This window comes from Paraburkholderia sp. JPY465 (genome assembly GCF_050436725.1).
Classification (GTDB): Bacteria; Pseudomonadota; Gammaproteobacteria; order Burkholderiales; family Burkholderiaceae; genus Paraburkholderia; species Paraburkholderia youngii.
Genome location: NZ_JBNDMT010000006.1, coordinates 230267 through 287937 on the forward strand (window position 1 = coordinate 230267; position 57671 = coordinate 287937).

Below are 57671 nucleotides of genomic sequence, written 5' to 3' on the forward strand. Positions count from 1 at the left end.
CCATGCCGCACGCACTCGGGCCATGCTCGGCGGCAAAGTAAGCGGCCTGACTATTGCGCTCACGATTGACGATAAAGTTGATTTCGCCCTGGCGGTAAAGCAGCACGTCCTTCGAACGGTGGCGAGCCACCAGTGTGAAGCCCATCTGCTCGAACAGCGGTTCGAGGACGTTGGGCACGGGCGAAGCAAATTCAACGAATTCGAAGCCCATCAGTTGCATTGGATTGTCAAACAGGTCGGCCATGATCTCTCGGGTTCAGCGAATGGTGAATGATTGATAGCGAGCGACTAGCACTGAGTGTGATGCGGAGGCATGTTATAGAAATGAAAGTAAATTTTCTCTGTTCGTCTAGCAGGCAGCGTCTTCTCGCCACCTGCGCATCTGAGCATTTCTCAACGTACATGCTCGTGTCGCAGCGACATCTGGAATCAGTTTAATTTTTTATCGATGCAATAGGATTTCGTAGCGGACGCAGACAAACCCTGATTTGTGCATTAACATTTCATTTCACTGCGGAACAAGGAAATAACAGTGCATACAATCGACATAGACCGAATCGACGTGCGTTTGCTGGAGATTCTTCAGTCGCGAGGGCGCATCTCCAATCTCGAGCTGGCGGAGGCGATCAAGCTGTCGCCCGCGCAAACGCTGAGGCGTCATCGCCGGCTCGAGGAAATGGGCGTGATCAAGTGCTACGAGACGCGGCTCGATGCGCAACTGCTGGGCTTCGGCGTAGTGGCTTTCATCCAGGTGACGATGGAGCGAGGCCATGTGCGCGACCTGTCGAAGTTCAAGCGAATGATCTCGGAACTCACCCAGGTTCAGGAATGCTTCGTCGTGACGGGTGATATCGATTACATGCTCAAGGTCGTCGCGCACGACCTCAAGGCGCTGTCGGAGTTTCTGCTCGATACGCTGATGCGCATTCCGGGTGTGAGCGGAGTCAAGTCGAGCGTTTGCCTCGATGAAATCAAATGTACGGGCGCGGTCCCGTTGGCGGCCTAGTGAATCGACTCGGAGACCGTACTGACGATCAGCGAAAACAAGCGGTCCATTTCCCCTTCGATCTCGCTGCCGCTGAACGGATCGCGATTGGCGCCGAACACCTCGTCCAGTTCCATCCAGTCGTCCGCAGTCAGATATCGCAACGCAGCCGGCAAAATCACTTCCTCTTCCAGCCGCCTGTGCTGGCTGTAAAACGCCGCGTATTGAACCTCCGCGGCAATGCAGAGCGCAGAACTAGTGCACTCTGCCGACCGACCTCAACATCGAGCGTCCTTGAGCAGTCAGATGCCCTCGCGCGTACCCAGACGCGAGCTTTTCCAGAAATACGAGTTGATGTTCACACAGCGCGTCGAGATCGCCGGGATCGAAATTTTCCGGACGCGGGTTTGTTTCGAGAAGCATGAGCGTTGCGATCTCATGTGGGCTGAGCATCATCGTCTCCTTGGCTCTGACGTTCCATGCAACATGGTCCTGTCTTGAAGGATAGATGCTCACCAAAACGTGTCGACGTGCATTTTGTCGCACACCTCGGCGCCAGAATGCGGCGTCTCCGCGCAGGTCGAAGCCTCAGCATGCCGCCAGGGTTCGTGCAGGATGTGCCGCCGCGATAGAACCCAACCGCCCCGCAACCCGTTCTATAGCCGCGATATGACTGAGTGCCGCACGGTACGTCTCGTCGATACTGCGCTCTCCATCCAGAGCGACCACGCCGTTGGCCTCGAACACGGCGCGATAAGCCGCCACCTGGCGCGTCAGAAAGCTCATCGGCGGCGGCTGGTCTTTCTCGTCGTTCCTTGACCGCACGCGGCGGTGTGAAGTCGCGCCGCAAACGTTCAGACCAAAGGCGACGTCGGGACGCAGCACATGGCCAGCGATGCTGCGGAGCACCGGCGCGGTCTCAGCGGGATCGGCGCGCGTGCCGATCTCGGCCTGAGAGGTGAACACATAGCGGTCGCAAAAGACCACGTCGCCTCGTTCCAGTGCCGGTATGACCGTGTCGGTCAGATGTTGGAGGAGGTCTCCCATGATGGACAGCAGAATGCCCAGCATGTCGACGCGGCGTACGCTTGCGTCGGGCCCCAGGCTGGTTTTGGAGGTATGCCAGTGGCTGTCGACCATATCCCGGAACACCGCGTCTTTGCGGATGCGACTGGTCGGCGTAAACGTCGTCACGCAATTGAGCCCGGCACGCGTGCACGCGCTTTCGAGCTTTTCCATCAGTGAAGACTTCCCAGCTCCATCCACACCGCACAACGTGACTAGCACGCCCGGATAAGCATGGGTTTTGAGCTCGAGCGTTTCGAACACAGCATTCGACATGAAATCACCTCAGACCATAACTTCGCGACACTCCGCGAGCATCTCGTCACGGGCATCGATCGGTGCGAGGACCGCGGTGAAGTGCTTGAGCATCGGCGGCGCCGAGACGATGCGCATTCCGCGGATCGCATCGCGTCGTTGATAGACGCGGACCAACGCGGCCGCAACCGCCGCGAGATGGCTATCAGTGTAGACACGGCGGGGAATGGCGAGCCGCAGCAATTCCAGCCTCGGAGCGCTGAGCGCGCCCGTCGATGGATCTTCTTTCAGGAACGCCAACGAGCCCAGACCGACGGCGCGCACGCCGCCCTCCAGATAAAGCTCGGCAGCCAGCGCCTCGGCTGGAAACTCCGAGCGCGGCACGTGCGGCAGGAAGGCGGCCGCATCGACATACACCGCGTGTCCGCCGGTGGGCCTCAGGATCGGAACCCCGCCGGCAAGCAGTGTGTCGCCTAGCCGTTCGACCTGACCCACGCGGTGTTGCAGGTATCTGTCGTCGACCATCTCGCGCAGACCGATCGCGAGCGCTTCGAGATCGCGGCCTGCCATCCCTCCGTAGGTGACGAAGCCTTCGTGCAGCACGAGCAGCGGCACGACCTGGTCGTAGAGCGCGCGCGACCGTGTCGCGAGCAAGCCGCCGATATTGACCAGCGCATCCTTTTTGCAACTGAACGTGCAGCCCTCGGCATAGGAAAACTGCTCCTTCAGAATTTCCGCCACCGACCGGTTCGCATAGCCGCTCTCACGCTGCTGGATGAAGTAAGCATTCTCCGCGCAGCGCGCCGCGTCGAAGTACACGGAAATCGCAAACTCATCGGCCAACGCTTTCACCGCGCGCAGGTTCGCCATCGATACCGGCTGGCCGCCGCCCGCGTTGTTTGTCAGCGAGACCATGATCAACGGCACGTTGCCGCGCCCTTCGCTCTCGATCACGTTGCGCAGCTTCTGCACATCCACGTCGCCCTTGAATGGATGCTCGACAGCGGGTTGGTAGCCGATTTCGGCGACGCACGATATCGCGGTCCCGCCGGCAATCGATACGTGCGCCTCGGTCGAATCGAACGGAGCGTTGAACGGCACCACCTGGCCCGGGCGCACGAGGGTCCGGAACAGGAAGTGCTCGGCCGGGCGCCCCTGGTGGGTCGGCAACACGTATTCGAAGCCGAGCATGTCCCGCACGGACTGCGTCAGCTTCGTAAAGCTGCGGGAGCCGGCATACGACTCGTCGCCGGTCATGATGCCTGCCCACTGGTTCGCGCTCATCGCGGTAGTGCCGCTGTCCGTCATCAGATCGATATAGACGTCGTCGGCTTCGAGGCGAAACACGTTGTACCCGGCAGCGGCAAGCCGCGCCTGCCGTTGCTCGCGGTCGATCAGCCTGATCGGCTCGACCATCTTGATCCTGTACGGCTCAGGCTGGCTGTTTTCTGGAAGCATGCACTCCTCCTGCGTTGAAAAAATGCGCGGGCCAGCGGATGACTGGCCGCTTCGGGCATCACATACCGCGTCAGGCGCTTTGCTCGATCGGCAAAATCTCGATCGGCGTCCAGTCCGGATCGCCGCCGTCCGCGGACGTGCGGTGACAAGCGCGCGCGTTATGGGCCGCCTCGAAGCGTTTCTCGATCCGGTTCAGGATCGACCAATACGCGCCGCGCTCGCCTTGCGCGATCGCTTCGACCAGCGCGTCGTTCGCGTTGTAGTTGAACAGGCTCGCATTGGTCCCGAAGAACCGCCGGTCATTGCCGATCAGATCGGCAATGAATTGCTGCGGGTCCGGGCCCAATGCGGTCGGCAGATAAAACACCGGATGCAGAAGATCGTCGTTGCCTTCGATATGGCCGTGCAGATTCGGATTGCCGGCATGGAGGCCTTCGCGGCGGATCATCTGTTCGAGCTCGGTGCCCGGGAAGATTCTCAGTCCGACGGTGACCGAAACGCGCTCCGGATCGACCCGCTTGATGAACTCGATCGTCTCGCGCGCGGTCTCCTGCGTCTCGCCGGGCGCGCCGAACAGCAGTTCGATGATGTGCTCGAGGCCGTGGCGCTTCGCGGTATTGACAGCATGTTCGATGTCGGATGCGCTAAAGGTGCGGCGCAGTATCTTCAGCATCGTTGCGCTAGCGGTGTCGACGCCGAAGTTCATGCCCACGCAACCGGCTGCTTTCATCGCGGCCGCGAGTTCATCGGGAAACGGCCGCGGCATACCGTACGCATACCACTGGATTTTGCCGGCGAGCCCGTGCCGGATGATGGCCGCGCACAGAGCCATCGGATGCGCGACGCTCAGATTGAATTCCGAGTCGTTGATATGAAAGACGTTGACCCCGCGCTCCTCGAGCGATGCCATCTCGGCGACGACATCATCGGGCTCGCGCATGCGCACCGAACGGCCTTTGATCTGCGGCTCGACACAATAGATGCAGGAGCGATTGCAGCCGCGTTTCGTTTCGATGCCGATTTGGCCGCCTTTGGCGAAATAGTGCGGGTTGTTCACCAGTTCGCGTTTGTGAGGCCCTATGCTGGCCAGTGGTCCGCATGTGTTGGGCGCGAGCGGCGTAGCGTGCACACCGGCCGTATCGCGGTAGACCACGCCGGGTATGTGCGTAAAACTCCTACCTTCTTCGAGGCAGGTCAGCAACTCGGGAAAGCTGAATTCGCCTTCCCGGACGATGCCGAAGTCCGCGTCGAGGTAAGCAAGCAATTTCTCCGGCATCACCGAGTAGCCCGCGCCGCCCATCACGATCGGGACCGCGCGCGCACGCCGAAGCATCGCGACGATGTCCCTGATGCGGTCGAGAAAGCTGTAGCCGCTGGAGAAATAGACGTCGTCGGTATTTCGCAGCGTCACCCCCCAGTAATCCGGCGCGGTGGTGCGGCAGTGCTCGGCAATAGCCGCCTCGCAATCGTCGGAGAAGCACAGGTCGAGCAAGTTGAGCTCGAACCCTGCTCGCTCCATCGGCGCCGACAGATAGTCGAAGGCAATCGGCGCAATCGCCGGCTTGATCTGGTTCGTGTTGACGAAGGTGACGCGCTTGGCCATGTTCGATCAGTCTCAGTGGAAAGTTTCGCGAGGGTTCACAGGCATGCGGCTAGACGGCGACGTCGATCGACATCTTCTGGCCCGCGCGGGCCACCGTCATCTCGCTCATGAATTCACTGAACCGATGCAGCATCACCGTCGCGAGGTGCTTCGCCTTTTCCTCGCAGTCGGAGAACGCATAGAAGCCCGGACCCGCGCTGCTCATCCCCGCGTACACCGCGCCCTCGCGTTGCATCGTCTCGTCGAACTCACGCATCACGTCGGTCCGGAAGATGCCTTCGAGCACCTTCATGTTGCTCATGCTGTTGAGTTCCCAGCCGTGCTTCAGAAACGCGAACAGGTCATTGCGATGCAGTGCCGGCCTCAGTTTCTGTTCGATGAAGTTGCGCCACGCGACGCCATAGCGCTTCTGCCACTCGACGAAATGCGTCGGCACGAAGCCCGCCTCGGTGGTGCCGGACATGTCCGCGCCTTCGCCATGCGCACGCAGCGCTTCGGTCGACAGCGTGTCGTAGTTGCCAACGGCCGTGGTCACCCACAGGTTTTCCGAACTCAGGTTGCCGAGGAAACGACCGTTGCCGTGCTTCTCGTCGACCCAGACCAGCCCGCCGAAGAACAGGCACGCTTCGCCGACGCCGGTCTCGAGGCCGAAATACACATGCTCGTCATCCTTCGCGGTCTCGACGTAGTTGCGGGTAATCATTTCCCACATGTCGTGCGGCGAAAACGGTGAGCCGAACAACGCGTTCAAGCCGGCGAGCGTCGCGGTGTTGAACGACACGTTCGAGCCGAATCCGCTGTGCTGATGCTGAATGCTGCGCAGCCGATCCACACGGATGTCGTCGCGTGCGTAGCCGACCGTTCGCTTGAACAACTCGAGCATGTGCCGCCCGCTCGGCACGTCGCAGCCGCCTTCGCCGTTGTTCGTCTTCGTGACGGTGATCCGGTGTCCGACCGTGCTCGTCGATACGCCGAGTCCGCCGCCCCCGAAGCCGGGCATCATTTGCATGAAGTCGAATACGGCGAAGTGAAGGCGCCCTGGCACCGAGACTTCGGCACGATCGTAGCTCGGCACCGCGTCGCGCTCCCAGTGCGGCAGCACAGTCAGATTCGCCCCCGGCAGGAACTGCCCCGCTTTCGCCTTCCAGGCCTGATTCATTGCTCTACCTCCGTCCTCGTGAGTTCTACGAATTTCACAGCGCACCGTCCGTGTTCGCGCTGCTAGTGCACTGTTCGTGCCAGGCGTTCTTTTGCTGCGCGAACTGAGTCCCCGTCAGATGCAATGACGCAAGCAGGCAGCCAGATTTCAAAAGGCGGGGCGATACATCCGCACGTATAGATGTTTGGACGTTGACACGTGAACCGGGCCGGTATCAGACGTCCCGCAGTCGAGCGGCAACCAACAGACGCCCTTCACATGTTGGCCCGGCACCGACATTCGGCAGGCTGCGGGGGGCTCCGCCTGAAAGTGCGTCGGCAAATCGCAGACACCGCTTCAATCCGCGCGATAGCCGCGCCGCCTTTTCAGATCTGGGCACTTCGTTCCGTTCTTGCATGGGATGAGGACGACTTGCGTGGTGCCAACGGATGACTGGCATGAACCCTGCAAAAAGCGTCCGCAAGAAGTGGCGCCAGTCGATTGCCACTCGTGACCCGCCTCTTGATCTTTGCCGGGAGCCGCAGATGACAGCAAGCTTGAAGGACGACGCGCTGGCGCGACGCCATATCGATTGGCCGCGCGCGTTGCGAGCGATCAAGGCGTTGAGGGAGAACGTAGACGACATTCAGCACGCGTACGAAGTGATGATCGCGCTCGACGGCGGTCAGATGGAGACGATGTACCAGCGATTCCTGAGCGAGCCGGGCGCCGGCGCGCTGATTTCCGAGCAGCCGTCACTGCTCGGCACGCTCGCAGATACCGACACGCTGCTGCGCTTGCCGCCTGGCTCGTTCGGCCGCGCCTACATGGCGATGATGGAGCGCAGCGGCTACAGCGCCGATGGTCTGCTGCAAGCGAGCCGGCTGGCCGCCGGCCTCGAAGAAATCCTCCCGGGCCCGGACCGTCAGTGGTTCATCGAGCGCAGCGGCTGCATTCACGATCTGCTGCATGTGTTGACGGGCTACGGCCAGGACTGGGCCGGCGAGACCTCGCTTCTCGCGTTCGACTGCGGCCTCGAACCGATGCGTGCGCGCATCGTCGGTCTGCTCGGCACCGCGCTGACCGCGCCGTGGTGGCCGAACTTCTGGGTCCATCGTTTTCTGCGCCGCGCGTGGCTGCGTGGCAAGCGCGCGCGCATTCCCCTCTCATACCGCTGGGAAGAAGCGTTGGAGCGGCCGCTCGCACTCGTCCGCCTGCAACTGGCGATCGAGCCGGTCGCGCTCGCGCATCCCCAAGGCATCCTGGCCGGTGGCCAGACTCTGCCGTGGCGCTACGCCGCGCCGAGCAACGCGTGAACGGAAAGGAACCCAGCATGGCCAGCACACCGAAAAATGCGTCGATGCGCAACACCGTATTCGGCATCGTACGCACGCAGTTACTGCGCGTCTGCCGCGAGCATCAGCGCGACTTCGACGCCGAGATTCACCTCGAGAGTTCGCTGATCGCCGATCTCGGTCTCGACTCGCTATCGCTCGTCGAAGCGGTGGTCGCAGTCGAGCAGGCGTTCGGCATCGAGCGCCTGCCGCTAGAAGCGTTGAACGAAGAACACGCGGAAACGTACTTCACGGTCGGCTCGCTCGTGGACCTGTGCATCCGGCACGCCCCCGTCCGCCTGGACGCCAACGAGGGGATGCGTACATGAGCTCGCGCCTTTCGCTGGCCACCTCGCATGCAAGACGTGGCCGGCTTGCGGCCGCGGCAGTTGCTGTCGGCAACACGCTCGGCCGCTTGCCGCTGGCCGCCGAGGCGCTGCCGATCGCCGGCGCTTTCGTCTGCTCGCTGCTGCTCTACGGACGGATCGCCGGCGTCGCCGTTGAACCGGGCTGGCGTGTGCTCACCGGCCTCGCGTCCTTTTTCCTGCTGTTCGTCCAGCTTCGCTTCATCGACGATCTCGACGATCTCGAACGCGACTATCCCGCCGGGCACGTGCTGTTGGCGGGCCGCGAGGCACGACGCACACGTCTCGTCGCCAGCCTCGCGACAAGCGCGCTGCTGCTCGTTGCGCTGAACACCGGCATGGCGCACGCGAGAACGGCCGCAACTGCCGCCACCGCTCTCGCCTTCGCCGCGCCGTTCGTATTCAAGCGGCTGCTCCCGAGCCGCCCGCTGCTCTGCTTTCCCGCTTTCGAGGGGGCGCCCTTCGTGATCTTCATGTACGGCTATTTCTTGTGGCGCGACATGGCTGGGCGCGAATTGAGCTTCTACGTCGTGACGTGCGTAACGGGCTTGATGTGGAGCGGCTACGAATTCTGGAAGTTCTCGCGCAAGGTCGGCACCACTGCGCTGCAGCCCTATCACCTGTCGGTGCACGGAATCCGCGTCGCGCTGAATCTCCTGCTGATTCTCGCGCTCGGCATCAACGTGGCGCTGTCGCGCCTCGCAGGCCTGTCGCAAACCTATTCGATCTATGCCGCAACGCTGCCACTCGCATGGCTCGTCTGGCTCAACGCGAGTTGGCCGGGCCCTGCGAGCAGGCCGGCTCGGCCACGCTGGGCGGGCACGCGCTTCATCGTCGCCGTCGAGCTCGGACTGCTGGCCGAGATTCTCCTCAAATGACACCCAACCCTGGATGGTCACCCACGATGGATAAGCACGTTCTCGTCACCGGTGCGCGAGGTCTGTTGGGCGCCGAAGTGATCGCCCGGCTCACGGCGATGGGCTACCCGGTCGTCGCATTCCTGCGCTCCGAAGGACCGGTCGTCCGCAACGACGGCACGCCGCTCGCGGCCACCACGTACGACGGCCACCCGCCTGCAGCCGGGAGCTTCGCATGTGTGCGGGGCGACGTCGCCGAACCCCAGCTTGGGCTCGATCCACGCACCTACGAGGCACTGCGCGCGACGACGGGCGCGATCGTCCACTGTGCCGCGCTAACCAGCTTCGGTCGCAAGCCCGAAGTCTACGAGGCGATCAACTTTCGCGGCACCGAACGCATCGTCGAGTTCGCGCAGCCTCGCGACGACGCGCCGATTCCGCTGCTCTACGTGAGCACCGCCTATGTCTGCGGCGAGCGCCCCGGCGTGTTCAGCGAGGACGATCTCGACCTCGGTCAGCGTCTGGGCAATCCGTATGAGCAGAGCAAGTACCGCGCGGAGCAGTCGGTGCGGGCGGCGATGCGCAACGGTCTGCCGGCCGCCGTGCTGCGCCCGTCGATCATCGTCGGCGACTCGGCGACCGGCGTGATCCGCAAGTTCGACACGCTCTACACGGTCGTGCGCCTGACGGCCGCCGGGCTCGTGCGCACGATGCCCGGCGACTACGGCGCGACGCTGAACATCGTGCCGATCGACTGGGTCGCCGACTGCGTCGTCGAGGCGCTGGTGAATTTCCCGCTGGTGCGCGGACGCACGCTGCATCTGACTTCGGGCGCGCCGACCACGCTGCGCGAAATCAACGACGTCTGCGCGGAGTTTCCGTCGTTTCACGTGCCTCGCTATGTGCCGCGGCATGTGTTCGACGCCGCCGCGATGAAACCGCTCGAGCGGCGCTACTACGACGAGGTCGTGAAGCTGTACGAGTCGTACCTGACGCGTCAGGTGCGTTTCGCCCGCGACGCGACCGCCGCGATCCTGCCGGCCCTGCCTCGCGCGACCGGCAAAACGCTGCTGCGCAGGATCTTCCGTTATGGGATCGCGGCGGGCTACTTCGTGCCGCGCACGACTTGACGCTCAGGGAGCCTAACCATGTTGATGACCGATCCGATGCTCGCCGAGCTCTGGCAAAAAGCGCGCAACGCGTTGAGCGCCCAGTTCGAACAGCGGGCACCGTGCGCCGTCTTTCTCGAAGGCTCGATCGCCGAAGGCTTTGGCAACGAGCGCTCCGATGTCGACTTCGTCGCGATCGTCGATAGCGGGCTGGAGCCGGCCACGATGCCGTACATCCTGTTCATCGACGGCCGCCGCATCGAAGTCAGGTTGCTGAGTCCGGCGCGCCTGCGCCGCGAACTCGCGCAGGTTCGCGCAGCACTCGGCAAAGGCCGTCGCGCGGTCGCGCGGCTGTCGTGGAATCTGCTCGAACGGTGCCAGCGCTTCATCGGCGCGCTGCCGATCGACAACCCCGAGTTGATCGAAACGCTGCAAGCGGAGCTTGGCCGCGACGCGCTCTGCGAGGCGGTGGCGCTGTGGTTCGAGGATTTCGCGCGCCATACCGGCCGTTATGCGGTCGCGATGTTCGCGCTCGGCGAGCCCGACTACGCCCGCGCGTGGATCAGGACCGCCGCGTTTCATGCGGCGAAGAGTCATGTGGCGCGCGTCGGCGAGTGCTACATGAGCCCGAAATGGCTGTCGCTGCAGCTCGAACGCGCGGCTGTCGACGCCGGCCTCGCCGGCCGTCTGTGGAACCTGCTCCACGCGCCGCGCGAGCATGGCGCCGACAGCGCGTTCCTCGCGGCCGGGGTTGCGCTCCTCCGAGAGTTCGGCGTCAACGGTGTGAGCCTCGCGGCGGAGAACGTGCTGATCGGCCCGGGCAAGGACGCGACGACCTGGCAGATCGGCGAACGGGTCCATGTGCTGCGAGGCAGCGACGTCTTCGCCCTCGACGACGAAGCCGCCCAGGCGTGGCGTGCGATCACATTCGACACCCCATGCACGGCGATCGCGAGCCGTGGCGACGCGCAGGCGGCGAGCCGGCAGCGCGCGCTGATCGCCGAGTTCAGCCGGCTGGGTCTCGTCAGCCTGCGCTGGAAGGGCAGCGGAGAAATCCACGCGCGAGAGCAGGCGACCTCGACGCCGGTGTCCCGTGCGCCGCTGATCTCGATCGACGGCGCGCGCCTCGCGGCCGGCCGCGCGAGCGGTGCCCAGTTGCTGCCAATGCCCGCCGGGCGCTTCGCCGAAGCGGCACTCGAGATGGTCTGGGCCAACATCGGCCTCGAGAATGCGCGCGAGGACGCCCAGGGCGCACTGCAGCGCGGCCAATGGAAGGTGCTCGAGTACGCGCTGCAACGGATGATGCAGACCGCCTGCATGGTCACGCTCGGCGCGCACGGCGTGACGCCGCAGTCGACGATGGAAGAAGCGACGCTCGACGCGATCCGGCTGCTGCCTCTCGATACCGCGCTGATCGACGGCATCCGCGAACTCGAACAGTGCTCGATCGGATCGGCAACCGATGCCGAGCGTTACGTCGCGCTGGCCGATGTGCTCGCGCAGCGTCTGCGCAACCTCGGCGGCGACCCGCAATTTCCGGCGAGCTTCGATACGGCGTCGGGCTGGCGCGGCACGATCCACGCCGCCTACGACTGGATCAACCTCGGCGCGCATCTGCACGCGCGTTTTCCGCAGACCGCTCACGGCGGGCGCGGTACCGCCGAGGAAGCAAGAGATCTGCTCGCTTCGTCGAGCACCTGAGCAACGGGGACCTCAATGAATTTCGACACCATTGCACGCGCACGCGGCGAATTCGAAGCGGGCGGAAGCTACGCACCGCACGAGACCTTCGACGCAAGCAGCAGCGCCGACTCAACAGCATCGCCACGCGTGATCCTCACCGCGGCAAGTCCCGCCGAAACCATCGAGCGGCTCGCCGGCAACAAGGGACGATCGCTCCATCGGCTGGCGAATCTCGGTGTAGCGGTGCCGCGCTGGGCGATCCTCGGCACCGACTGCTTTGCGGAGTTCCGCCGCGACGGCGGCCTCGATCAAACCATCGCAGCGCTGCTCAGCGACTTCACGCCCGCGAACGCCGCCGCGATCGCGAGCAAGATCCGCGAGGCCGTGCTGACGTGCGACATCAGCCCCGCGTTGCGCGCCGACATCGCACGCGCGCACGGCACGATCGGAGACGGACCGCTCGCGGTGCGTTCGTCCGGTGTCGAAGAAGACAGCGCGAGCTTCTCGTTCGCAGGCCAGTTCGACACCTTCCTCGATGTACGCGGGCTCGACTCGACGCTCGAACACGTGCGCCGGTGCTGGGCCTCCGCGTATTCCGAGCGCTCTCTGCGCTACCGGCATCAACACGGACTCGACATGGCCGGCGCCGGCATGGCCGTGATCCTGCAGCGCCTCGTTCAGGCGGACACGAGCGGCGTCGTGTTCACGATCAACCCGGCCAACGGCAACCGAGATGAGCTGGTGCTGAGCGCCGTCTACGGGCTCGGCGAAGGACTCGTGTCGGGCGCCGTCGACGCCGACACGATCACCGTGGACCGCCAGACCGGACAGCACAAGCAGGTGGTGATCGGTGAAAAACGCGAGCGTCATGACGGCCGCCACATCCGCGAGGTGCCGGCCGCGCTGCGCGATGCAGCAGCTCTCTCGAACGACGAGATCGAGCGCGTCGTGGCGGCGGCCCGCACGCTCGAAAACAGGTTCGGCGAGCCGCTCGATATCGAATGGTGTATCGCGGAACATCAGTTGTGGATTCTGCAGGCGCGCCCGGTGACCACGCCGGTCGCACCGGCCCCATCGCGGACCGGCGAATTCCAGCTGTGGGACAACTCCAACATCGTCGAGAACTATCCCGGCGTGACCACGCAGCTAACCTTCACCTTCGCGCAGCACGTCTATGCGCAGGTGTTCCGCGAGTTCTGCCGGCTGCTCGCGATTCCGCACAAGCAGCGGCGCGAGATGGACGGCTTCCTCGGCTCGACGCTCGCGTTCCTGAACGGGCGCGTGTACTACAACCTGCTGCACTGGTACAAGCTTTCCGGGCTCGCGCCGTTCCAGGACCTCGGCCGCAAGATGATGGAAGTCCAGATGGGCGTCGACGAGCCGCTCGATCTGGCGAGCTTCGCCGAGCTGATCAAACCGTACAAGGCTGGCTCGCGCGCTGGGCTCGCCTGCATCCGCGCCGTGAGCGGCGCGAAGTTCGCATGGCACTTCGCGCGTCTCGAGCGCAACGTCAAGCGCTTCCGCGCGTTCTTCTATCCGGTCTACGACGAGTTCAACGCGCCCGACTATCGTTCGCTTCCCGCCGACGCCGTCTATGCGCACTACTGCCGCTTCGAGCAGGCGCTACTGGCACGCTGGGGCATGATGATCGTGCTCGAATCGGCGATCGGTCTCAGTTACGGTGTGCTCCGGCGCCTGATCAAGCGGTGGATTCCCGATGCGCCCGACTGGCTCGAAGTGGCGGTGATCGGCGGCATGGACGACATCGAGTCGATCGAGCCGGTTCGCAGGCTGGCCGCGCTGGCCGAAGCCGTGCGGTCAAAGCCTCGGGTCGAAGCGCTGATCCGCAATACCCCGTCAAGCGAAGCGTATGCGGCGCTGCGCGAATGCGGCGCGCCTGAGGTCGTCGCCGACATCGAGCGCTACCTCGCCGACTTCGCGTACCGCAGCAACAACGAGCTGAAGCTCGAAGAACCCGATCTGCGCGAAGACCCTGGCGTGCTGTTCGATATGTTGAAGGCGTCGCTCGCGCATGGCGCCGCGACGATAGATCGCAGCGCCACCGAAGCGCGCATCGACGCGTTGGTGCGTGAGCGGCTTAATCCGCTGCAGCGCTGGATTTTTGCCCGCGCACGCGGCCGCGTGCGCGCCGCGATTCGGGCGCGTGAGACCGTGCGCTTTTGCCGTTCGCGCGCGTTCGGCGTCGCACGCCGGATGTTCCGCGCGATCGGCGAGGGTCTCGCCGCCGACGGCGTGCTGGCCACAGGCCGCGACATCTTCCATCTGCGCCTCGACGAAATCCGCGGCTGCTTCGAAGGCACCGTGTCCCACCGCGAACTGCGCCCGCTCATCGAGCAGCGCAAGCGCGACGACGCGAGCTATCGCGCGATGGACGACCTGCCGCCACGCTTCGTCACGCATGGGCCGGTTGCTGCGTGGCTCAGCAAGCCGGCGAACCTCGCGGCGCTGCACGCGGCGCCTGCCCATGCGGCCGGCGCCACCCTGCGCGGCACACCCTGCTCGCCGGGCTTCGCCGAAGGATGCGCGAAGGTCGTGCGCGAAGCGAACGAATTCGACGGCGGCATCCTCGTCACCTATCGGACCGACCCCGGCTGGGTCCCGGTATTCGCGTCGGCGACCGGCCTGCTGATCGAGCGCGGCAGTCCGCTGACCCATGCCGCGATCGTCGCACGCGAAATCGGCATCCCGACCGTCGTGCAGATTCCCGGCCTCACCACGCGCGTGCAGTCAGGCATGCAGCTCAAGGTCGATGGCCATAGCGGCGTGATCGAACTGCCCGAGCCGACCTGAAACGAATCCCCACCCCCTGACTGACCATGCAACCGCCTCTGAAGGAAACTGCCATGTACCGCCTGCTCAACGATCGTCGCGACCTGCCGCATCTGTGGCTCTACATCGAGTGCGCGCTGATATTCATCCCCGCCGCGGCCGTGCTGTATTGGCTCGGCCACTTCCCCTGGTGGGCGGGCGTGGCCTATGTGATCGTCTGGAACATGTTCGGCGACCGCTTCACGATGAGCTACCACTGCACGCTGCATCGGCGGCTCTTCAGGAAGAAGTACCGTGCGCTCGAAATCCTGCTCGACTGGGTGCTGTGCCCGTTCTTCGGCCAGACGCCGGGCACGTTCTATGTCCATCACATGGGCATGCATCACATCGACGACAACCTGCCACGCGACCTGAGCTCGACGATGCGCTTTCAGCGCGATAGCGTCATCGGCTTTCTGCACTACTACCTGCGCTTCGCCGCGCTGGTGCCGGTCGAGCTCAGCGTCTATCTGTGGCGCTCGCGCAATACGAGGCTGATCCGGCAACTGCTCGTCGGTGAGATCGCGTTCTACGCAGCGATTGGCGCGGCCGCGTACTGGAACCTGCGGGCGACGCTCGTCGTGTTCGTGTTTCCGTTCGTGTTCGTGCGGCTGATGATGATGATCGGCAACTGGGTCCAGCACGCGTTCATCGACCCCGATCATCCGGACAACCCGTACAGGAACAGCACCAATACGATCGACTCGCGTTTCAATGCGCGCGTCTTCAACGCCGGTTATCACATCTACCACCACGTCCGCAAAGGCACGCACTTCAGCGAGCTCACGAAGGAGTTCGCCGCGAACCTGGAGAAGTACGGTCAGGAGGACGCGGTCGTGTTCGATCGCATCGACATCGCGCAGATCTGGCTGCTGCTCGTCACGCGCCAGCACCGCAAGCTCGCCAGGCATTTCGTGCGCTTGCCGGGCGCGCCGGCGCGCAGCGACGACGAGGTGATCGCGCTCTTGCGTCGCCGTCTGCAGCCCATCCGCGACTGGTCGCCCGCTGCTTCGCTCGATCACGGAATCTCGACCAAGTAAGCGGGGAGCCGTCACCATGAACCTGACGCTAGTCGATGCCGTTTCAGCGCTGCCGCGCGGCGACGCACGAGGCCTTCGCTTTGTCTCCTCGCACGGCGACGAGCACTACTATCCGTACGACGCGCTCGAGCGCGAGGCACGCAAGCGTGCGCAAAAGCTCGTCGCACTGGGCCTGAACAAGGGCGACCGTATCGCACTCGTGATCCTCGACCCGGAAGCGTTCATCCTGAGCTTTCTCGGCGCATCGTTCGCCGGTCTGGTGCCGGTCCCGATCTTTCCGCGCGGAAGCCTGAACTTCAGAACCCGCGAACGTTACGCCGAAACCGTCAGTCACATCGTGCGCTCGGCAGGCGCGCGGATGCTACTCACGTCGAACTCGACACGCGAGACCATCGAGGACGTGCTGGCCGCCGACACCGGCCTCGAACGCATCGTGACCGTCGAAGCGCTGCTCGAGAGCGAGCCGCCCGCGTGCGATTTGCCCACGCTGCATCCCGATGATCTGTGCTTTCTGCAATACACGTCGGGCAGCACGTCGCTGCCGAAAGGCGTGATGGTCACGCATCGCAATCTGATCGCGAATGCGACAGCGTTCCTCGGACCGCGCGGCATCGATCTGCACGAGCAGGACGTCTATGTCAGCTGGCTGCCGCTGCACCACGACATGGGACTCATCAGCGTACTCGGCGCGCTGATCTGCGACTTGCCGAGCGTGCTGCTCTCAACCGAAGCATTCGTGCGCCGGCCCGGCCTGTGGATGGAGGCGATCACGAAGTACCGCGGCACGATCAGCTTCGCGCCGAACTTCGCGTATGCGCTCGCCGCGCGCCGCACCCGCGACCAGGACCTCGAAGGCCTGGACCTGAGTCGGCTGCGCGTGGCCGGCTGCGGCGCCGAGCCGATCAATGCGCAAGCGCTACGCCAGTTCTCCGCGCGCTTCGAGCCGGCCGGTTTTCGCGCTGAAGCGCTGCTGCCGTGCTACGGGATGGCCGAAGCAACGCTCGCGATCACGTTTCACGACCACGGCCAGCCGATCGTCACCGACGTCGTCTATGCGGCCCCGCTGGGGCTCGGTCGGGCGATACCGGCCGCGCGTGATACCGGCTTGCGCACGATCGAACTGGTCGGCTGCGGCCATTGCTTTCCCGGACATGAGCTTCGGATCGTCGATGAATCCGGGCGTGCGTTGCCCGAACGCTGCGTCGGCGAGATCGTCACGCGCGGGCCCAGCATCACCGTGGGCTATTACGGGCTGGCCGACGCGAGCGCCGGCGCGTACCGCGACGGCTGGCTGCAGACCGGCGATCTCGGCTACGTCGCCGGCGATCAGCTCTATATCTGCGGCCGCAGCAAGGACCTGATCGTGATTCACGGCTCGAACCTCTATCCGCAGGACATCGAATGGGCGGTGGCCGAGTTGCCGAGCGTGCAAAGCCGCGGCGTCATCGCGTTCAGCGTGATGCGCGACGGCGACGAGACGCTGGTCGTCTGCGCCGAGGGCAAGCCCGCCGAGGCCACGGCGCTGCGCCGGGCGATCGCGCAGAAGGTCGCCGAATGCGCGGGCCTGCAGGTCGGCCACGTCGCGATCGTGCAGGCGGGCAGCTTGCCGCGGACTTCGAGCGGCAAGGTGCAGCGCCGCCGGACCAAGGCCCAGTTCGAAGCCGGCGAGTTGGAGGAACACTCGTGAGCATGCGCTGGCGCGAGATCATGCTGACGGTGTCGGGCGCACTCGCGCTCGCCGCCTGTCACGCGAAAGAAGCCGAGGTGACGCTGCCGCGCCCGGTCATCGCGGTGGTCGTGCATCGGGACAGCAAGCCCGTGCTCGCGACGCTGCCGGGCGAAGTCAACGCACGCTATGCGACGCCGCTGTCGTTTCGCATCGCCGGCAAGCTGATCGAGCGGAAGGTGCGGCTCGGCGATACGGTCACGGCCGGTCAGGTGCTCGCGCGGCTCGATGCCGACGACGCGCAGCGCAGCCTCGCGAGCGCGCAGGCCCAATTGATGGCGGCGCAGCATCGGCTCACCTTCGCCGAGCAGCAACTCGACCGCGACCGGGCGCAGGCGCAGGAACAGCTGATCTCGACGGCGCAGCTCGAACAGACCCAGGATGCGTATGTGGCCGCCGCCGCGCAGCGCGATCAGGCGGTACAGCAGTTCGCGCTGCTGAAGAATCAGACGCAATACACGGTCCTCACCGCGGACCATGCCGGCGTCGTCACCGCCGAAGACGCCGATACCGGGCAGAACGTCGCGGCGGGACAGCCGGTCTACCACCTCGCGTGGTCCGGCGAGGTCGATATCCTCTGCGACGTGCCCGAGAGCCTGCTGAACGCGCTCGCGGTCGGCAGCGCGGCCAGCGTGTCGCTGCCGGCCGTCACGGACCGACGCTTCACCGCGCACGTCCGGGAGCTGTCGCCGGCAGCAGACCCCGGCAGCCGCACCTATCGCGCGAAGCTGACGCTCGATGCGCCAGGCCCCGAGGTCCGCCTCGGCATGACGGCCACCATCACCTTCGCCGACGCGTCCGGCGAGGCGCAAGCGGACGACCCGATCACGCTGCCCGCCAGCGCGCTCTTTCACGACGGCAACGCGCCGGCCGTCTGGGTCGTGCGCCCCGGCGACGAGGCGCTGGAACTGCGCCGGGTCCAGGTGGGCCGCTATGACGACCGCACGATCTCGGTCGCGCGAGGCCTCACCGACGGCGAGCGCGTCGTGCTGCAAGGCGTGCATACCGTCAGCGCCGGCGAAACCGTGCGCGCGGTCGCGCCGTTGCATCCCGAGGACTTCGCATCATGAGAGCGCTGTTCGGCCAGGGCCCCGACGGAGCGGGCGGACCGGGTGAACCGGGCGGACCGCGACGCCCAGCACCGGACGATTCCGGCCGCTTCAATCTGTCCGCGTGGGCGATCCGCAACCAGGCGCTCGTCTTCTTCGCCGTCGTGCTCGCGACGCTGTTCGGCGTGCTCGCCTATTCCCGGCTCGGCCAATCCGAGGACCCGCCGTTCACGTTCCGCGCGATGGTGATCCGCACCTTCTGGCCCGGCGCGACCGCGCGCCAGGTCGAGGAGCAGGTGACCGACCGGATCGGCCGCAAGCTGCAGGAGACGCCGCATCTCGACTATCTGCGCAGCTACTCGCGTCCCGGCGAATCGCTGATCGTCTTCACGATGAAAGACTCCGCGCCGGTGCGCGAGGTGCGCGACACGTGGTACGAGGTGCGCAAGAAAATCGGCGACATCGCGGATACGCTGCCGCCCGGCGTGCGAGGACCGTACTTCGACGACGAATTCGGCGACGTCTACACGAACATCTATACGCTCGCCGGCGACGGCTTCTCGCCGGCCCAATTGCACGACTATGCGGACGAACTGCGCGGCGTGCTGCTGCGTGTGCCGGGTGTCGCGAAAGTCGATTATTTCGGCGACCCCGACGAGCACATCACGATCGAGATTGCCAACGCGCAATTGACGCGCCTCAGCATCACGCCGCAACAGCTCGCGCGAGCGATCAACGCGCAAAACGCGGTTACGCCGAGCGGCACGCTCACAACCGCGTTCGACCGCGTGTTCGTGCGTCCGAGCGGCCAGTTCACCGACCTGAAGGCGATGAGCGACACGCTGATCGACATCAATCACCGCCTCGTTCGTCTCGGCGACATTGCGACGATCAAGCGCGGTTACGACGATCCGCCGGTCTCGCAGGTTCGCACCAACGGCCGCCCGGTGCTCGCCATCGGCATCACGATGCAGACTGGCGGCGATGTGATTCAGCTCGGCAAGCTGCTCGACGCGAAGACGGCCGAATTGCGCGCGCGTCTGCCCGCGGGGCTCGAACTCGTCCAGGTGTCGAGCATGCCGCACGCGGTCTCGCATTCGGTCAACGGCTTTCTGCGCGCCGCCGCCGAAGCGATCGTGATCGTGCTGGCCGTGAGCCTCATCTCACTGGGCTGGCGCGCCGGCGTGGTGGTGGCGATCTCGATCCCGGTCGTGCTCGCGGTCACTGCGCTATGCATGAACGGGTTCGACATCGGCCTGCACAAGATCTCGCTCGGCACGCTGGTCCTCGCACTGGGGCTGCTCGTCGACGATGCGATCATCGCGGTCGAGATGATGGCCGTGAAGCTCGAACAGGGTTGGGGCCGCGCGAGGGCCGCGGCGTTCGCCTACAGCAGCACCGCGTTTCCGATGCTGACGGGAACCCTGGTCACGGTGGCGGGATTCCTGCCGATCGCGCTGGCGAAATCGGCCACCGGCGAATACACGCGCTCGATCTTTCAGGTGTCCGCGATTGCGCTGGTTGCTTCGTGGTTCGCGGCGGTCGTGCTGATTCCGTTGCTCGGCTATCACCTGCTGCCCGAACGCAAGGACAGCGCGCGCGAGACGCCGCCCCGGCGCGCGCTTCGCAAGCTGCGCCGGCGCGACGACGCGCAGACGCGCCGCGCCCCGCTGGCGGCGCCGCGCGCCACCCGCTTTCATGACCGCTTGCGCGACTGCATCGCGTGGTGCGTGAAGCGCCGCCTCGTCGTGATTGGCGTCACGGCTGCGCTGTTCGTCGTCGCGCTGGCCGGCTTCGCGCTCGTGCCGCAACAGTTCTTCCCGAGCTCCGAGCGGCCCGAACTGCTCGTCGACCTGCGGCTGCCCGAAGGCGCGTCGTTCGAAGCGACGCTGCGCGAAGCCGCGCACCTCGAAAAGACGCTAGCGGGCCGGCCCGAGATCGATCATCTGGTCGATTTCGTCGGCGCGGGCGCGCCGCGCTTCTATCTGCCGCTCGACGTCCAGATGCAGCAGCCGAACTTCGCGCAGCTCGTGATCACCGCCAGGTCCGTCGACGAGCGCGCGAAGCTCGAACGCTGGCTCGCGAGCACGCTGCAAAACAGCTTTCCCGCCGTGCGTGCGCGCGTTTCGCCGCTGCAGACGGGCCCCTCGGTCGGCTATCCGGTGCAGTTTCGCGTCAGCGGAAACGACCTCGCCACCGTGCGGGAAATCGCGGAAAAAGTCGCGGCAACCATGAAGGCCGATGCCCGCACGACGGGTGTGCATTTCGACTGGGACGAACCCGGCGAACGCTCGGTGCGCTTCGAGATCGACCAGCAGAAGGCGCGCGAGCTCGGTGTCACGTCGGAAGACGTGGCGAGCTTCCTCGCGATGACGCTGTCGGGCTATACGTTCACGCAGTACCGGGTGCGCGACCGGTTGATCAGCGTCGAGCTGCGCGCGCCGCAGCGTGAGCGGGTCGATCCCGCCGAGATCGTGAACCTCGCGATGCCGACGCCGAACGGCCCGGTTCCGCTCGGCACGCTCGCGCATCTGCACAACGAGCTCGAATACGGGGTGATCTGGGACCGCGACCGTCAACCGACGATCACGGTCCAGGCCGACGTGCGCGGCAACGCGCTGGACCTCGACGTGACCCAGGCGATCGATCGGACGCTTGCGCCGCTACGCGCGTCGTTGCCGATCGGCTACCGGATCGAGACCGGCGGCGCGGGCGAGATCAGCGGCAAGGCGCAGGCGTCGGTGATCGCGCAGTTGCCGCTGATGCTCGTCGTGGTGCTCACGCTGCTGATGATTCAACTGCGCAGCTTCGCGCGCGTGCTGATGGTCGTGCTCACCGCGCCGCTCGGGCTGATTGGCGTGGTCGCCGCACTGCTGCTGTTCGGCAAGCCGTTCGGCTTCGTCGCGATGCTCGGCGTCATTGCGATGTCCGGAATCATCATGCGCAATTCGGTGATTCTCGTCGATCAGATCGAACGCAATATCGCCGCGGGCCAGGGGCGCTTCGACGCGATCGTGGGCGCCGCGGTCCGGCGCTTCCGCCCGATCATGCTGACCGCCGCAGCCGCCGTGCTCGCGCTGATCCCGCTGCTGCAATCGGCCTTCTTCGGGCCGATGGCGACCGCACTGATGGGCGGGGCATCACGGGCGCGACCGTGCTGACGCTGTTCTTCGTTCCCGCGCTCTACGCGACCGCGTTCAAGGTGCGGCACTTCGAACGCGGTGTGCGAACCGCGTCTCCGACGATCGAATACACGTGGAGCTGATCGTGCGCACAGACTGCAACTCCGTCGACGGGCCGGCGAGCGCGCCGCATTTCACTGGCGCGCCGCGCCGAGCGCGGGCCGTAGCGAGCCATGGCTGGCGCGCGGCGTTCGGCGCGGCCGCTGCGATCGCGCTTGGCGCATGCTCGTTCGGTCCGAGCGGCGAGCCGCCGGCGATGCCCTCGCCCGCCCATTACGGCGTCGAGCCGCAGCCCGCGCAAACGGTCGAGGCGCTCGGTGTCGCGCAGCGCTTCACCCCCGCCGCGCAGCCGGTACCGCAATGGTGGCGCCTGTTCGGATCGACGGCGTTGAATGATCTCGTCGAAGAAGGCCTGCGCAACAGCCCGACGCTCGCCGCCGCCGACAAGCACCTGGCCGCCGCGCACGAACAACTGCGCGCGCAGATCGGCGCCACGCTGCTGCCGTCGGTCGACCTGGTCGCGCAGGCCTCGCGCGGACGCGATCTCGGCATTCCGGTTCCTGGCGCGCCGAATACGCTGCTTTACAACGAGTTCATCGGCGTAGTCCAGGCGCAATACACGTTCGACCTGTTCGGCGCGGTGCGCAAGGCCAACGCGGCGCGCTCCGCGCGGGTCGACATCGACGCGTATCAACGCGAAGCCGCGCGCCGCGCGCTGGCCACCAACATCGTCACGGCGACGATCGAGGCGGCGATGCTGCGGGCCGAAATCGATGCGACCGAGCGCCTGATCGTGCTGGCGGGCGATCAGGCTCACGATACCGAACGGCATTACCAACTCGGATCGCTGACGCGCGGCGACGTGTCCACTGCGCGGCAAAGCATCGCCGCGCTCCAGGTCAGCGTGGCCGATCTGCGGCAACGGTTGACCGTGACCCGGCACGCGCTTGCGGTGCTGCTCGGCCGCACGCCCGACGCGGCGCCGCCCGAGCCCGATCTGGCGAGCCTGCATTTGCCGCGGGACGTGCCCGTCGTGCTGCCATCGGACCTGTTGCGCTCACGGCCCGATATCGCGGCCGCCGAGGCGGCGCTGAAAGCCGCCGCGGCCGATGTCGGCGTCGCCACGGCACAGCTCTTTCCGAGCCTGACGCTGAACGCCTCGATGGGACAAGGCGGGTTCAGTTGGCCGCTCGCGCTGTCGGGCGCCGGCGCGATCTGGAGCATCGCCACGACGATGTCGCAAGCGCTGTTTCATGGCGGCGCGCTCGTCGCGCAGCGGCGCGCGGCCATCGACACCTACGAAGCCGCCGTGTTCGAGTACAAGCAGACCGTGCTGGCCGCGTTCGAGAACGTCGCCGACACGCTCGCGTCGCTCGAACACGACGCGCAGGCGCTCGAAGCCGCGAGCGGCGCCGCCCGCGACGCACGCGAGACGTTCGACGATGCCACGTCGCGTCACCGGCTCGGCGCGCTGCCCGCTGCATCCGCTCGCGGCGGCGAGCAGCAGTACGAAGCAGCGAGGCTGGAAGAAATCCGCCTGGTCGGCCGGCGCCTGGCCGATACGGCGACGCTGTTTCAGGCGATGGGCGAGTTGCCGCCGGGCAACACCCAGACACCCGAGCATCTGGCCGGCAAGTGATCCGCGCGCCGCTCCCGACGGCGCGCGCTTGCGTTCAAGCCTGCGGGTTGCCGCGGAACGCCGACAAGATAAGTCAGACCGAGCGGCGAGCCCTGCACCGGCAGCGTGCCGATGTCCCACTCGAAGCTCTGCTGATCGGGGATACTCGCGACCATCTCACGCATTTCGTCGGGGTTGTAGATGCGCAGCATCGACACGATGCCGTCGAACAGACACAGCAGCGGGATCGCCGGCAGCACATAGGTGAGCGCTAGCCGCGACCAGCGAAACGGTCGGATCAGCGGAGTCAGCGCGAGCATCATCAGCGGCATCACCAGGATGAACACGATACCGAGCAGCCGGTGATCCGCACCCTCGACGACGACGATCGCGCGGCGTTTCGTCACAGCGTCGGCGAGGATCGCGCGCGCATCGTCCGGCCGAAAATGGTGGAACGAGTTGAACATCGTGCGCACGCCGTCGAATCTCGATGGCACGTTCATCGCGTCCACCGGTTCGCTCACATAGGTGACACAGTTGGTCGCCCCGGCCGAGATCCGCTCGTATGCCGCGCGATTGGGATAGAAGTCCGTCAACTGCACCATCACGCGGCCGGACAGCGCGAGCAACGGTGCAAGCGTCTGCCACGGCCCGCCGCCGCCCGAGCACAGATCGACGATCCGGTCGCTGCCGACCCGGCGCATCGCCGCGCGCAGCTTGCCCGCGATCACGTTGAAGCCCTTGTGGGAATTGGCCAGAAAATGCAGCCAATCCGTCCCGCCGTCACGGAGGGCGCGTGGGCACCACGGCTGGTCTTCGATTTCGAGCAGATGCAGGCGTCGCATGATCACGCGGGCAACCGGGGTAACTGAAAACCACGCCGCTCGGTCAGCCTGGCGAGCGGCAACTTACTACCGAAGTTAAACGAGCAAACGCGCGGCCTTCTTCAACGGTATGAGTCGACTATACGCTGAGCCGCCCCGCGCGGGCGACGCTCGCGGTTCACATCCCGCATAATGACAACGGATTAGGACTTACCCGCATCAGCCGCCGGACGGCGGCCGGGAGATGAACGATGCAAAACGACAGACCGCCGCCGCGGCGGGTGACATATGAGAAAGGGATCCGGATCGGTGGCTCGGGCTGGTTCGGCCGGTTGCTGACCGTCGCCTTGAGCGCGATCCTGTTCGTGGTGGCCGCGATGCTATCGATCGTGCTGTTCGCCGTGCTGTTCGCGGTCGGCACGGTCGTGGTCGGCTATCTGTGGTGGAAGATGCGCAAGTTGCGCCGGCAGGCGGCCGCGTATGGCGACGACGGCCGCACCGTCGACATGGAGGTCGTTCACACGGACACGCCCGACGACGATGGCCGCACCATCGACATGGAGGTGGTCCACAAGGACCCGCCTCGCGACGATTCCGCGCCACGCTGACGATCGGCTCCGCGCGTGCGTCAGGCCGCAAGGACCGCTTCGACCGCGCTCACGTAGTTGCGAAAGCCGGCCTGCTGTAGCGCCTCAAGCAGCCGCAGCAGTTCATGCCGTGCGGCGTCGGTGAGCGGCGCCTGAAGCGCGAGCGCAAGCGCACGGCCACGCGCCGCGAATAGCTCGGACCACGGCAACGGTTCGCGCTGCGTGTAGGCCTCGAGTGCGTCCACGTAGTGCAGCGTGCCGGCAGGATCGCCCGCCTCCAGCATCGCTTCGATGGCGTCGCGGTAAAACCACAGGTGATTGTGGCCGACCGCGCCAAGGCGCAACAGCGCCTCGCCTTCAGCCAGTAGCCGCGTCCGCTCGTCCTTGTCGTCAACCGCGCGGCTCAGTGCGCTCAAGGTCTTTGGCCCGGAAAACTGACTGCCCACTTCGCGTGAGATGGCCAGTGCTTCGCGCAGCGCCATTACCGCTTCACTGCGGCATCCCTGGTCCAGTAACAGGCGCCCCTGCATCTCCAGGTTCTGCGCTTCGAAGCGGCGCGCACCCAGTTGCCGGATCACGCGCAGCTCCTGCGCCAGATGCTTGCTGGCCGCCTGCACGTCGCCCAATTCCTGGCACGCGAATACCCCCAGCGTCTCCCCCAGCAGTTGCGCGCGAGGCTGCCCGATCAGCTCGGCGGTGTGGGCGGCGGCAATGGCGTCCTCGCGTGCCGGACCCGCGTCGTTCAGATAGATGCGGCTGAAGCCCTGCATCGACAGATTGGCGACCTCGATGCGGCCGAAGCCGTGTTCACGGCTCATCGCCACGCATTCGCTGAAATGATGGAACGCGGTGCGCATACGTCCCTGCGCATACGCCGCGTCCGCCAGGCCGCCGAGCGCGCGAGCCTCTGCCTCGGGCAGATCGAGGCGGCGCGCATAGGCGAGACCGCGCTCGTGTTCGGCGCAGCAGGCGTCGATCTTGCCGAGCGGAAACAGAATGTTGCCGCGCAAATAATGGAGGCTTGCCAGCTCGGCCAGCCGGTTGTCCCGCTCCGCGATCCGTTGCGCTTGCGCGAGCAGGCCGAGTGCTTCGTCGAGACCCTCGCTGACCCGCAGACCTTCCGCGAGCCCGAGCTGGCAGTCGCATCGGGCGGTGTCGTCGGTGGCGGCGGCGAGTGCGGCGCGGTAGGTCGCGATCGATCCCGCTATGTCGCCGAGGTCGCGCTGAAGTTCGCCCTTGCAGCAGCTCAGTGCATGGCGGTCCGCGTCCGACTGCGCGATCTCGATGCCCCGCTCGGCCAGCCGCAGCGCGGCTTCGAAACGATGAGCGGCGCGCTCGGCCACCGCCGCGCCCAGGTAGGCGTGCGGCGCATGCGGGTCTTCGGCGCGGTCGAGATGCTGGGCGTGCAACGTGGCATCGCTCTGTGCGAACCATTCGGCCGCGCGCAGATGAAGTTCGCGGCGGCGCGCGCGCAATAAGGTCGAATAGGCGCTTTCCTGGATCAACGCGTGCGCGAACAGGAAGTCCTCGCCTTCCGGCAGCACCAGTGCATTGACGAGCAGGCCGGCGCAGACATAGCCGGGATCGTCGACCAGTTCCCGCAGCAGCGCCAGGCCGAAACGCTGGCCGATCACCGCGGCCGCCTGGAACGCCAGGCGGTCGCGGGGCGCGAGCCGGTCCATCCGCGCGAGTACCAGACTGCGGATCGACGCTGGCACGTTGCTGCCGCTGCCTTCTTCAGCGTTGCGCAGCAGTTGTTCGAGAAACAGCGGATTGCCGCCCGCGCGCTCGATGCAGGCGAGCGCGACGCGCTGCGTCGCATCGATGAAATTGCCCGCCAGGCTCAGCGCCTCGTCCTTGCGCAGCGGTCCGAGATCGATCGTGGCGAACGGAGTGTCGCGGCAACGTGCGCGCCAGCCTGCATCGATCGGATCGCCTTCCACGCGCGAAGTCGTCACCAGCAGGCCCGTGCCGTTGGCAATGCCGGACGCGAACGCCGACAGGTAGCCGACGACTTCGGCGTCGGCCCAATGCAGGTCTTCGACGACGATGAGCGTCGCCGCGTGCGCGCAAGCGTCCTCGGTCAGCTTCGTGGCGAGCGCCTGCTTGCCGCGCTTGCGCGCGCCGTGGTCCATGGCCTCGTAGATGGTTTGCCATTCGGCGCTCGGCGGAAGGTCGAGGAAGTCGTGCAGAAACACGGTCTGCTCGGCCTTGACGATGCCTTGCGCCGCGACCTGCGCGGCAGCGGCCTGCCGCGCCTCGCTCGATGCACCGGCCGGCAAACCGAGCAGGCTGCCGACGATGGTTCGCACCGGGTCCTGGCCCTTGCCGACGCCGAAATCGAGCACGAGGCTTCGATGCAGCGTGAAACCCTGGGCCTGCGCATGGCGGCGCATCTCGTCGACGAGCCGCGTCTTGCCGATCCCGGCTTCGCCTCGCACATGCACGACGTGCCCCGCGCGCTTTGCCATGCACGCATGCAGGATGCCGTGGAACTGTTCGAGCTCGGCTTCGCGTCCGACGAAATGGCTGTGGCTCGTCCTGACCGGCTCGCTGCCGAGCGCGACGAGGCGCCATGGCCGCACCGGCGTGTCAATGCCCTTGAAGCGGCGCTCGCCGATCGCTTCGCAACTGGCGACGTCGCCGAGCGTGCGCGCTGCGTCGTCGGATAACCAGGTTTCGCCCGCTGGCGCGGCAGCCACCAGCCGGGCGGCGAGGTTGACCGGATCGCCATGCACGGTGTAGTCCTGCGCGTCGGCTCGGCCCAGCGCGCCTGCGATGACCTCGCCGCTCGCAATGCCGATGTGCGCCTGCAATGCCCGCCCGGTCTGCGTGGCGAGCCGCGCCACGCCGTCGTGAATGTCGAGTGCGGCACGCGCGGCGCGCAGCGTGTCCGTCTCGTGCGAGCGCGGTGCGCCGAACAGCGCCATCACCGCGTCGCCGATGTGCTTGTCGATCGTGCCGCCATAGGCGAGCACGATCCCGTCGACCAGCGCCGTGTAGCGTCCGATCAGCGCGCGCAAGTCTTCGGGATCGAGCGAGCGCGACAGCATCGTGTATCCGCACAGATCGGCGAACAGAATCGTGACCTGCCTGCGCTCGTCCGCGGGCACTTCGTTGTCGGCGGCAGACTGAGGCGATAGCGGCGCCGCTATCGTTGGCGATGCCGTCGCCGCGGCCAGAATCCGCTTGCGGTGGCCGAGCGACTGTACGCCAAGCTCTTTCAGGTCCGCGTCGGTCAGCTGCCCGAGCAGCGACATGTCGATGTCGTTTGCCGCGAACGCGTGGACGTACTGCTCGAGCCCGAGGCCCCGCAGCCATTTCTCGATATCCATGTTCGTCGCCCTGCCTCCGATGCGTGGCCCCGCGGGCAAAAGCTCTGATGAATAGCGCGCGTGCCGGCCGCCGGCGTGAACGGCCCTGAGGTGCATTGCACTCCCGTGGAGTGCGCCAGCTACGAGGCCGATGAATAATCAGTGTAGGTGTCCGATCAGCACGCTGCATCGCGTTTGACAGCCGTTCGAGCCGCGCAGGATACTGGCTGGCGCGCCTCGCGGCGCCCTCGCATTCGATCGGGAATCCACGTGAAGCCGGGCAAGACCGTTTCCGTCTCCGACGTCCCGCTGCGCTCGCGTTTGGCGGGCCTGCCAGGCGACGTGGCGGCGGGCGCCGTTTCGACGCTCGTCATGCTGTGCTATGCGATGAGCCTCGGCACGATGATCTTTAGCGCCGATCTTGCGCGCTACGCGATGCTAGGCGTGCCTACCGCGCTCGTGAGCTGCGTCGTCACGGCGCTGGTGATCGCACTGACGAGTTCGATGCGCATCAACATCGGCGGACCCGACAGCAATGCGGCGGCCTTTCTCGCGGGCGTGGCGGCGGGTGTGGCCAGCAGCGTGCGCGCGGACGGCGGCTCACCGCAGACGCAGATCCTCACGGTGCTGATCGCCATCGCGCTTTGTTCGGTGATGACGGGCATCGTGCTCTATGCGATCGGCTCGTCCAGGCGCAGCCGCTCGCTGCAGTTCCTGCCCTATCCGGTGCTCGGCGGGTTCCTCGCCGGCACGGGCTACCTGCTGCTCGCCGGGGCGTTCCGCGTGCTGACGGGCCAGCCGCTGGAGTGGCACACGCTCGCGTTGCTCGCGCACCTTCACTGGATCACATGGATTCCCGCGCTCGTCGTCGGCGTGCTCGCCACGGTGCTGATGCGCACGTGGCAGCACATTGCCGCGCTGCCGCTCACACTGGCCTTCGGTGTCGTGCTTTTCTACGTTCTGCTACAGGTTGCCGGAATTTCGATCGATGACGCGCGCGGCATGGGTCTGCTGCTGCCGCGCGTCAAGCTGCAACTTGCCGGGCTGCCGGAGTTGCACCTGGCCGCGAGGCTCGGACAGGGCGCCATCGACTGGTCGGCGGTCGGCGCGCATCTTCCCGAAAGCCTGGTGGTGACATCGGTGTCGGCCGTGACGATCCTGATGAATTCGACGGCGATCGGCACCGCTACCGGAGAGGACGTCGACCTCAATCGCGAGATGCGCGCCGCCGGCCTCGCCAATCTCGCGAGCGGACTGCTGGGCGGCATGGTCGGCTACCAGTCTTTCAATCGCTCGATGCTCAATGCGCGGGTGGGCGCGACGAGCCGGGTAGCGGGCGTGTTCGCGTCGCTTGCGTGCGTGGTCGTGCTCGCCACCTCGCCCGACATCGTGGCGCTGTTTCCGGTGCCAGTGCTGGTCGGTCTTCAACTGTTCATGGGGCTGCGTCTGCTCGTGCATTGGCTCGCGGGCGCCTGGACCAGGCTCGACTGGTATGAGTATCTGCTCGTGCCCGTGATTCTCGGCACCATCGCGGCGTATGGCGTGATCGTCGGCGTGGTCGTGGGCGTCGTTGCGGCGTGTGTGATGTTCACGCTGCTCTACGGCCGGGTCGGCTGCATACGCATGGAGTTCGACCTGCGCGCGCGGTCCTCGAATGTGGAGCGCAGCATCGAAGACACCCAGGCGTTGCGTGCAATCGGCGCCCAGGTATGCGGAATGTGCCTGCAAGGGTTCCTCTTTTTCGGCACGGCCAATTCGATTCTGCAGCGCCTGCGGGAACGCTTCGGTGGGAACAACCAGATGCCGATCCGCTTCGTCGTGCTCGACTTTGCGGCGACCCATGGCATGGATGCGTCCGTATCAATCAGCTTCGTCAAGCTGAGGCAATTCTGCGCGGCAAAAAACGCGGACCTCGTATTGACCGCGCTGCCGCCGCGCTCACGCGATCTGCTCGAGAAGACCGGCACGCTCAATCTGAAGATCCATCAATTCGATACGCTCGATGCGGGTCTCGAGTGGATCGAAGACAAGCTGCTAGCGTCGAACTCGCTCGCGCTCGCGCATGGCGGCGATCTGCGGGCGATGTTGGAGCCGCATTTCACGGCCAGCGCGTTGAACGGCTTGATCGCGTGTCTGGAGGTGCGTGATCTGCTTTCGGGCCAGGCACTGTTTCGTCATCGCGAGCCGGGCGATGCGCTGTATTTCATCGCGCAAGGACGTGTCGCGGTCTCGCTGCCCCTCGCCGATGGCCGTTCCGCGCGTCTGCGCTCGTTCGGCCCTGGCACGGTCGTGGGGGAAATGGCGGTGTACACGCAGCAGCAGCGCAGCGCGGACGTGATTGCCGAGGCGCCGACGCGCGTGTACCGACTGTCGATCTCCCGGCTGCTCGAACTCGAACAGCACGATCCGGCAACCGCGCAACAGTTGCACCGGTTTTTCGTGAAGACGATTGCGTTACGCCTTGCCGTTGCCGATGAGGCGCTACGCGCGGCTTTGTAACTGATGGATGCAGAACCGGCGCATCGCGCGCGATCGTCAGTTGTAGCCGAGGATCGCCGCCGTTGCGACATCCGTGCGGTCGATCGGGTTGCCAGCAAGCAGTACGGTTGGCTCTTTCAACAACAAGCGGTATGACGGCACGTAGGTTTCGCTCATCCCATCCGCGTCGCGCGGCTGACCTTCCTGCGGCTTGCTGTTTTCGGGGTAATTCATCGTTGTCTCCTTCTGGATGGCCGGAGTTCACGTCACGGATGCTTTCAAAGCAGCAATGACCCATGCGTCCGTTGCGGCGAAAACTCGCAGCCTGATATACATCATTGAGCAAATTCAATGCCACGGCGGCATCCGTCCGCAACGAAAGCAAGCGGTGGCAGTACCGACGGTCGACGATGTGAATGTCTTCCGGCACGCACGTCCAACATATCACACTGTGAGATATATTTTTCCATAAACACACCGTTATTGCATGGGCAAGTCTTCGACTGCGTGGCTCGCCTTTACCGCATCAACATTCGCATGGTACAAACATCGTGTTTCGCAGTTCGGGCTGGCTAATGTAAGCAGGCACACCATGCGGGCAGCGCTGGATCATCTTCGGCGCCGTGTCTGCAGAGGAAACCGATGCAAGGACGCTGATGAACGATCCTGCTCACTTCCTTCCCTCATTCGTTTGGCGTGCCGATCGCGACGGCGTCATTCGCTATGCCAACCCGTGGACATCACGGTATCTCGGCATTCCCGCTCTTGAACTGGTCGGGATGCACTGGAAGGCCTTCGTTCATCCCGACGACATCGATCATGTGCTCGACGCAGTGCGGCAGATGCGGGACGGCACGCTGCTCGGCAATGTCGAAGTGCGTCTGCTGCGCGCGGACGGCGAGTATCGCTGGCACGTGTTGCATCTTCAAGCCGAGCGCGACGCGAGTGGCCGCATCGGCGAGACGGTGGGCGTCGCGACCGATATCCACGAAGCCCGTCACGCGTGGGCCATGTACGAGGCGAGCGAGCGACGCCTGAAGGCTGCCTTCCACGGCGCTCGCATGGGTGCGTGGGAATGGGACATGAAGAACCGCGTGGTGCGAATGACCTCGCAACTCGCGGATCTGTACGGCTTTCCGCCCGGCACCGATGCGCTTGCGCTATCCGATCTGGAGAATCAGATCGAGCCCGAGTATCGGGCGCTATTCCAGCGCAAGCTCGATGACGCCCTGCAACACGGCGGTCCCTTCGAATTCGATTTCGTGCTGCATGGTGGCTCGGCTTCGCCACGCTGGCTGCGCATGCGCGGCCATGCGGAATTCGACGAGCACGGCACGCTCGCGCACGTGTACGGCGTCACCTTCGATATCAGCAAGCAGCGGGCAGCCGAAGAACAGCTCAGTCTCAGCGAGCGGCGTTATCGGGTGCTGGTCGAATCGACGGGCGCGCTCGTGTGGTCGGCCGAGCCGAACGGCGACATCCGGCCCGCAGACGAGCACTGGAGCCGGTTCACGGGCGACGACGTGGTCCGTCTGGCGGACTGGGGCTGGCTCGACTACGTTCATCCGGACGACCGCGAGGCGGCCCGGCAGGTGTGGGTCGATGTGCTGCAGCGACGCGCACCCGCATCGACCATGTTCCGCATGCGACGTCACGACGGCCAGTACAGGATGATGCACGCCCAGGCGGCGCCCCTGTTCGACAGCCACGGCAAACTACAGGAGTGGTTCGGCACCTCGACCGATGTGACGCCTCAGTATGAAGCGCAACTGGCGATCGAGGCGCGCAACCTGCGTCTGTCGGTGGCGATGCAGGCGGCGCGGCTGAACATCGTCTGCTTCGACCTGGCCTCGCGCACGCTATCGTTCGAAGAGGGCCTCGCACCGCGGATAGACCATGTGCTCAGCTACGACGAGGCGCTGCGCAACGTGCACCCCGACGACCGCGCGATGCTCGAACAATATGTCTGCCGACTGGCCGAAGGCCACGACCCGGTCGCGAACTTCGAATTCCGTTTGCAGAACGCGCACGGCGAACAATGGATGCACGGCAGCGCGATGCTCCAGCGAAGCGCGGACGGCAAGCCGTTGCGCATCATCGCCAGCGTGATCGACATCACCCAGCGCAAGCAGCTCGAACTGATGCTGCGCGAAACCGATCGCCGCAAGGACGAGTTTCTCGCGATGCTCGCGCACGAGTTGCGCAATCCGCTCGCGCCACTGCGCACGGCCATCGCATTGCTCGACAAGCAGCCCGGCACGGTGTCGCGCCCACATGAGCTGATCGACCTGATGCGCCGGCAGGTCGAGCACATGACGCGAATCGTCGACGACCTGCTCGAAGTGTCGCGCATCACGCAAGGACGCATCGTGCTGCAACTCGAGCCCGTTCTGGTCGGCACGGCCGTCTATCACGCTGTCGAGGCGATCGCGGCGATGGCCGAAGCTCGTCATCAGCAGTTGCACGTCAGTGTTTGCGATCCGACTACGTGGGTATCTGGCGACATCACGCGGATTTCGCAGATCTTCGTCAATATCCTGAACAACGCGAGCAAGTACACGCCGGAGAACGGGCATATCTCGGTGAACGTAGCGGCCGACGACGAATGGGTTTCCATCGTCACGCAAGATACCGGCACAGGCATTTCGGCCGAGCTTCTGCCGAAGGTGTTCGAGCTCTTTTCGCAAGGCGAACGCACGCTCGATCGCTCGGATGGCGGCCTCGGCATCGGTCTGTCGCTCGTCAAGAAGCTCGTCGAAATGCACAACGGCACGATCGCCGTGCATAGCGACGGCCCCAATCTCGGCACCACGGTGACGGTCCGACTGCCGCGTCTGCACCACCATGAGCGCCATTCGGCGGTCGCGCTGTCGGAGCCCGCGCCGGGGCACGCGCGAACCGCGTTGCGCGTGCTGGTCGTCGATGACAATCGCGACGCCGCCGATTCACTCTCGATGCTGTGCGAATCCGAAGGGCATGCTGCCCGCGTCGCGTACTCGTCAGCCGAGGCGCTGGAAGCCGCCCCGTTATTCGCACCGGACGTGGCGTTGCTCGATATCGGCTTGCCGGATATCGACGGATACGCACTGGCGAGACAGCTTCGCCGCAAAGGCGATGCGAAGCCGTTGCTGATCGCGATCACGGGTTACGGACAGACGGACGACAGGCTGCGCGCGCAATCGGCGGGCTTCGACTATCACTTCGTCAAACCCGTCAATATCGACAGCCTGCTGAAGCTGCTTTCGTCGCTGATGCAGGGGCGATAGAGCGGCTATCCGTCGCTTGCGATGCCGCACCGCCGCCAACCGCTCACCACGTGCCGCTAAACGCCTGCTGTACCTTGAGCGCGTCGGTCACGCCGTTGGCCACCAGCAACTGCGTCAGCAAGCGCGCCTTCTGCGGATTCAGATCGAGCGATGCGACGAAGCCGCGCTTGTCGTCGTCCACCTCGACGTTCCGGTTCACGAATCCCGACACGAGGCGGGTCGAACGAACCACCACGATGCCTTTTGCGGCAGCGCGGTCGAGCGCCGCGAGGGCTTCCTTCGACATGTCACCATCGCCTTCGCCGGCTACCACGATGCCCTTCGCACCATCGGCAATCGCATGCTCGATCTGGCGGCCATCCATGTTGCTATGCGCATAGACGATATCGACGCGCGGCAATTGCCCGTTCGCGGGCAGGCTCAGCGCGGTGCGCGCCGATTGCACCGCCGGCATCACGAAGCGCACGCTGGCCGGATCGACGTAACCGATCGCGCCCGCGTTCGGCGACGCGAACGCCTGTACCGCCGTCGTATTCGTCTTGGTGATCCAGCGCGGCGCGTGAATCTGATCGTTCATCACGACCATCACGCCCCGGCCGCGCGACTGCGGGCTCGCCGCCACTTCGACGGCTTCGTACAGATTGTTGGGACCGTCGGCGCTCGTGGAACCGCCCGGGCGCATCGAGCCGACCAGTACCACCGGCTTGTCGGAGTGCAGCACGTTGTTCAGGAAGAACGCGGTTTCCTCGATCGTATCGGTCCCGTGCGTGATCACGACGGCGTCGGCCTCGTTGCGCTCGAAGGCCTCGTCGATCCGCCGCGCAAGCTGCAACCAGATCTTGTCGTTCATGTCCTGCGAGCCGACGTTCGAGACCTGCTCCGCGTTGATGCTCGCGAGCTTCTCGATGCCCGGCACGCCGCGCACCAGTTCCTGCCCCTTCACGTTGCCCGAGTTGTAGCCGATCGCCGAGCGCGGATCGGCGGTACCGGAAATCGTGCCGCCGGTGGCCAGCAGCAGAACGCGCGGCATTGCGGTGACGGCGCTTGCCTGTTGCAATGACGCGTCGGCCGCCTGCGCGCCGGTACCCGCGGCAAGTGCGGCGATCAGCAGTGCCGCCGAACCGCACAACCGCATTGCTTTTCGATTGATCTTGATGCTCATGTTTCGTCTCCACATCGTTTGAAAGAGCCGCGTGCGTATGCACGCGACCTGTGTCCAGCAAAACCGTCGTCGCTCATTGCGCTGGGGACATTTTTCTCGGTTGCGTCAGCATCGCTGGTTGAAGGATCTGGTCGAGCTGCGCCTGGCTCAGCAGCCCTTTGTCGATCACGATCTGCGCGACGCTCTTGCCCGAGGCCAGCGCTTCCTTCGCGACATCGGTCGAGTGTGTATAGCCGATGTACGGGTTCAGCGCGGTCACGATGCCGATCGAGTTCTCGACGATCGCGCGCAGACGCTCGCGATTCGCGCTAATGCCGTCGACGCATTTCGACGCGAGCGTCAGGCACCCCGCGCGCAAATGGGCGACGCTCTTGAACAGGCTGTGCGCGATGATCGGCTCGAACGCGTTGAGCTGGAGTTGCCCTGCTTCGGCGGCAAAGCTCACCGTCACATCGTTGCCGATGACTTCGAACGCGATCTGGTTGACGACCTCCGGAATCACCGGATTCACCTTGCCCGGCATGATGCTCGAGCCCGCCTGCACCGGCGGCAGGTTGATTTCGCCGAGGCCCGCGCGCGGGCCGCTCGAAAGCAGGCGAAGATCGTTGCAGGTCTTCGACAGTTTGACGGCGACGCGCTTCAGTACGCCGGAAAGCTGCACGAACGAGCCGACATCCTGCGTCGCTTCGACCAGATTCGGCGACGTGGTCAATGCGATACCGGTTATTTCGCTCAGGTGCCTGCATGCAAGCTGCGCGTATTCCGGATGCGTGTTGATGCCGGTGCCGATCGCCGTCGCGCCGAGATTGATTTCGCAGATCAGTTGGGCGGCCTCCTTCAGCCGCTCTTCATCTTCGCCGAGCATCACCGCGAAGGTGCTGAACTCCTGGCCGAGCGTCATCGGTACGGCGTCCTGAAGCTGCGTGCGGCCCATCTTCAGGTCGTTGCCGAATTCCACCGCCTTGCGTTCGAACGACGCGCGCAACACGCCCATCGCATCGACGAGTTGCATGATTCCGGCGTGCGTGGCGATCTTCAGCGCGGTCGGATAAACGTCGTTGGTGCTCTGGCCGAGATTCACATCCTCGTTCGGATGGAGAATCGCGTATTCGCCGCGCTGTCGCCCGAGATGTTCGAGCGCGAGATTGGCGATCACCTCGTTCGCGTTCATGTTGGTCGAGGTGCCCGCGCCGCCCTGAATCACATCGACGACGAAATGCTCGTGCGCGGTGCCTGAACGCACCTGCCGGCATGCATGCACGATGGCCTGCATCTTCACTGCGCTCAACAGGCCGAGATCGTGATTCGCGAGTGCCGCGGCTTCTTTCACGCTCGCCAGTGCGTTGACGAGGTTCGGATACACGGAGATCGGAAGGCCGGTGATCGGAAAGTTCTGCAACGCGCGCAGCGTATGAACGCCGTAATACGCGGTCGCGGGCACGGCGAGATCGCCGAGAAGGTCGTGTTCGATACGTTCGGTCGGTGCAAGCATGAGGTCCTCTCAGGTTCTGAAAACGACAGGCGAGCGGGGTCATCCGGCACACGTCGTGTGCAGGTCCGTCGCGTTGAATGGGTGATGCGGTTGGCTTATCGAGGCGGCGCGGTCGCGCAGGCGACGCACTGCTTCGCGAGCACATCGGTCGGATCGACGACGCTCACGCGCGCGCCGTTCGCGCCGATCACATAGGGCTCACGCAGCAGCAGCGGCAGTTCCGTGCAGCCGAGAACGATTACTTCTACGCCTTCGGCGATGAGCCCATCGATCGCCGCGGCGAGGTCTTGCTGGCACTGCCCGGCGGTGAATCCGGCCTTCACGCCTTGCTTGCCGTAAATCGCGTCCATCACGCGCGCCTGCAGCGCGGGTGACGGCACGACCTGCCGCAAACCCTGCGATTCGAGCGCCTTCTGGTAGACGCCGCTCGCGAGCGTGCCGGAAGTCGCGAGCACACCGACCGAGCGCAGCGCGGGAAACGACTCGCGCAGATAACGCACCGTCACCGTCAGCATATTGACGATCGGCACGCCGAGATAAGGCTGAATCCGCTCGACGAAGGCATGTGCGGTATTGCAAGGAATCGCGATCAGATCCGCGCCGCCCGTTTCGAGCTTCTTGCAGGTCGCGTACAGCGAGATGGTCGGGTCCGGTCCGTCGCCGATCAGATTCTCCGTGCGATCCGGGATCTGCGGGTTCTGCTCGACGAGCAGCTTGATGTGGTCCTGATCGCGCTGCGCGGGCGTCGCGCGCACGATCTTGTGAATGAAATCGACGGTGGCCGCCGGACCCACGCCGCCCACCACGCCGACCTTGAAGATCGTCTCCGGCGTGTGGTACTGGCCGGACACGACATATTGCGCGTAAGCCAGGTTCGAATCGACGAGCGGCACACGCAACGCACCCAGTTCGTCCGCGACCAACGCGATCTCGGTGAGCCCCGGCACGATCACATTGGCGCCCTGCGCGATCAGATCTTCGCAAGCCGCGCGCAGCAACTCGACCGGACGGCCACGCAGATTGCCGCTCTTCACGCCATCCTCGCCATAGACCGCTTCGGTGACGAAATCCGTTCCGTCGCTGATACGCGGATGGATCAGTTCGAATTCGGGCGCCGCGAAGTACTTCTCGAACAGACGCTTGCGCCGCGTATAGGCCGACGCGAGTACGCCCACGCGGCGTACCGCGGGAAATCTTCTGCGCACGTGGCTGCGCACCGCCTCGACCATATCGACGATTTGCAGCGGCGAATTGGCTTTCAGTTCGTCGATGAACGTGTGGCTCAGGAAGCACGGCAGCACGACTGTCGTCACGCCGCGCTTCTCGAAACTGCTGATCAGATCGAAGATGTACAGCTTGCGCTGCGTCAATGTCTCGCTGTCGGCATCGGCGCTGCGAAACGGCTGCTGCTCGAAAATCGCATCGAAGTGCTCGGCGTCGCGCGTGGCCGGCGTCGATTTGATCAGTTTGAAGAACACGTCCGCACTCGCGAGCGGGCCGAGCCCGCCCACCACGCCGAACTTGCGCGCGCTCGTGGCAGCGGTTGCATCGATGCCGCTCATTTCGTCTCGCCTTCGAGCTGACCGAACGAAGCCGTCGCGATCGCCGCGCGGCGCTCCTGGCGCGCCACGCGCTTGCCTTCCCACTTCGCGATGGCCGCCGTCGCGATGCTGTTGCCGATCACGTTGGTCGCCGTGCGCCCCATGTCGAGAATCTGGTCGATCGCGAGCACCAGCACGACGCCCGATGGCGGCAGATGAAACATCGGCGCCACCGCCGCGACGACGACCACCGAGCCGCGCGCGACGCCCGCCATCCCCTTGCTGCTCACCATCAGCACCAGCAGCATCACGATCTGCGTGCTGATCGGCATGTCGATGCCGAACGCCTGCGCGATGAAGATCGCGGCGAACGCCTGATACATCATCGAGCCGTCGAGATTGAACGCATAGCCGAGCGGCAACGTGAAGCCGACCACTTTCTTGTCGACGCCGAATTCCTCCAGCTTCTCCGTCAGGCGCGGATACGCAGCCTCGCTGCTCGCGGTGGAGAACGCCAGCATCGCGGGTTCGCGGATCGCTTTGAGCAAGGCCCAGATCGGCTTGCCGAGAAACGCGTAGCCGGCAAGAATCAGCGCCGCCCACAGCAGCGCGAGCCCTGTATAGAAGCTCGCGACGAGCTTGCCGTACGTGGTCAGCACGTCGAGACCATGCACCGTGATCGCCGAGGCCAGCGCGCCGAACACACCGAGAGGCGCGAGACGCATTACGTAATCGGTCAGTTTCAGCATGGTGGGCACGAGCGCTTCGACGCCCGCGATCAGCGGCGCGACGCGCGGGTCCGACTTGATCACGCTGAGCACGATGCCGAACAGCACCGAGAAGACGAGGATCTGCAGGATATCGTTGCGCGCCATCGCATCGATGATGCTGGTGGGGAACGCGTGCGTGACGAAGTCCTTGAAGTTCAGGCTCGACGTATTGAGGCCGGTGGCCACGTCAGCGCTCGTCTGGGCCATGTGCAAACCCGCGCCCGGTTGCAGCAGATTCGCCAGCACGAGGCCGAGCGCGAGCGAGAACAGCGACGCGCACAGGAACCACGCGATCGAGCGCAGGCCGATGCGGCGCACGTCGCTGGTGCCTTCCATGCCGGCGAGACCCGACACGAGCGTGGCGAACACGAGCGGCGCGATGATCATCTTCACGAGCCGCAGGAAGATATCGGTGATGATCGAAAAGTAGCCGGCGATCTCCTTCGCGTGCGCGGCATCGGCCGCCGTGCGATGGCAGACATAGCCGACGGCCACGCCGAGCAGCATGCCGGCGAGGATGTAGAGGGTGAGCCGATTCTTCATGTGTCTCCGTCCTGGGATGGCGCACGAACGGTCGGCATCGACCGGCGCGCGCTCGGGAATGGCCGGCACATCGCATGTCGATGTACCGCTTTTTTGTGTCTGGACGGAATTCTAGAGACGGCGGAACCGCCTTGAATGCTAGTGTTGCATACGGCTATGCAAGTTTCGCATAACGCGGGATAACCCTATCAGCGCTGTTCGGCGAGCCCCGACGAAGCCCGAAGATGCCGCCACAGCGTATCGAGCAGTTCGCTGCGATTCGTCAGATCACGGTACACGCGCAACTCCAGTTGCAGTTGCCATTCCGAGCGGCCGGCGGCGACGAGTTGGCCGCTATCGAGTTCGGCGGCGATCGAGCTCTTCGGCAGCCATGCGACGCCCTCGCCTTCCAGCACGAGCTTCTTCACGACCTCGGCCATGTCGGACTCGTAATGAAGATGCAAGGCGGGCGACGCTTTGCTTTGCTCCATCAGCAACTTGAAGCAGCGCCCAAAGTAGCTGGTCTCCGTATAGGCGATGAACGGCATCGGATGTTCGATCAGGCCCGGCAGACGGTACACGTGCGCAAGCCGCTGGTTGGGCCTGCATACCGGCATGAAGGTGTCGACGCCCACGGTCACGCATTCGTACCTGGCCGGATCGAGATGCAACGGCAGTTGCGGATGGTGGTAAGCGAACATCAGCTCGCAGTTGCCGTTGACCAGCATCAGTATCGAATCGTGCACATTTGCCGGAATCACGCGCGCGCGTACTTCGCCGACATGCTTCGACAGCGTGCGCAACCACGCGGGCAGGAAGTTCAGCGCGATCGTGTGGCCCGCCGCGATCTGCAGGCTCGTGCCCGCGATGCGCTGTTCGGTGCGAATGATCGCGCGCGTGTCGAACAGCTTGTCGAGGATGTCTTCGGCCGCGTCACGAAACAGTTGGCCTGCCGGAGTCAAGGTCGGCGGAAAGCCGGTACGGTCGACGAGATCGGCGCCGACCCATTGTTCGAGCTGCTGAATCCGTCTGCTGAAACCCGACTGCGTGACGTTGCGAAACTCCGCCGCGCGGGAAAAGCTCTGATAGCGGGCGAGCGCGATGAAGTCTTCGATCCACTTGATTTCCATCAGCCATCGGTCTCCGGTCCGGCGACGAATCGGCTCGCCGCTGCGCCCGCAATTCTACGCTTGGCCGTGCCGCGCGCTGACTATCGGAGCGAGGTCAAACCGCCACGCACAGGTACTTGATCACGAGGTAGTCATCGATCCCGTAGTGCGAACCTTCCCTGCCGAGACCCGACTGCTTCACGCCGCCGAACGGCGCCACTTCGTTGGAGATCAGGCCGGTGTTGATCCCCACCATCCCGTATTCGAGTTGTTCGGCCACGCGCCAGATGCGGCCGATATCGCGGCTGTAGAAGTAGGTGGCCAGACCGAACTCGGTGTCGTTGGCGAGCCTCACCACTTCTTCGTCGCTCGAGAAACGGAACAGCGGCGCGAGCGGGCCGAAGGTCTCGTCTTTCGCCACGGCCATCTGCGCGGTGACGTTGGTCAGCACCGTGGGCTCGAAAAAGCCGTGGCCGAGCGCGTGTCGCTTGCCGCCGGTGACAAGCGACGCCCCTTTGCCGAGCGCATCGGCGATGTGCGCTTCGACCTTGCTGAGCGCCGCGTCGTTGATCAGCGGACCCAGCGTGACGCCGCCCTCCATACCGTGCCCGACCTTCAGGGCTTCGACTGCCGTAGCCAGCTTCGACGCGAACGCGTCGTACACCCGCTCATGCACGTAGAAGCGATTCGTGCACACGCAGGTTTGCCCGTTGTTGCGGTACTTCGATGCAATTGCGCCTTCTACCGCTGCATCGAGATCGGCGTCGTCGAATACGATGAACGGCGCATTGCCGCCCAGTTCGAGCGTGACCTTCTTCACCGTGGGCGCACTTTGCGCCATCAGCAATCTGCCCACCCCGGTCGATCCGGTGAACGACAGCTTGCGAACCACTGAACTGCTCGTCATCGCCCCGCCGATTGCCTTCGGATCGCCGGTCACGACGTTGAGCACGCCCTTGGGCACGCCGGCCCGCTCGGCCAGAACCGCGAGCGCGAGCGCGGAGAACGGCGTGGCTTCGGCGGGCTTCACGACGATCGGGCAGCCCGCCGCGAGCGCCGGGCCCACCTTGCGGGTAATCATCGCGTTCGGAAAATTCCACGGCGTGATCGCGGCGCACACACCGATCGGCTCCTTGAGGACGACGAGCCGCTTGTCCGATGCCGGCGTCGCGAGTGTGTCACCGGCCACGCGTTTGCCTTCCTCGGCGAACCACTCGATGAACGACGCGCCGTAAGCGATTTCGCCTTTCGCTTCGGCGAGCGGCTTGCCCTGTTCCGCGGTCAGGATCAGCGCGAGGTCGTCGGCGTTCTCGATTATCAGCTCGTACCAGCGGCGCATCACGACCGCGCGCTGCTTGGCCGTGCGGGCTCGCCACGCTGGCCACGCGGCGTTGGCCGCATCGATTGCCCGCGTCGTTTCGGCCTCGCCCATCGACGGAACGCTGCCGAGCGTTGCGCCCGTTGCCGGGTCCGATACGTCGAAGCTCGCACCCGAGTCGGCCGGGCACCATTGCCCGTCGATATAAGCCTGATGGCGCAGAAGCGCCGCGTCCTTCAACAGGGTCTTCAATTCCACGTTGCTTTCCTTCATTACACAAAATGCGGTTGATGCGATGTTCCGCGCGCCGGTTGATTGGAAACGCCCGAGTGCTAGCGCGCCTGACGCCATACCGCCTGCTCGTGCCCTTCCGCCAGCAGCTTGCGGGCGATTTCGGCCACCCGGTGCACATGCGCAATCGCGGCCTCGCGCGCGGCCGAGGTATCGCGCGCCTCGATGGCCGAAAGAATCCGGTGCATCTCGTCGACGGCCTGGCGGCCGCGGTCGTCGGAAGCGATCGTCAGCGCTCTGAGCCGGTTGATGCGCGCGGTCAGCGACTGCACGATCTCCCAGGCCACATGCTTTTTCCCGCTGATGAACATGCGTTCGTAGAACGCCGAAGTGAGTGCCCTGACGGCCTGATGATCCTGCGCTTCGAACGCCGCCTGGATCTGCTCGATGAAATCAGCCAGATCGGCAACTGTCTGCTCGTCCGCATGCTGAGCGCACGCCATCGCCGCCTCGCCTTCGAGCAGCGCGCGTATCTCGTAGATCTCCGCCGCCGTATCGAAGTCGAGCACGGCGACGATCGGCCCCTGGTTCTGTATCGAGTCGACGAGCCCTTCCGTTTCCAGATGCCGCAACACCTCGCGCACCACGGTGCGGCTCACGCCGAGAATCTCGCACAGCGAGCGCTCGACGAGCCGCTCGCCGGGATGGAAATGGGCCTCAAGGATCGCCGTGCGCATTTTTTCGAGCGCGAGTTCGCGCAAGGTGGTCGTCGGGCGTTGAACCTTCAGCGATGGCAGTGCGCCGCTCATGACAGTCGCCGTTATGCTTGAGCGAACAGGCGCACATCGCGTGCGTCCCAGTCGACGAGCGCCTGGGTGCCGATCGCGATACCGCTGTCGTGCCGATGCGCGGCCGGCATCCGGATCGAGATTTCCTGCTGCCACGGCGTCGCCACCGCGTAGTGCATCGCGTCGCCGAGATACGTGATATCACGCACCGTCACAGGCAGGCCGCTCGTGCCGCTGGCAGTTTGCAGCGCGCTGATGCGCATCTGCTCGGGGCGGATCATCAAGGTGCCGTCGTCGCCCGCGGTAAGCGCGGGACTGAAGGCGTCCGACGCGATCTCGTGACCGTTCGGAAACACGCCGTTCATGCGGCCGTCGCTGTTCTTCGTGACCTTCACCGGCAAAAAATTCGAATTGCCGATGAAGCTCGCGACGAAGCGCGACGCCGGGTTCGCGTACAGCTCTTCACCGGTGCCCACCTGCTCGATGCGGCCTTTGTTGAACACCGCGATGCGGTCGGACAGGCGCAGCGCTTCCTCCTGGTCGTGCGTGACGTAGAGGATCGTCACGCCCGTCTCCTGGTGGATGCGGCGCAATTCGAGCTGGATTTCCTCGCGCAGCTTCTTGTCGAGCGCCGACAGCGGCTCGTCCATCAGCAGCACGGGCGGATCGTAGGCGAGCGCGCGAGCAATCGCCACGCGTTGCTGTTGCCCACCCGACAACTGCGCGGGCATCCGGTCGCGGCACTCGGACAGATGCACGAGCTTGAGCATCTTGTCGACTTTCGCGTTGATCTCGGCTTGCGGGCGCCGGCGCACGCGCAGCGGAAATGCCACGTTCTCACCCACGGTCAGGTGCGGAAACAGCGTATAGCGCTGAAACACCATGCCGATGTTGCGCTTGTTCGGTGCGACCGCCAACAGCGGTTTGCCGTCGAGCAGCACGCGGCCGTCGGAGGGCTCCTGAAAGCCCGCGACGATATACAGCGTCGTGCTCTTGCCCGAACCGGACGGTCCGAGAAAGGTCATGAACTCGCCCTTGCGCACATCGAGGGAAACCTGGTCGATGGCGACGACGTCGTCGTAGGTCTTGCGCAGACGCTGGATTTGCAGGAATGCAGTCATGGCTTGTTTACCTCGCTGATTACGTCGATTAGCGCGCGCGGCGCAGCACGGCGCCCGCCAGCATCAATACGGTCGTCAATGCGACGAGCAGTGAAGACGCCGCCGCAACGACGGGCGTCAGGTCCTGCCGCAGCGTCGACCAGATTCGCACGGGCAACGTTTGCAAGGTCGGGCTCGACATGAAGATCGACACCACGACTTCATCCCACGACGCCAGAAACGCGAAGATCGCGGCGGCGAACAGGCCGAGCCGGATCGCGGGAAGGGTCACGCGCAGCTTCACGGTCAGCGGCGACGCGCCGCAGATCAGCGCCGCGTCTTCGAGCGCCGTATCGAAGCTCACCAGCGAGTTGCTGATGGAGATGATCGAGAACGGCAGCGCAATGATCAGATGGCCGATCACGAAGCCGGTCATCGTGCCGTTCAGGCCGATGCGCAGAAAGAACGCATACAGCGCGACGGCCAGAACGACGACGGGCAGCACCATCGGTGTCAGGAAGAAGCCTTTCACCGCTTCACGGCCGCGGAACTTGCCGCGCACCAGCGCAAGCGACGCAAGAAAACCGAGCAGCACCGAAAGCGCCATCACGATCACCGCCAGCTTCGCGCTCGTCAGCAGCGAATCGATCCAGCCCGCGTCCGTGAAAAGCTGCCGATACCACTCCAGCGTCCAGCCCGGCGGCGGGAAGATCAGCCACTGCGAATCGCCGAACGACAGCGCGACGATGAACAGGATCGGCAGCAGCAGAAACAGTGCGACGGCCGCGCCTATCGCCACCAGTGCCCAGCGAAGCCCGCCGAGACGATCGAAATCGAGCAACATGTCAGCGTCCTCCCTGAATTGCACGCGCACTGCCGGTGAAGCGCAATTGCAACGCATAGAGCACCAGCGTCACGCTCAGCAGTACGAAAGCGGCGGCACCGGCGAGGCCCCAGTTCAGCAGTTCCTGCACGAGCTGTGCGATGAGTTCGGCAAGCATCATGTAAGACGGGCCGCCGAGCAGCGCGGGTGTGACGAAGTAGCCGAGCGCCATCACGAACACCATCAGCGCGCCGGATGCCACGCCCGGCATCGCGAGCGGCACGAGGATGCGCCAGAACGCCTGCCAGCGGCTCGCACCGCAAACCGCGGCGGCGCGCAGCGTCGACGGATCGATGCCGCGCAGCGTCGCGTGCAGCGGCATCACGAGGAACGGCAGCATGATGTACGTCATGCCGATCGTCACGCCGGTGAGGTTGTTCACGAGCGCGAGCGGCTCGTGAATCAGGCCGATCGCCATCAGCGCGCGGTTGATCGGACCCGTGCCCTGCAACAGCACCATCCACGCGAAAGTCCTTGCGAGCAGGTTGGTCCACATCGACAGCAGCAGGATCGCGAATAGCAAAGAGCTGAGCTTGCGCGGCGCGATCGCGAGCAGCCATGCCATCGGAAAGCCCACTAGCACCGTCACGAGCGTGACGACCGTCGCGACGAGAAAGGTATTGCCGAAGACGCGTAGATACGTGGTCGAACCAACCAGTTGCTGATAGTTCTCCAGTCCCGGCGTCGGCTCGAGCACGCTGCGCAATAGCAGCGACAGCACCGGCAGCAGGAAGAAGATCAGCAGCAGCAGCATGGCCGGCGTCAGCAGCCATATGCTGCGCCAGTCGCGCCGCTTGCGCGCGGCCGTCGCGGGCGGATGCGCGACGGTACTCATTACGTTGGGCATGATGTCTCCTGCTCGGTGTCTCTGTGCGCGCCGATTCACTGCGCGGCGCTCGGCTCTAACGTCGGTCCGTGCGGCTTATTTCGATTGCCATGCGTACCAGCGCTTCGCAATCGCGTCGCGGTTGTCGGCCCAGTACTTCATGTCGAGATTGATCTGCGAGTCCTTGTACTGGTCGGGCAGCGTCTTCGCCATCGCGGCCGGCATCAGCGCGGCCGACTTCACGTTGATCGGCGCGTAACCCGTCTCCGCGGCGAATTTCGCCTGCGCCTGCGGGCTCGTCGCGGCCGCCAGATACTTCATCGCTTCCGCGCGATGCTTGGCACCCTTCGGAATCACGAGCATGTCGGCGGCGGTCAGGTTCTGGTTCCACGAAATGGCCACCGGCACACCGGTCTGCGCGAGCGCGTGCAAGCGACCATTCCAGAACATCCCGATCGGCGCTTCGCCCGATGCGAGCAGTTGCTGCGATTGCGCGCCGCCGCTCCACCAGACGATGTCGCCCTTGATCGTGTCGAGCTTCTTGAACGCGCGATCGAGGTCGAGCGGATAGAGCTTGTTCGGCGGCACGCCGTCGGCGAGCAGCGCGATTTCCAGCACGCCCGGTGCCGACCACTTGTAGAACGTGCGCTTGCCGGGGAATTTCTTGGTGTCGAACAGATCCGCCCACGTCTGCGGCTGTGCGCCCGTGTACTTCGACTTGTTGTAGCCGAGCACGAACGAGTAATAGAAGCTGCCTACCGCGTCCGGCGTCGCGAAGCGCGGGTCCAGTTCGTCCTTCTTCACGACCGAGTAGTCGATCGGCTCGATCAGGCCGGCCTTTTGCGCGGCGTACGCGAAGTCGCCCTCCACATCGACGACGTCCCAGCTCACGTTGCCGCTATCGACCATTGCCTTCAGCTTGCCGTAGTCGGTCGGGCCGTCCATCAATACGGTGACGCCGCTCGCCTGCGTGAACGGCTGCGCCCAATTCTTCTGTTGCGACGACTGCGTGGTGCCGCCCCAGCTCGTGAAGACAATCGGGTCTGCGGCGAGTGCGGGCGCTGTCGCGAACGCCGTCGCGCAAGCAACGAACAACGGTGCGATAAACGGAATGCTTCTGCTGCTCATGTCTGTCTCCGGGATACGGTTGGGTGTTGCTTCGTCGGTCCGGCGGCGAGAAAACGCGCCGGCTTCATCGTTGTGAGTTGTGAGTTTTGGGTTGCAGCGGTGCCGAGCTGTCAATGCGCGAGGCCGAGCGGCTGCACGGTGCCGGCTTCGCTGTCGCCGACATAAATGCCGAACGCGTCCTGCCTGCGTTCGCGCTCATAGCGTTCGAGCATCGAGCGCACGGCGGCGTCGCTCACGTCGTCCCACGGAATCTGGGACAGCGGCACGATGCGCACGCTGCTGTCGAGCCACGGCGAGCCGTTCGGAATCACGCGGCCGCGATAGTAGATATGCACGCCGGGCTCCTTGCCGCTGCCGTCCTCGAATACCGCGAACAGGAAGTCGAGATGCACGCGCAGGCCGAGCTTCGCGAGCACGCCGTGCAGGCTCGCGGGGTCGGTGGCCGGGTCGAGCTTGATGCCGGTTGGCAGCCCCAGACCTTTGCCGGTGTCGACGAGCACCAGCCCGTCGCGATGCTCGAGGATCGCGCCGACTTGCGCGCGCGTACCGGCCGCGGCCAGCGCGTCCTGCGACAGGCTGAAGTTCACGTACGCGCCGCGGCAGTAGCCAAGCGGCGACGAACTCGTTTGCACGAAGTCCACCACGCGACCGATCAGGATGATGTGATCGCCCGCATCGATCACCTGATGCGTCGTGCAGTCGAAGCTCGCCGCTGAGCCATCCATCACCGGCGCGCCCGTTTTGCGCGTGCTCCACGGCACTTGCGAGAACTTGTCCGCGGCCTTCGAAGCGAACACGCCCGACACATGCTTCTGGTCTTCGGCGAGCACGCTCACCGCGAAGCGGTGCGTGTCCGAGAACACCGCATAACTCGCCGCGGTCTTCGCGATGCACACGAGAATCAGCGGCGGATCGAGCGATACCGACGTGAACGAGTTCGCCGTAAAGCCGCGCGGCGAGCCGTCTGCCTGGATCGTCGTGACGACGGTGACGCCCGTCACGAAAGCGCCGAGCGCGCGTCGAAAATCGACGATATCGAAAGCGGGTTGCGCGCTCGGGGCGGTAATCGACTCAGCCATGGCGTTCTCCGGTTGGTACTGCGACTGCGGTAGTTGCTGCGTTCGTTGCTGTGGTCGTTGCGGGCTTCTTCCGTCGCAGCGCCGATGCTTCGACGAGGAAAGCGAGCAGGCTTGCGTTCACGCGCGCCGGGTCGGTGACGTTCATCATGTGGCGCGCGTTCGCGATGATTTCGGCGCGGCCATGCGGTGCCGCCGCGGCCATCGCCCGCGACATCTGCGCGCTCGAATTCGGGTCGCCCTCGCCCGTCAGAAATAGCGCGGGAACCGCGAGACTCGCGAGACGCCCGACATGCGCGTCGTCCGAGCAGGCGAACAGACGGTAGGTGCGCGCGTAGCCCACCGGATCGACGGCAAGCAGCAGCGCGCGCACCGCCCGCGCGGCCTGGGTGAGATGTCCCGGAATGGGATCGCCGAACCAGCGCGACAGTGTTCCGTCCACCCCGGTGTCGGCACGCGCATCGCCGAGCGTGGCCGCGCGCGTCATCACCGCCTCGCGCTGCGCCGGCGTGCGGTCGTACACCGCGTTCAACGCGGCGACGCTCAGCGTGCGCTCGGGGTGGGTCAGCGCGAATTCGAGCGCGACCAGCGCGCCCATCGAGTGCCCCACCACGTGCGCGCGCTCGATCCGCAGCGCGTCGAGCAGCGACGCGAGCTGCGCCGCGTATTCGTCGAGCGAGGGCTCCGCGCTTGGCAGCACGCTGTCGCCGTGCCCCAGCATGTCGTAGACAACGACCCAAAACGATTCGGCTAACGCATCGATCTGCGGCGCCCACACGCTCTGATTCATGCCCACGCCGTGGATCAGCACGACGGTTTCGGCGGCGGCGTCCGATTGCGGCGCGTACACGCTGTAGCAGGTGCCCGCGGTTCGGCCACGCTGACCATGCGAAATCACGCGCGTCGGCGATAAATCGGGCTTCATCGGACACGCTCCACTTCGAACGTCATGGGGTTCTCCTTTCAGGCTTCGAGCCGCAATACAAAATCGATGAGATTATGGTATGCCATCTTATGGCCTACGACAATGCATGACGTATTATGGAATACCATGATATTGGGGGGAGTTGCTCAGGCACGCTTTGGGCTAAGCGTTGTGTGTTTGGCTGATCAAACAAACAAAAAAAGGCCGCCGGCAGATGCCGGCGGCCTTGATGGGGCGGCTGCGGATGGGGTTTAGGCGTCGCCGGTCGCTTCGTTCTGCTCCGCAAGAACCGTCAAAGCCAGTTCCGACACCCGCTTGATATGCGCGAACGACGCTGCGGAAGCCGCGTCGCCGTCGCGCCGCTCGATCGCGTCGAGCAGCAGGTTCATCTCGCGGTTCGAGTCGCTGCCGCGGCCCGGCGTTGCGATGGTCAATGCGCGCAGCCGGTTGATGCGCGCGTTCAGCGACGTGACGACCGCCAGCGACACCTGTTTGTTGGCGGCTTCGAACAGCGTTTCGTAGAAGCGCTCGGTGTATTCGAGCACGCGCGGCAGATCGCGTTTCTCGAACGCGTCTTCGATGACTGCGCGGATCTCGCGCAGTTGCCGCACGACTTCTGGCGTCGCGTTCTCGGCGCAGGCCCGCGCGGCGTTCGCTTCGAGCAGCCCGCGCAATTCGTAAATCTCGCCGACCTGTGCGGGGTCGAGCCGCGCGACGATCGGACCTTGCCGCGCGACGATCTCGACCAAGCCTTCGGTCTCCAGATGCCGCAGCACCTCGCGCACGACAGTGCGGCTCACGCCAAGCTCGTCGCACAGCGTGCGTTCGACGAGGCGGGTGCCCGGCCGGAAATACCCCTGGACTATCGCGGCGCGCAGTTTGTCGAGCGTGAGTTCACGCAAGGTTTTGACATTGCGGTCGATTTTGAGGTCGTGCATAGGCGGCAGTGGGACGATGGACGAAGGCCCCCACCAAGGGCGCGGGCGTGGAATGCCATATTATGACTTATCCGGCGTCCAGGCTTGCACACGAGGGCACAATCAGCCGCCCAGTGGTTCTGCCCAGGGGTTCTTTGCAAAGGAAACCTGTTTCGGATTCTGGCCTGCCCTGACGGGTTGGTTTCCTCGTAGCGATCGATCGTTTCCGTATCGATGACCATGACGAAGGGCGCGATCGCGTCGTGTCTCAACGCCATGCGCTGCCGACCTGTACGTAGAACGCGTTCTGATCCTTGCTGTGGGCAATGTCGATACCAATCGAAACGCCGAGCTTGCGCGCAATCAGATATCGGAACCCGACGCCGACACTCTGGACGTCCTGAGCTTGGGAGAAGCTCTCCAGTCGCCCGTAGGCCTTGCCGGCGCCTGTAAAACCTAGCACTCGCCAACGCGGCGTAAGATCCCACCGCAACTCCGCCTCGATCGAGATCGCATTGCGGTCCTGGTAACGGCCCTTCTGCACGCCACGCAAATCGACGTACGGCTGCGCATAAAACGGAATGTAATTCTGCGTACCGCCGAAGCCCGTGCGCGCGAATTGGCTCTCGAGTTCGGCGAAGCTGCCGGAGCCGGGATAGAAGATGTTGTCGAGCGAATCATAGTCCACGATCAGACTGCCGGCGCCGATCCGCTGATCCTTCTGGAAGTTGCGCACCTCGGTGGGAACGACTCCGCCCGCGAAGTTCGACGAAGCATCGAAGAACACATAACGCACGCCCGCATACCAGCGGCTATTGCCAATGCGCGCAAGAAACTGCTGAAGCAGACCCGCGCCCAGCAAGGTGTAGGCCCTTGGCTGCTTGGATAGACCGAAGTAGTCGAGATGCGCGTCGACTTTCGCGACCGCGCCGAGGTAGCGGAAACGGTCGTCGTCCCACGTGTGGAAATGAGCGGCCGCCGCGGCCCAGGTGCCGTTCTGCGTGTACAGACCACCCAGCGCCGTGACGTTCGGCGGACCACGGTTGGCAGGTTGGCCCGTCGAATCCGTCGCGCCTGATTCGCCAATCGGCCCGGAAAAGAACAGCAGCCCAAGTCCGAAGCCATAGCCAACGGCCGGTTCGGTGATCACGACCGGCACGGGTAACGCGCCTTTGTGTTTGATGAGGAAATCGCTCATGTCGAGTTTCCCATCATCAGGATCGGTAAAACTGAGCGGCTGCTTTTCGTCGACGCACGCGTCAAAGGACAGAGCCGTGATCGTTGCAAGGACAGCGGCGGTCCACGTCGATCTCGTTATATGACTGTGCACGTGTGCACCGGCCCTGGACGAAAAAGCTCGCAGCAATTAGCGGCTGTCAAAAGTGAAGCGGGCGTTCAGAAATCCCTGCTGCGCGTGAGCCACGAGCAGCTATCCTCACGCCGCTCATGCGACGTTCATTGAGTTGCAGACCGATTGAATAGCACCAAGGACAGCGCTCATTCAAATCCTTCAAGCATCCGTTCTCTGGAAATAGTGATTCATGTAACGCAATTTACGATTCACACGACGGAAAACAATAATGTCAGTCGTGAATCGCCAGGGCATTCGTCACCGACGTAACGCCGGGAACGTCCTTCGCAATGTTGCCGGCCTTTTCGATCTGGTAATTATCCGGGACATGCCCTGCGAGCGTCACCGCACTACCTTTGACCAGCACTGTGAAGTGCGAGGTGTCGACCCCACCCTTTGTAAGCGCGCGCAGCACCTTTTTGCTGAGGGCTCCATTCGCTTTTCTAATGTCCGACTTCGATGGAGCCGCCGTCGTGCCCGATTCCGTGGACGTGGCGGCGGACTCGTTTCCTTGCGGCCATGCGTTGATGGACGCGACAGCGATCAATGCTCCACTAGCCAGCTTGAGTGTTCTGTTTGCTTTCATGGCTTTCTCCCTTATTGACGCGGCATCCGCAGTCACGCGCCGACCCGCGCCGCGCCGCAGCCGTACCGCCAATCGCAATCTTCATCTCGGCCCGTCTGTGACGACGTCCAGACAGCACATCCGATCAGAGAGCGACGATCAGGTCTCCGGCGATCGCTGCCGGGTGTACGCCAAAAATAATTCCTCTGTGGCCTGCACGCTATTGGACTTTGGTCTCATATTCGAGCGATGTGTCAGACGAAGCATGCTGAGCAGAGCCGCGAGTGTGATGCCGAATTGGATGAAGGTGCACGCCACGAGCCCCGAAGTGATCACGCGCAGACATGCGGTCGTGTTGGCCTTCACACCTTTCCGGTTCGTGAGTCCGTGGAAGAACTGCGCGCCTAACTAGAGTTTCGTGAGCACCATCGGTCTTCGGTCCCATTGGCTTCATGCACGTGGTCGTATAGGTTGATATTCAACCGACCTTTAGGGCGGCGACATATCCACAAACTCGCACCGGAGTAGATCATGAGGATTTCAGCATTTGCGGCCTCAGCCATCTTCGTTGTAGTGCTATCGAATTCGTACGTATGGGCCCAGGACAATTCAGCAAGCAATGCGCCTGCGACCACAGAGCATCCCGACGAAATCGTGCGGATGCACCAACAGGTTGCAGCAGCTAATCGTGTTTACAACAAGAAGGTAGCCGCTGCAAAGAAAGTTTTCGATGAGAAAAAGACAGCAGCCGGAAAGGAGCGTGATGCGGCAATAGCGGCAGCACACCAGGGAGTTGGCGAATAGGCCGAGTTCGGCGAGCTTTCCTGTAAGTCAATGTTCTTTCGTCAAGGAGGTCCAAATGGCGGCAGACTCCCGACATGCCGGCGAAGTGTTCGGGTGTCCCGCAGTGTTTGGTCTCTTCGGGCGACACTGCCTTTATAAGATCCGACGTTCGGCAGACGCCTGCAGCAGCATCGCTCTCTCTCGTGCGAATGCTATTCTGTTGTGGGCAGCTACCAGGAATCCACTGCCATTCTTGCGCGGGACGGTAATCCCTCAGTGTCATCCACCATGCTGGGCGAATACATGAAAGAGGCATGACGCGACCTGGCCCGTCCGCCAGTATCGTCATGGAAGCATCCCCGGAGGATTCACATGTTGCTGTTGTCGCTGATGCGACGCGAAATTGCAGCGCCGGTCAAGCTCATCGCGAACGGCGGGGTCGCTCAGCAACCGGGCGCTTCGGTGTTCCCCATATCGAGCACACAGGGGCTGGGAGATTGCGATCCAGTCCGCGTAGGTCCCTGTGTCTGCTAGCTCCCTTGCGTAGCGCAACACCGACTCAGGCAGCTTGATTGCTGGATACCGATTTCTCATCCGTCTCACTCCTCAGGTCAATGCCCGGACAGTGCCGGTCCGTCACGCGCTGTGCGAAAGCGTTCGTGGCGTGCATGACGACGGGATCTGGCTTAGGCCAGACTCGCGCTGCATCGTCAGTGGGGCCGCGCTCGCATTCAGCCGCTTGCGCGGGACCGAAAGCCGTACCGCGACCGTTTCCCCGGCGCGCGCGTCACGCCGCGCAATGTGGACCTGGCTGATACCCAGCATGGCGCGTAACGCTCGCCGCACAATCTGTAATGCGCCACTGAACCGCGGTGTGCGGGTTGCCGGCTCCCAGCGCCGTGACAACCTCGCGTGCAACAGCGGCAAACTCCGCGCCTTTCTTTGCCGGCGTACCAACTCCGCGAGCGACTCCAGGTTCGTCTTCTCCGTCACCCGTGCCCAATGAATCTTCCAATAGGTCCACAAGCCAACACCAGGGTAAGCCATAAGAAATGTACTGCTCGGTTCATAACTTTAGGGACTATCATCGTTCAATGGAAAAGCGGCAAAAGACGACCAATCGTCGAGGTCGGCGATCGCGCCAGGAAATCCTCGACGCGGCATCGCGTGTGATGTCCGCTTACGGTTATGCCGGCACTTCAATGTCCGCCCTTGTCAATGCAACAGGCATCCCGAAGAGTGCGATCTACCATCACTTTGGCTCTAAAGCCGGACTGCTGGCCGAAGTGATGGCTCAGGGGGCCCGGGGCTTTTTCGCAGCCATGCAGGAAGCTCACCGGAATCCACCTGAAGATGGCACACCGCGTGAGCGGCTAGGCTGGTACCTCAAAAAGGTGGGCGAGGTGTTTAAGACTCGGGAAAACTTCCTGCGATTGATGCTCGTCCTGGTCATGAGCAACGAGGCCGCGGAACCTGAAGCTCTGCGGATGGTTATCAAAGTTCGCAACGAGGGCCTCGGCTATATGCGAGAGTTGGTCCAGAACGCTTTCAGCGTTCAGGACGACACCCGGGCATCAGAGGTCGTCGACGACGTTGCTCACTTTGGCATGCTTGGCTTTGACGGTGCCTTTATTTCCTTGCAGTCTGGCGACGAAAGATCAATGGACACGCAAATGGAACAGCTCACCGACGCCATGATCGCACTCGGCGAGGCGCGTGTTGCATCCTTGAAGAGCGCTCGCTCCCGCGCCGAAAACGCGCGCAGAATCATGCATAGCCCTCCCCGGAAATCGAAGACAGTATCATCTGAATGAAAGGGACGCACGGGAGCGATACGTTAAGAGCTATCGGCGTAAGATTACGAGCGCAAAGGTTTTGTGGCAAAAGGCGACCTTACTCAGGATCGCACAATGCGATCAATGCGCTCTCGTACCAGCTAATTTCTGCGCTAGCATCGGAGCTCGATCAGCATGCAGACGCCGACGGCCATTGCGCACGGAGGCTGTCATTGCTATGACCTCCCAACATCTTCCGAACGGGCGGCGTCGCCTATCTCGCATGAAACTGCACCCGGTAGCGGGTCGGAATGCGGTTACTAAGTGCTATTCACGCATGCCAACCCGGGGACATTTCAAATGGCGATTTTTCCACTGAAAGCAGCCGTAGATTTGCCAATTGCATCTCCGTTTGCGGCAGGCCTCCGGTTCCGGCAAGTATTGGTCCGATAATCATTCGATTGATCGGTTCGGTCATCCTGAAAGGCCATTCGGTGCTTCGATGTAAATGGTGAGAAACGGGAGTAACTGAGGCGTACCTGGTCTCACAAAGCGGTGTCGTCCACTTTGCTGCCGGAGAAAGACATGACCGGCGTTCATACAAATCGGTCTTGCATACCCCTCGAAATACCGCTCCTTACTTTCCGCGCAATTCTTGTATTTCCAGTTAACACACGCCAGCAGTAGCGACTTCTACGAAAAGCTTTGCCCTATTGGACCAAGGTCCTATTGTGAGCCGTGTCGTTCCCTAGCAGATTTGAAACGCGATCAGGCGCGCTTTCCATTTTTGCTTCAGGAAATTCGCGCACTCCTCACACAAGAAAGCGCTTTCACTGGTCGGTGCAACGCGAGTCTGCGGCGCGACCGGCTTGTACCGGAGACCATCCATGTCCGATTCGACGTCCACGCCTCGTGCCGCCCCGACACCCGAAAGCGCCGCGACGCCCGCCTCAGCGAACAAGCTGCGCCTCGGCGCGCTCACTGCCCTCGTCGTAGGCTCGATGGTGGGCGGCGGCATCTTTTCACTGCCACAGAACATGGCGGCCAGTGCGGATGCCGGCGCCGTGCTGATCGGCTGGACAATTACCGCGGTCGGCATGCTGATGCTTGCATTCGTGTTCCAGGCGCTAGCCTTGCGCAAGCCCGAACTCAACGGCGGGGTCTATGCATTTGCGAAGGCTTCAGTAGCGGAACCTTCACGGCCGACTTCTGGGGTCAACTGAGCCCCAATCTCGGCAGCGCGACGAACCAGGTTCGCAACATGATGCTCGTGACCGGCGTGACTTTCTATTGAGCACTGAGGGGAAAACGTATTGGCGCACGCTCACTTTGCGCAGAGCGGGAACGTCACTGATGCGGATCTGCTCCGTGGAAGACATCCGCCACAAGCCACATCGACTTCCTCAGTGGCGCGCACGTGCTGCCCGACACATACACGACGCCAACCAGACAACTTGCTGAGAAACGCGGTGCTCGTGGGCATTCTCTCTCCAGAATCTAGCAGGCCAGTGGCTGTCCGATCCTGAAATCGATCGTCCGGCAGACCGGTATCGTATGAGTCTCGGCAGGAGATCGCCATGCCCACCTATGTTTCTCTTTCCCTACTTCTATTGCCACTTCTCGGTGCCGGCTGCAATACCCCATCCATTCCCCTTGGCAAGCCGGTCAACATTTCGATCGCCCTCGAGCAAGCCCTCAAGGGCTCATGCAACTTCAGCAATGAACAGGCAGCTCAGAGGCAGGCCCGGGGTGTCGATGCCTACTTATCATGGAGAACCGGCCAGGTTGCTTAAGAATGCGTGCACTGCCGTTACATCGGACTCTTCACACGTCACGGATGTGTGTCGCTCTGTCCTTGCTCCTGCTACCCGGTCTCGTGATTGCCCAGACGACCCTAGCGCGATCTTCGATCAACACTGTGATCGGCGGCAATGTAAAGCAGCACGCGGACGCTGTGCTCGCGATCATGAGCTACACGACGGTCCCGGACGTCACGACCAGCAATCTGTCGGTCAATAACGGCCTGACCGGTAATCCCGGCTTCGGGCAGACGCAATTCGGCGGCGGTTTCACGCTCAGCAGGTCGTTTCCGTTGTACATGGAGGGCACGCTCGCCTACAGCCGCTACGATCCGATTTTCATCGCCACGGATGGCGCCCAGCAGCGTGCGGTGCCCACCAAGTGGAACACCTTCAGCGGCACGGTCGGCCTGGGCTGGGATTTCCGCATCACCGACGAACTGGCATTCCGCCCGATCCTGAACGGTACGATCGGGCGCGTGTCGAGCGACCTGAAGGTGGGGCAGACGCTGTTCAATCACGTCACCGACAGCAACCTGCAGTTCCTCGAGAACGGCTCGCTCGATGCCTACGGCTATGGCGGCTCCCTGACGCTCGACTACGAGCACTACCGCGAAAACTACGAAATCGACGCTGAATTGCGGGCGACCGATATCTACCTGCGCAGTTTCGGCGGTTCATCGCAGGCCGTTCAGGGCTCGGCCACGGCCCAGCAAGTGAGCCTATGGACACGCTGGCGCGCGCCCACCGGCTGGCACGCGCTGGACCGGCCAGTCCGCTATGTGCTCGAAGCCGCTTACTCGCACTATTTCGGCGACAGCGCCGGGGTGCTGGGTTTCAACGACCTCACGTCGCTGGGAGTCGGCCTCGAACTCGATAGCAGCAGGTATCCCATCATCGTCACCCGCACGCGCGCGATGGTGCGCTACGTGTTCGGTCGCAACGTGCACGGCGTGTCGTTCGGATTCGCGATGAGTTTCTAGCGGGTCCGACGAGCCGACCGCAAGGTCCAGCGCGGTAAAAAGTGCAGCGCCGGGCTGCTATCGGACTTTGGTCCCATTGGTTTTGCCCGCTTGACCGTGTACGGTGAGACTCCAGAGACGATTGAACATCGCCGTGTCCGCAATTTGCCCGGCAGTCAATCATTAAATGTCTTGTCAGGATCGCCCTCCTGGAAACAGGTTCGCTCATGTCGATGGCATTCGTTATGGAAGTCGGAGGCTACCGCTTCTCGAGCGTTCAACGTCTGACGCGCATTTTGCCTTCTCTCGTCGCCGCAAAAACACAGGGCGTCGCACTGCAGCACGCGAGGCACTGATTTTCTCGAGGGGGAAAAGAGTCACTTCTAATGTCTGCTGCGCGAACGCACCCGACTACGCGGCACCGTACTGGTGGCGACCTTCCTGAAGGATGTCCATGAACGCGTTCATGCGGCGTCAATCTGGCCACGCCCGGCCTCTTTCCGCGCCGAATACTCTCGGGGCTGTAGCTGCTCCGTCGCATACACCAAGGATGGGCGGAACGGCAGGACGAACCACACGGCGTGCTCGCGCATGCATGATGCTGATTGGCATCCTCGCGCTGCTGCCAGCATGGGTCAGCGCGGCCGCAGCAGCGCCCTTGCCTGCCCCGCTGCAAAGCAGCATCACCGCTATGACGGGTGCGTCTACACAGCCGCCCTCGGCGCCACAGGCCGCTTCTGCACCTTCGCCCGCCAGTCAGGCAGAACTTACGCGTTCGCTGAACACCCTGATCGTCACGCTTGAGAATGAGAAAGGGCGCGAAGCGCTTATCGCCCAGTTGAAGGGACTCCGCGACGGGACACAAGCTCCGGCACCCGTTGCG

General features: G+C 64.1%; 46 protein-coding genes and 2 pseudogenes (2 of these 48 running past the window's edge). 21 read left to right on the forward strand and 27 right to left on the reverse strand.

Translation table 11 applies throughout. The features are described from left to right. On the reverse strand, positions 1-244 hold the 5' portion of the coding sequence (hppD, locus tag QFZ94_RS34335) for a 4-hydroxyphenylpyruvate dioxygenase (RefSeq protein WP_429462483.1). The gene continues 830 nt to the left of window position 1, outside the view; 244 of the gene's 1074 nt are visible here — the first part of the coding sequence; the start codon lies at positions 242-244; the stop codon falls past the left edge of the window. Positions 245-532: 288 nt separating this feature from the next. Between hppD and QFZ94_RS34340 the strand changes: the two genes are divergently transcribed. Further along, positions 533-1006 (forward strand): Lrp/AsnC family transcriptional regulator, encoded by a 474-nt coding sequence (locus QFZ94_RS34340; protein ID WP_176125529.1) that lies wholly within the window; start codon positions 533-535, stop codon positions 1004-1006. Here the strand turns inward: QFZ94_RS34340 and QFZ94_RS34345 are convergent. The 6 genes from QFZ94_RS34345 to QFZ94_RS34370 form a co-directional block, all read right to left on the reverse strand. Continuing rightward, complete coding sequence (locus QFZ94_RS34345) at positions 1003-1167, reverse strand: hypothetical protein (protein WP_429462485.1); 165 nt, start codon at positions 1165-1167, stop codon at positions 1003-1005. The two genes, QFZ94_RS34340 and QFZ94_RS34345, sit on opposite strands and share 4 nt — an antisense overlap. Before the next feature lie 73 nt (positions 1168-1240). After that, on the reverse strand, positions 1241-1438 hold the full coding sequence (locus QFZ94_RS34350) for a hypothetical protein (RefSeq protein ID WP_368583949.1): 198 nt from the start codon (positions 1436-1438) through the stop codon (positions 1241-1243). 135 nt (positions 1439-1573) lie between these two features. Beyond that, entirely contained in the window at positions 1574-2326 is a 753-nt protein-coding gene (locus QFZ94_RS34355; RefSeq protein WP_429462487.1) for a dTMP kinase, read from the reverse strand. 9 nt (positions 2327-2335) lie between these two features. Further along, positions 2336-3763 carry a tryptophanase gene (locus QFZ94_RS34360; protein WP_429462489.1) on the reverse strand — a complete coding sequence of 476 codons (1428 nt, stop codon included), beginning with the start codon at positions 3761-3763 and terminating at the stop codon, positions 2336-2338. A gap of 70 nt (positions 3764-3833) precedes the next feature. Continuing rightward, positions 3834-5366, reverse strand: a complete 1533-nt coding sequence (locus tag QFZ94_RS34365; protein WP_429462491.1) for a B12-binding domain-containing radical SAM protein — start codon at positions 5364-5366, stop codon at positions 3834-3836. 49 nt (positions 5367-5415) lie between these two features. Next, positions 5416-6525, reverse strand: a complete 1110-nt coding sequence (locus tag QFZ94_RS34370) for a hypothetical protein (protein ID WP_368583832.1) — start codon at positions 6523-6525, stop codon at positions 5416-5418. 524 nt (positions 6526-7049) lie between these two features. On the opposite strand from QFZ94_RS34370, the gene QFZ94_RS34375 reads away from it, so the two are divergent. From QFZ94_RS34375 to QFZ94_RS34425, 11 genes are all read left to right on the forward strand, one after another. Continuing rightward, entirely contained in the window at positions 7050-7820 is a 771-nt protein-coding gene (locus tag QFZ94_RS34375) for a Coq4 family protein (RefSeq protein WP_368583833.1), read from the forward strand. A 17-nt stretch (positions 7821-7837) separates the two neighbouring features. Beyond that, positions 7838-8167, forward strand: a complete 330-nt coding sequence (locus tag QFZ94_RS34380) for an acyl carrier protein (RefSeq protein ID WP_368583834.1) — start codon at positions 7838-7840, stop codon at positions 8165-8167. Then, positions 8164-9081: a hypothetical protein gene (locus QFZ94_RS34385; RefSeq protein ID WP_368583835.1), complete on the forward strand. Its 918-nt coding sequence runs from the start codon at positions 8164-8166 to the stop codon at positions 9079-9081. Before QFZ94_RS34380 ends, QFZ94_RS34385 begins: the two co-directional genes overlap by 4 nt. A gap of 26 nt (positions 9082-9107) precedes the next feature. Continuing rightward, positions 9108-10190 carry an SDR family oxidoreductase gene (locus QFZ94_RS34390; RefSeq protein ID WP_429462495.1) on the forward strand — a complete coding sequence of 361 codons (1083 nt, stop codon included), beginning with the start codon at positions 9108-9110 and terminating at the stop codon, positions 10188-10190. Positions 10191-10208: 18 nt separating this feature from the next. After that, on the forward strand, positions 10209-11870 hold the full coding sequence (locus QFZ94_RS34395) for a nucleotidyltransferase domain-containing protein (protein WP_429462497.1): 1662 nt from the start codon (positions 10209-10211) through the stop codon (positions 11868-11870). A 15-nt stretch (positions 11871-11885) separates the two neighbouring features. Continuing rightward, on the forward strand, positions 11886-14663 hold the full coding sequence (locus QFZ94_RS34400) for a phosphoenolpyruvate synthase (protein ID WP_429462499.1): 2778 nt from the start codon (positions 11886-11888) through the stop codon (positions 14661-14663). Positions 14664-14716: 53 nt separating this feature from the next. Further along, positions 14717-15721 carry a fatty acid desaturase gene (locus QFZ94_RS34405; RefSeq protein WP_429462501.1) on the forward strand — a complete coding sequence of 335 codons (1005 nt, stop codon included), beginning with the start codon at positions 14717-14719 and terminating at the stop codon, positions 15719-15721. 16 nt (positions 15722-15737) lie between these two features. Then, positions 15738-17408 carry a fatty acyl-AMP ligase gene (locus tag QFZ94_RS34410; protein WP_429462503.1) on the forward strand — a complete coding sequence of 557 codons (1671 nt, stop codon included), beginning with the start codon at positions 15738-15740 and terminating at the stop codon, positions 17406-17408. 2 nt (positions 17409-17410) lie between these two features. Continuing rightward, complete coding sequence (locus QFZ94_RS34415; RefSeq protein ID WP_429463619.1) at positions 17411-18517, forward strand: efflux RND transporter periplasmic adaptor subunit; 1107 nt, start codon at positions 17411-17413, stop codon at positions 18515-18517. Beyond that, positions 18514-21657, forward strand: a complete 3144-nt coding sequence (locus QFZ94_RS34420) for an efflux RND transporter permease subunit (RefSeq protein ID WP_429462505.1) — start codon at positions 18514-18516, stop codon at positions 21655-21657. Before QFZ94_RS34415 ends, QFZ94_RS34420 begins: the two co-directional genes overlap by 4 nt. 106 nt (positions 21658-21763) lie before the next feature. After that, the gene (locus QFZ94_RS34425; protein WP_429462507.1) at positions 21764-23317 is read left to right on the forward strand and encodes an efflux transporter outer membrane subunit; all 1554 of its coding nucleotides are present in this window, start codon (positions 21764-21766) and stop codon (positions 23315-23317) included. Here the strand turns inward: QFZ94_RS34425 and QFZ94_RS34430 are convergent. After that, a complete protein-coding gene (locus QFZ94_RS34430; protein WP_368583843.1) occupies positions 23254-24141 on the reverse strand; it encodes a class I SAM-dependent methyltransferase in 888 nt (295 codons plus the stop codon). The genes QFZ94_RS34425 and QFZ94_RS34430 overlap by 64 nt on opposite strands. 230 nt (positions 24142-24371) lie before the next feature. Here QFZ94_RS34430 and QFZ94_RS34435 point away from each other — a divergent pair, with 230 nt between their 5' ends. Continuing rightward, positions 24372-24728, forward strand: coding sequence for a hypothetical protein (locus QFZ94_RS34435; RefSeq protein ID WP_429462509.1), 357 nt, complete (start codon positions 24372-24374; stop codon positions 24726-24728). A gap of 20 nt (positions 24729-24748) precedes the next feature. Here the strand turns inward: QFZ94_RS34435 and QFZ94_RS34440 are convergent, their stop codons facing one another. Continuing rightward, positions 24749-28042 (reverse strand): adenylate/guanylate cyclase domain-containing protein, encoded by a 3294-nt coding sequence (locus QFZ94_RS34440; protein ID WP_429462511.1) that lies wholly within the window; start codon positions 28040-28042, stop codon positions 24749-24751. Positions 28043-28291: 249 nt separating this feature from the next. On the opposite strand from QFZ94_RS34440, the gene QFZ94_RS34445 reads away from it, so the two are divergent. Beyond that, on the forward strand, positions 28292-30520 hold the full coding sequence (locus QFZ94_RS34445; protein WP_429462513.1) for a SulP family inorganic anion transporter: 2229 nt from the start codon (positions 28292-28294) through the stop codon (positions 30518-30520). A gap of 36 nt (positions 30521-30556) precedes the next feature. Here the strand turns inward: QFZ94_RS34445 and QFZ94_RS34450 are convergent, their stop codons facing one another. Then, positions 30557-30733, reverse strand: coding sequence for a hypothetical protein (locus tag QFZ94_RS34450; RefSeq protein WP_429462515.1), 177 nt, complete (start codon positions 30731-30733; stop codon positions 30557-30559). A gap of 422 nt (positions 30734-31155) precedes the next feature. On the opposite strand from QFZ94_RS34450, the gene QFZ94_RS34455 reads away from it, so the two are divergent. Next, positions 31156-33765: a hybrid sensor histidine kinase/response regulator gene (locus tag QFZ94_RS34455; protein ID WP_429462517.1), complete on the forward strand. Its 2610-nt coding sequence runs from the start codon at positions 31156-31158 to the stop codon at positions 33763-33765. Between the two features lie 43 nt (positions 33766-33808). Here QFZ94_RS34455 and QFZ94_RS34460 read toward each other — a convergent pair whose 3' ends face one another. The 16 genes from QFZ94_RS34460 to QFZ94_RS34535 form a co-directional block, all read right to left on the reverse strand. Continuing rightward, positions 33809-34927, reverse strand: coding sequence for an asparaginase (locus tag QFZ94_RS34460; RefSeq protein WP_429462519.1), 1119 nt, complete (start codon positions 34925-34927; stop codon positions 33809-33811). 73 nt (positions 34928-35000) lie between these two features. Then, positions 35001-36419: an aspartate ammonia-lyase gene (gene aspA, locus QFZ94_RS34465; RefSeq protein WP_429462521.1), complete on the reverse strand. Its 1419-nt coding sequence runs from the start codon at positions 36417-36419 to the stop codon at positions 35001-35003. A gap of 95 nt (positions 36420-36514) precedes the next feature. Beyond that, on the reverse strand, positions 36515-37981 hold the full coding sequence (locus QFZ94_RS34470) for an aspartate/glutamate racemase family protein (RefSeq protein ID WP_429462523.1): 1467 nt from the start codon (positions 37979-37981) through the stop codon (positions 36515-36517). Then, the gene (locus QFZ94_RS34475) at positions 37978-39273 is read right to left on the reverse strand and encodes a dicarboxylate/amino acid:cation symporter (protein WP_410850016.1); all 1296 of its coding nucleotides are present in this window, start codon (positions 39271-39273) and stop codon (positions 37978-37980) included. The genes QFZ94_RS34470 and QFZ94_RS34475 overlap by 4 nt, the downstream gene beginning before the upstream one ends. Positions 39274-39461: 188 nt before the next feature. Continuing rightward, entirely contained in the window at positions 39462-40382 is a 921-nt protein-coding gene (locus QFZ94_RS34480) for a LysR substrate-binding domain-containing protein (protein ID WP_429462525.1), read from the reverse strand. 94 nt (positions 40383-40476) lie between these two features. Next, positions 40477-41952 (reverse strand): NAD-dependent succinate-semialdehyde dehydrogenase, encoded by a 1476-nt coding sequence (locus QFZ94_RS34485; RefSeq protein ID WP_429462527.1) that lies wholly within the window; start codon positions 41950-41952, stop codon positions 40477-40479. A 59-nt stretch (positions 41953-42011) separates the two neighbouring features. Continuing rightward, a complete protein-coding gene (locus QFZ94_RS34490) occupies positions 42012-42719 on the reverse strand; it encodes a GntR family transcriptional regulator (protein WP_429462529.1) in 708 nt (235 codons plus the stop codon). Positions 42720-42730: 11 nt separating this feature from the next. Beyond that, entirely contained in the window at positions 42731-43819 is a 1089-nt protein-coding gene (locus tag QFZ94_RS34495) for an ABC transporter ATP-binding protein (RefSeq protein WP_429462531.1), read from the reverse strand. Between the two features lie 28 nt (positions 43820-43847). Further along, positions 43848-44642, reverse strand: coding sequence for an ABC transporter permease (locus QFZ94_RS34500; protein WP_018436681.1), 795 nt, complete (start codon positions 44640-44642; stop codon positions 43848-43850). A gap of 1 nt (position 44643) precedes the next feature. Next, on the reverse strand, positions 44644-45528 hold the full coding sequence (locus QFZ94_RS34505; protein WP_410850022.1) for an ABC transporter permease: 885 nt from the start codon (positions 45526-45528) through the stop codon (positions 44644-44646). Between the two features lie 75 nt (positions 45529-45603). After that, the gene (locus QFZ94_RS34510; protein ID WP_429462534.1) at positions 45604-46635 is read right to left on the reverse strand and encodes a polyamine ABC transporter substrate-binding protein; all 1032 of its coding nucleotides are present in this window, start codon (positions 46633-46635) and stop codon (positions 45604-45606) included. A 110-nt stretch (positions 46636-46745) separates the two neighbouring features. Further along, positions 46746-47714: a flavin reductase gene (locus QFZ94_RS34515; RefSeq protein WP_429462536.1), complete on the reverse strand. Its 969-nt coding sequence runs from the start codon at positions 47712-47714 to the stop codon at positions 46746-46748. Next, complete coding sequence (locus tag QFZ94_RS34520; protein WP_429462538.1) at positions 47707-48636, reverse strand: alpha/beta fold hydrolase; 930 nt, start codon at positions 48634-48636, stop codon at positions 47707-47709. Before QFZ94_RS34520 ends, QFZ94_RS34515 begins: the two co-directional genes overlap by 8 nt. A gap of 251 nt (positions 48637-48887) precedes the next feature. Beyond that, positions 48888-49574, reverse strand: coding sequence for a GntR family transcriptional regulator (locus tag QFZ94_RS34525; protein WP_368583861.1), 687 nt, complete (start codon positions 49572-49574; stop codon positions 48888-48890). Between the two features lie 247 nt (positions 49575-49821). Beyond that, positions 49822-50832, reverse strand: a complete 1011-nt coding sequence (locus tag QFZ94_RS34530) for a BamA/TamA family outer membrane protein (RefSeq protein ID WP_429463621.1) — start codon at positions 50830-50832, stop codon at positions 49822-49824. 304 nt (positions 50833-51136) lie between these two features. Then, complete coding sequence (locus tag QFZ94_RS34535) at positions 51137-51490, reverse strand: BON domain-containing protein (RefSeq protein WP_410850027.1); 354 nt, start codon at positions 51488-51490, stop codon at positions 51137-51139. Between the two features lie 510 nt (positions 51491-52000). On the opposite strand from QFZ94_RS34535, the gene QFZ94_RS34540 reads away from it, so the two are divergent. Both QFZ94_RS34540 and QFZ94_RS34545 read left to right on the forward strand, forming a co-directional pair. Beyond that, on the forward strand, positions 52001-52273 hold the full coding sequence (locus QFZ94_RS34540) for a hypothetical protein (RefSeq protein WP_368583863.1): 273 nt from the start codon (positions 52001-52003) through the stop codon (positions 52271-52273). A gap of 1073 nt (positions 52274-53346) precedes the next feature. Beyond that, complete coding sequence (locus QFZ94_RS34545; protein ID WP_429462541.1) at positions 53347-54066, forward strand: TetR/AcrR family transcriptional regulator; 720 nt, start codon at positions 53347-53349, stop codon at positions 54064-54066. A gap of 292 nt (positions 54067-54358) precedes the next feature. Here QFZ94_RS34545 and QFZ94_RS34550 read toward each other — a convergent pair whose 3' ends face one another. Then, a complete protein-coding gene (locus tag QFZ94_RS34550) occupies positions 54359-54505 on the reverse strand; it encodes a hypothetical protein (protein ID WP_429462543.1) in 147 nt (48 codons plus the stop codon). 409 nt (positions 54506-54914) lie between these two features. On the opposite strand from QFZ94_RS34550, the pseudogene QFZ94_RS34555 reads away from it, so the two are divergent. The 4 genes and pseudogenes from QFZ94_RS34555 to QFZ94_RS34570 form a co-directional block, all read left to right on the forward strand. After that, a pseudogene (locus QFZ94_RS34555) lies at positions 54915-55220 on the forward strand (amino acid permease); the annotation flags it as partial. A 384-nt stretch (positions 55221-55604) separates the two neighbouring features. Further along, positions 55605-55820, forward strand: coding sequence for a hypothetical protein (locus QFZ94_RS34560; protein ID WP_429462545.1), 216 nt, complete (start codon positions 55605-55607; stop codon positions 55818-55820). A 44-nt stretch (positions 55821-55864) separates the two neighbouring features. After that, positions 55865-56809 (forward strand): hypothetical protein, encoded by a 945-nt coding sequence (locus tag QFZ94_RS34565; protein ID WP_429462547.1) that lies wholly within the window; start codon positions 55865-55867, stop codon positions 56807-56809. 574 nt (positions 56810-57383) lie between these two features. Next, positions 57384-57671, forward strand: a pseudogene (locus QFZ94_RS34570) (mechanosensitive ion channel family protein) (it continues 2111 nt past the right edge of the window).

Bases quoted from the DNA above. Each gene is read 5' to 3' on its own strand.
- QFZ94_RS34350 (WP_368583949.1), bottom strand. From the start codon at position 1,438: ATGCTCAGCCCACATGAGATCGCAACGCTCATGCTTCTCGAAACAAAC.
- QFZ94_RS34355 (WP_429462487.1), bottom strand. From the start codon at position 2,326: ATGTCGAATGCTGTGTTCGAAACGCTCGAGCTCAAAACCCATGCTTAT.
- QFZ94_RS34360 (WP_429462489.1), bottom strand. From the start codon at position 3,763: ATGCTTCCAGAAAACAGCCAGCCTGAGCCGTACAGGATCAAGATGGTC.
- QFZ94_RS34365 (WP_429462491.1), bottom strand. From the start codon at position 5,366: ATGGCCAAGCGCGTCACCTTCGTCAACACGAACCAGATCAAGCCGGCG.
- QFZ94_RS34370 (WP_368583832.1), bottom strand. From the start codon at position 6,525: ATGAATCAGGCCTGGAAGGCGAAAGCGGGGCAGTTCCTGCCGGGGGCG.
- QFZ94_RS34375 (WP_368583833.1), top strand. From the start codon at position 7,050: ATGACAGCAAGCTTGAAGGACGACGCGCTGGCGCGACGCCATATCGAT.
- QFZ94_RS34380 (WP_368583834.1), top strand. From the start codon at position 7,838: ATGGCCAGCACACCGAAAAATGCGTCGATGCGCAACACCGTATTCGGC.
- QFZ94_RS34385 (WP_368583835.1), top strand. From the start codon at position 8,164: ATGAGCTCGCGCCTTTCGCTGGCCACCTCGCATGCAAGACGTGGCCGG.
- QFZ94_RS34390 (WP_429462495.1), top strand. From the start codon at position 9,108: ATGGATAAGCACGTTCTCGTCACCGGTGCGCGAGGTCTGTTGGGCGCC.
- QFZ94_RS34395 (WP_429462497.1), top strand. From the start codon at position 10,209: ATGTTGATGACCGATCCGATGCTCGCCGAGCTCTGGCAAAAAGCGCGC.
- QFZ94_RS34400 (WP_429462499.1), top strand. From the start codon at position 11,886: ATGAATTTCGACACCATTGCACGCGCACGCGGCGAATTCGAAGCGGGC.
- QFZ94_RS34405 (WP_429462501.1), top strand. From the start codon at position 14,717: ATGTACCGCCTGCTCAACGATCGTCGCGACCTGCCGCATCTGTGGCTC.
- QFZ94_RS34410 (WP_429462503.1), top strand. From the start codon at position 15,738: ATGAACCTGACGCTAGTCGATGCCGTTTCAGCGCTGCCGCGCGGCGAC.
- QFZ94_RS34415 (WP_429463619.1), top strand. From the start codon at position 17,411: ATGCGCTGGCGCGAGATCATGCTGACGGTGTCGGGCGCACTCGCGCTC.
- QFZ94_RS34420 (WP_429462505.1), top strand. From the start codon at position 18,514: ATGAGAGCGCTGTTCGGCCAGGGCCCCGACGGAGCGGGCGGACCGGGT.
- QFZ94_RS34430 (WP_368583843.1), bottom strand. From the start codon at position 24,141: ATGCGACGCCTGCATCTGCTCGAAATCGAAGACCAGCCGTGGTGCCCA.
- QFZ94_RS34435 (WP_429462509.1), top strand. From the start codon at position 24,372: ATGCAAAACGACAGACCGCCGCCGCGGCGGGTGACATATGAGAAAGGG.
- QFZ94_RS34440 (WP_429462511.1), bottom strand. From the start codon at position 28,042: ATGGATATCGAGAAATGGCTGCGGGGCCTCGGGCTCGAGCAGTACGTC.
- QFZ94_RS34450 (WP_429462515.1), bottom strand. From the start codon at position 30,733: ATGAATTACCCCGAAAACAGCAAGCCGCAGGAAGGTCAGCCGCGCGAC.
- QFZ94_RS34455 (WP_429462517.1), top strand. From the start codon at position 31,156: ATGAACGATCCTGCTCACTTCCTTCCCTCATTCGTTTGGCGTGCCGAT.
- QFZ94_RS34460 (WP_429462519.1), bottom strand. From the start codon at position 34,927: ATGAGCATCAAGATCAATCGAAAAGCAATGCGGTTGTGCGGTTCGGCG.
- aspA (WP_429462521.1), bottom strand. From the start codon at position 36,419: ATGCTTGCACCGACCGAACGTATCGAACACGACCTTCTCGGCGATCTC.
- QFZ94_RS34470 (WP_429462523.1), bottom strand. From the start codon at position 37,981: ATGAGCGGCATCGATGCAACCGCTGCCACGAGCGCGCGCAAGTTCGGC.
- QFZ94_RS34475 (WP_410850016.1), bottom strand. From the start codon at position 39,273: ATGAAGAATCGGCTCACCCTCTACATCCTCGCCGGCATGCTGCTCGGC.
- QFZ94_RS34480 (WP_429462525.1), bottom strand. From the start codon at position 40,382: ATGGAAATCAAGTGGATCGAAGACTTCATCGCGCTCGCCCGCTATCAG.
- QFZ94_RS34485 (WP_429462527.1), bottom strand. From the start codon at position 41,952: ATGAAGGAAAGCAACGTGGAATTGAAGACCCTGTTGAAGGACGCGGCG.
- QFZ94_RS34490 (WP_429462529.1), bottom strand. From the start codon at position 42,719: ATGAGCGGCGCACTGCCATCGCTGAAGGTTCAACGCCCGACGACCACC.
- QFZ94_RS34495 (WP_429462531.1), bottom strand. From the start codon at position 43,819: ATGACTGCATTCCTGCAAATCCAGCGTCTGCGCAAGACCTACGACGAC.
- QFZ94_RS34500 (WP_018436681.1), bottom strand. From the start codon at position 44,642: ATGTTGCTCGATTTCGATCGTCTCGGCGGGCTTCGCTGGGCACTGGTG.
- QFZ94_RS34505 (WP_410850022.1), bottom strand. From the start codon at position 45,528: ATGCCCAACGTAATGAGTACCGTCGCGCATCCGCCCGCGACGGCCGCG.
- QFZ94_RS34510 (WP_429462534.1), bottom strand. From the start codon at position 46,635: ATGAGCAGCAGAAGCATTCCGTTTATCGCACCGTTGTTCGTTGCTTGC.
- QFZ94_RS34515 (WP_429462536.1), bottom strand. From the start codon at position 47,714: ATGGCTGAGTCGATTACCGCCCCGAGCGCGCAACCCGCTTTCGATATC.
- QFZ94_RS34520 (WP_429462538.1), bottom strand. From the start codon at position 48,636: ATGAAGCCCGATTTATCGCCGACGCGCGTGATTTCGCATGGTCAGCGT.
- QFZ94_RS34525 (WP_368583861.1), bottom strand. From the start codon at position 49,574: ATGCACGACCTCAAAATCGACCGCAATGTCAAAACCTTGCGTGAACTC.
- QFZ94_RS34535 (WP_410850027.1), bottom strand. From the start codon at position 51,490: ATGAAAGCAAACAGAACACTCAAGCTGGCTAGTGGAGCATTGATCGCT.
- QFZ94_RS34540 (WP_368583863.1), top strand. From the start codon at position 52,001: ATGAGGATTTCAGCATTTGCGGCCTCAGCCATCTTCGTTGTAGTGCTA.
- QFZ94_RS34545 (WP_429462541.1), top strand. From the start codon at position 53,347: ATGGAAAAGCGGCAAAAGACGACCAATCGTCGAGGTCGGCGATCGCGC.
- QFZ94_RS34550 (WP_429462543.1), bottom strand. From the start codon at position 54,505: ATGACCGAACCGATCAATCGAATGATTATCGGACCAATACTTGCCGGA.
- QFZ94_RS34560 (WP_429462545.1), top strand. From the start codon at position 55,605: ATGCCCACCTATGTTTCTCTTTCCCTACTTCTATTGCCACTTCTCGGT.
- QFZ94_RS34565 (WP_429462547.1), top strand. From the start codon at position 55,865: ATGTGTGTCGCTCTGTCCTTGCTCCTGCTACCCGGTCTCGTGATTGCC.